Source organism: Aeromonas sp. (genome assembly GCF_050633025.1).
Lineage (GTDB): Bacteria > Pseudomonadota > Gammaproteobacteria > Enterobacterales > Aeromonadaceae > Aeromonas.
The window spans coordinates 1-57,671 of the sequence record NZ_JBODRQ010000004.1 but is presented as its reverse complement, the minus strand read 5'-3'; the positions used below and the strand labels follow the sequence as shown (position 1 = coordinate 57,671).

Below are 57,671 nucleotides of genomic sequence, written 5' to 3'. Positions count from 1 at the left end.
GCTGACCCCCACTCCCTACGGCTCCTGGGTGGGCAATGTCTTCCTGATTTTTCATGTGTCGTTGCTGCTGGTTGCCCAACGATCTTTCTTCGGTCAATCGCCTGGCTGGCGTGCCTGCTGTGGCACCATTCTGTTGTTTGCCATCATCATGACCTGGTCAGTCGCCATCGATGGCCGGATTGCGGTGCGGGTGATGATCAGCAGCGCCACCTTCCTCGTGCTCAGTACGCTTATCATCTGGCAGCTCTGGCGTCACGGCCGACCCGATTATCAGGTGGCGGTCTGGGTGCTGATTGGCCTCAATCTGGTGCTGATTGCCATGACCCTGATGCGGATGTTTACCGTGTGGGGCGAGGTGATCGAAAGCCCGTTCCAGCGTCAGCTGTTCAACGTGTTGCCCTATGTCTCCATGCTGGTGGGTAGCTCCATGCTCACCTTCGGGGTGTTGCTGCTCTGTAACCAGCACCGGGCGTTGGAGCTGCGCTATCAGGCCTGTCATGACCCGTTGACCGGCTTGTTCAATCGCCGTGGTTTTATGGAGCGTCTGGCCCGGGGACGCCCTGCAGAGCAGGGGGCGTTGGTGGTGCTCGATCTGGATGACTTCAAGCAGATCAACGATCGGCATGGTCATGAGGTAGGTGATCGGGTGCTGGAGCGGGTCGGGTTGGCACTGCGCGAGCTGGAGGGAGTATTGGCCAGTCGCTTTGGGGGCGAGGAGTTTGTGCTGCTGTTTCGCCATGCCACCGCAGAGGAGGCGAGCGCCCGTTGCCAGTCACTGCTGGTTCAGCTTGCGGCCAGCGAGGTGGAGGGGATCCATATTACTGTCAGCATGGGGGTTGCCCACTGGCAGGGAGAGTTGCATTTCGACCACCTGTTCCGGCGCGCGGACGACGCCCTCTATCGGGCCAAGCGGGAAGGAAAGAACCGGGTCTGTCAGGCTGCCTGATGCAGGAATAGGTTCAGGAATAAAATCAGAACGCGGTGATCCGCCGCCCTTTTCGTTTCTGCTTGCAGGGTATGGCTAGTCAGCTGCCGTCCGTTACTCTGACGCCGCTTGAGCCGTTCTCGGTGCCTGCGCCTTGAGGAAGGGGAGCAGCAGCAGGGCCGAGACGCCCGCCGCCACCGAGATCACCACGAAGAAGCCGTTCCAGTGCCAGATCTCCATCACCTTGGCCAGCGGATAGCCCGACAGCGCCGCCCCCATGTAGGCGAATAGACCGACAAAGCCGGTGGCCGCTCCCGCCGAGTTCTTGTGGGAGCACTCCGCCGCCGCCATGCCGATCAGCATCTGGGGGCCAAACACGAAAAAGCCGATGGTGAAGAAGCAGGCCGCCTGCATCACATAGCTGAAGAAGGGCATCAGCCAGAGCGATCCCACCGCCAGCAGGATCCCCACCGCAAAGATGAGGTTCATCGGGCCACGGTTGCCGTTGAACAGCTTGTCCGATCCCCAGCCCGCCACCAGGGCGCCGATAAAGCCCCCCACCTCGAACATGGAGATGGCCGAGTTGGCGCTCATCAGATTGAAGCCGCGCTGCTCGGTCATGTAGAGGTTGCCCCAGTCGTTGATGGCGGTGCGCACCACATAGACCAACACGTAGCAGCAGGCGAGCAGCCAGATATAGGGGTTGCCCAGCACATATTTGCGCAGGATCTGGCGGTGGGAGAGCCCCGCATCCTGGGTCTGCTGGGCCAGCTCCATGGCATCCTTGCGCCACTCGCCTACTGTCGGTAGCCCCATGGCGCTCGGGGTATCACGCAGCCGCCAGCAGAGGAACAACCCCGCAAGGATGGCGATAAGGCCGGGCACTATCATACCGTAGCGCCAGCTATGTTGCAGGGCGATGGTGCTGACGATAAGGGGGATGAGCGCCCCGCCGACGTTATGGGCTGTGTTCCAGGCAGACCACCAGACCCCGCGCTCGGTACGCGAATACCAGCTGGTGAGCAGCTTGGAGCAGGGGGGCCAGCCCCAGCCCTGGAAGAAGGCGTTGGCGACCCAAAGGGCGGCAAACATCCAGAGTGCCGACGAGAGACCGAACAGGATATTGATGACACCGGTGGCCATCAAGCCGATCCCCATGAAGTAGCGCGGGTTGGCGCGGTCACTGATGATGCCGGAGAAGAACTTGGAGCAGCCGTAGGTGATGTAGAACAGGGTCCAGAGCATGCCGATGTCGGACTTGTCCAGCATGTCGCTCGCCAGCATGTCCGGCATGGCGAAGTTGAAGCTCTTGCGAGTGAAGTAGAAGACCGCGTAGCCCAGATACATGGTCAGCAGCAGGTGCAGCCGCCAGTGGCGATAGGTGGCATCGATCTCGGCCTGATCCCGGATAAGGGGCCGGGGCGGCGCGCTTCTCATAAAACTCAGCACAGGCAGGCCCTCTGGTGGTGATTAGCCATGACTCTCTTCCCTTCTGCGACTGGGCAGGTTGACCGTCAGCTGGGTGCCGTGGATGCAGGAGAGTTGCAGACTGCCACCGAGCGCCTGTACCCGCTCGCGAATGCCGAGCAGGCCATAGCCCTGTTGCGGACGGCTTTCCGGCAGACCGCGGCCATCATCTTCCAGCACCAGTTGCAACTGCTCGCCGCTGGCCCGGGTGCGAATGGTGACCGAGTGGGCGTTGGCATGTTTGACCACGTTGTTGAGCCCCTCCTGACAGACCCGAAACAGGGTGACCCGCTGGGCATCGGAGAGATCCCCGTCCGCCAGTTGCCACTCCAGCCGGGTGACGATGCCGTGACGCTCCAGCTCCAGCTCCCGCAGCAGTGCCCGTACCGCCTGTTCCAGCGTCATGTCGTCGAGCTGGCGCGGGCGCAGCCGCCCGAGCAGGCCGCGCACCGCGTCGTAGATCCCGAGCGACAGTGTGTCGATCAGGGCGCTGCTCTGGCCCACCCCGGCATTGTCGGGGGCGAGGCGGCGCACGATCCCGGCTTGGGTACGAATGGCTGTGATGGTCTGGCCGATGTCATCGTGCAGCTCGCGCGCCACCTCCTTGCGGATGCTCTCCTCGGTCTCCAGCAGCCGCTCGGTGAGCTGGCGATTGTGGGCGAGCTGGCGGGTCAGCGCCTGATTGAGTTCGCGCTGGCGCTGGATCCCGGCGCCGAGCAGCAGGCCGGTGAGGCTCTGGGCCAGCAGGGAGAGCAGCAGATCCAGCGGGTGATCGTGCCAGGCCTGACTGGCCAGCAGGGCGATGGTGTTCATCAGGGTGGCGAGCAGCGCCCCTTGCCAGCCGTAGCGCCACGCCATGGCGATGATGGGGATGGCCAGACAAAACGGGGTGAAGCGTACCAGCGAGTTGGGCAATCCCAGTTGCAGCCAGAGGCTCAATACGAACAGCAGCAGATACCAGACCAGATGGCGAAAGCGCCACTCTACCGGCTGATCCACCAGCGCAGGCCCCAGTGGCACCCAAGTGGCGCGGGTGAGGTAGTGCCAGATCAGCATGCAAGTGGAGGTCAGCGTCAGCCCGCCGGTCAGGCTGAGCAGCAGGGCCGAGAGGCCATCTTCCCCGGCCAGATGCCAGAGCAGGGCTTGCAGCAGCGCCGCCGCCGTGACGGTGGCGAGCAGCAGCAACAGTTGCTGCCAGTCGTTGCGCACCTGCTGGCGGCGGGCAATCAGCAGCGGTAGCAGGGTCAGCAGACAGCCCGCGACCAGCCAAGGCCAGTGGGGCAGCCCCACCTCCAGATTGAGCCAGTAGAGCAGCAGCCCTTCGCACAATAGCAGCGGCGGCCAGTAGTGGCCGGGACTTTGCAGCAGCAGACCGAGACGCAGGCCGAAGGGGAAGAGCAGCACCGCCAGCGCCGGGCCACCCGCCAGATGCAGGCTGATGCTCCAGAGGCAAAACCAGCCAGCGGCAAAGATGAAGCAGGCCGCCAGCGCGATGGCGACATAGCTGGCAAAACGGGAGATCACCAGCTATCCAGCATGCGGTGGGCCAGCTCGACGTTGTTGCTGACCTTGAGCTTGTCCATCAGGTTGGCGCGATGGACGTGGACGGTTTTGGGGGAGAGGCCGAGCTGTTCGGCGATGGCCTTCACCTCCAGCCCCTGCGCGAGTAACTGGGCTATCTCCCGCTCCCGATTGGTGAGGGGATCCCGGCTGCTGCTGGCCAGTTTCTGGGCGATGTCCGGCGTAAGATAACACCCCCCCTGTGCGGCGGTGCGCACGGCGGCGATCAGCTCGTCCGGACTGCAGCGTTTGGAGAGAAACCCCTTGGCACCGGTCTGCAGTGCCTGCTCGATGAGGGCCGGACTGTCGTGAACCGAGAGCATCACCACCGCAAGGCCGGAGGGGAGCTGTTTGAGCAGATCCAGCCCCGACTGGTCGGGCATCGAGATGTCGCAGACGCAGACCCGAGCGCCACTGCCGGGTAGACCGGCAAGGGCGTCGCTGGCGGAGCCGAATTCGGCAACCACCTGCAGATCGGGCTCCAGATTGAGCAGTTGGGCAAAACCGGAACGGACGATCTGGTGATCGTCGATGAGGGCAATTTTTATCATGATGTCAGCCTGAAATTCGGTGCGTCATGACCATGACGCGGCCAACAAGATACCTGCCCCCCGAGTCAGGCTCAAGCAGCAGCAGGAAAAGGGGCTAAAAACCGGGGGGCAAGGTGCGCAAAGCTTGATCGGGATCAGCTGGCAAAGGCGAACAAGCGGGCTGATCAACAGGGGGATGACCAGCCCGGGGGACTCAGCGGTGCAGTTCGCCGGCGCGCTCCGGCTGATAGACCACTTCCAGAATTTCGACCTCGATGGTGCGACCGGCCGGGCCAGGCCAGGCGATGCTGTCGCCCACTTTCAGACCGAGCAGGGCGCTGCCCACCGGCGCCAGTACCGAGATGTTGCTCTCGTCGCCCTTGGCATCGCGCGGGTAGACCAGGGTGAGGCAGAACTCGTTGCCGCTGCTCTGCATCTTGAAGCGAACCTTGCTGTTCATGGTGACCACGTCCGGCGGCATGTCGGCCGGTTCGCGGATCTCGGCGCGGTCCAGCTCCTCTTGCAGGGCCAGATGCTGTGGGTGGTTGCCGAGCAGTTGTTCGATACGGTCCAGATCAAGGCTGGAGATAACCAGATGAGGTTGTTTCATAAGATATTCCTTATCAATAGCGGATAGGCCCATACCGGCGGGTGCAGGTTGGCCATCACACAGGGTGTTACAAAAATGGATTCAACAGGTTCAATCGATTGAAAATGCCATGCCCCCAAGCGACTCGCGGCCGAAGGAGCGAGGCGGGGGCTCAGCAGGGTGTGAGCAAATGCGAGGAAATAGTGAGTATTTTCATGGGGCTACCATAACCATTCTGGCCGGCCTTGGCAACCGTGATTGAGTGACTACTCAGGAGCCTGGTAGTTGTACTGACGGATAATCCGCGTCAGTGTGCCATCACGGCGCATCTTGTCGATTACGGCTTGCCAGCGTTGCGCCTCTTTGAAGGGGAAATCCTTGTGGGCGGCCAGGAACAGCTGGGTGTTCATCAACACTTCCCCGCGAACCAGCTGTTGTGATGAGCGTTTGTCTTGTTGTTGGGCATACAGGATGACATTCCATGCGGCGACCCAGGCATCAATGCGTCCGCGATAGAGTTTATGAGCGTTGAGTTGCTCATCTGCCACTGTTTCTCCTCGGATCCCGATGCGTTGTTTGAGCAGGTGTTGACCAAACGAGTAGCGCAGCACGCCCACGTTCAGGTTTTTCAAATCGCTGCTTTTCAGTGCTTTTGGTTGAAAACGGCGATCGCTGACGATCAAAAATTGCTCATCGAGGATTGGTGTTACCCACTGATAGAGGTGCTCGCGCTGGCTGCTGCGTACGGGCGGTATCATCAATACATCCGGGCGATGCATTGTCTGGGTCAGCGCCCGTGGAAGCGGCATCAGCTCGATGGTGAGCGGTTCATCCAGACGGCGGGCCGCTTCCTCCATGATTTCGATGGCCACACCGCTTGGCGTACCATGGGCGCCCTGAATAATGTAGGGGGGCAGTTCGGCTGCTATCAGCACAATAGCCTGAGCTCCGGTATTCACCAGCAACAGCAGCAGGGTAAAAAAGGGCAGGCAGAGAGTGCGCATTAAGGTCGTGAGCCAGAGTCGAATAAGCAGAGTGTAACATTCCTGTCTGCGTTGTCTTTCTACCTGCTGAAGGGTTGGGATCTCAGTCGAAGAAATCGTGCAGACCGCAATGCGATGCTTTTACTGGCGGTTGGCTGATTTGATAGCGCTAAGGCTAGAATGACCTGTCAAAAGAGGCCCGCAGCAGGTAAAATGCGCCCCCTTCGTTCGATGCCCGCGGCAGAGCGCCTGTTGTTCCATGCGCGCGCCCGCAGCCCCCACAGAGAGTAACGGATATGTCCATCAACTGGTTCCCCGGTCACATGCACAAGGCCCGCAAAGAGATTGCCGAGGTCATGCCCCAGGTCGATGTGATCATCGAGATGCTCGATGCCCGCATCCCCTTCTCCAGCGAAAACCCGCTGGTGCCCGAGCTGCGTGGTGATACCCCGGTGATCAAGGTGCTGAACAAAGCGGACCTCGCCGATCCGGCGATCACCGAACTGTGGGTGGCGCACATGGAAAAAGAGAAGGGGATCAAGGCGCTGCCGCTGACGCAACAAGAGCCGGAGAAGATCAAGCAACTGCTGACCCTCTGCCACGAGATGCTGCCGGAACGCAATTTTGAGCTGCGCGGCGTGCGGGCGATGATCATGGGGATCCCCAACGTGGGCAAGTCCACCCTGATCAATACCCTGGCCGGGCGCATCATCGCCCGCACCGGCAACGAGGCGGGGGTGACCAAGTCCCAGCAGCGGATCAAGCTGGATAACAACGTCATCCTGACCGATACCCCGGGTTTCCTCTGGCCCAAGCTCAACCCGCCCTCCTGCGGTTATCGTCTGGCCATCACCGCGGCCATTAAAGACACTGTGTTCGACTATGCCGATATCGCCATGTTCGCCGCTGACTACTTCATCAAGGCCTATCCGGAGCGGATCAAGGCGCGCTACCAGATTGACGAGTTGCCCGAGACCGAGATCGAGCTGCTGGAGATGATCGCTCGCCAGCGCGCCTTCGTGCGCAAAGGAGGGCTGGCCGACCTGCACAAGGCGTCCGAGATCCTGATCAACGAGTTCCGCTCCGGCCTGCTTGGCCGCATCTCGCTGGAGACGCCGGAGATGGTGAGCGTCGAGATTGTCGAAGCCGCCGCAGAAGCCGAGCAAAAAGCCAAAGAGAAGGCAGAGCGGGAAGAGGAGCGTCAGGCCCGCGCCCGTCGCAAGTACGCCCGCAAGCGTCAGAAATAATTATCCTCATGTGTCCCGAGCTTGCCTGACAACGAGCGAGCTTGTGTGACCGAGATGACGAAACACGAAGAGGCGACCCCAGGGGTCGCCTCTTCTGTTTTATCTGGTGAAGTGCCCGCCCGACTCTGATGGGGTGTCCGCGCTATCAAGCCATGCCATCAGCCAAAACGGTGGCGCGCTATTTCAAACAGCAACATATGAAGCGGGATCAGCTGTTGCCAGTCGCGGCGATAGCCGCCACCGGGCACCGCCGCGATGGGTAACCCATGCTTGATTGCACAGTCAAATACCATGGCATCGCGCAGGCGAACCCCTTCATCGCTCAGGGAGAGATAGCCAAGCTCGTCGGCATGATGCACATCGACGCCCGCCTGATAGATGATGAGATCCGGCGAATAGAGCCGCAGCGTTAGCGATAGCGCCTGTTGCAGTGTGGTGAGATAGGCATCGTCCGTCATGCCGCTTGGCAGCGGAAAGTCGAGGTGAGAGGCGGCTTTGTGATGGGGGAAGTTGTGCTCCCCATGGAGGGAGAGGGTGATGATATCGCGCCGTCCGGTGCACAGGGTCGCACTGCCATCTCCCTGATGCACATCGAGATCGACGATCAGCACCTGTTCACAGCGCCCCTCGTCGAGGCAAGCCTGGGCGGCAATCACTAGATCGTTGAACAGACAAAACCCGCTGCCGTGATCCCGATGGGCATGGTGGTAGCCACCGGAGATCTGCAAGCCGCAGCCCTGCTCAAGTGCATAGCGGCTGGCGGCAATCGTGGCACCCACCGAGCGCAAGGTGCGCTCCATCAACATGGGTGACCAGGGAAAACCGATCTTGCGGATGGCGCGAGCTTCAAGCTGGCCGCTCAGGGCTGCCGCGACATAATCGGCATTGTGAATGCGACAGATTTGCTCCTGGGTGGCCGACGGCGCTTCGCCAAGGGGGTAACCCTGCATCTGCAGGCGTTCAAACAGCCCTTGATACTTGGCCAGCGGGAAGCGATGGCGCTCGGGTAGCGTCAGGGAGGAGTAGAGAGGGTGATAGAAAATGTGCAACGACATGGTGCCATTCTCCCTGGCAAGGTGGCGCTTTCTATATATGAAATCAGCAGATGAATCCATGTATGCACTCCCTATATAAAGGGGAAGTGGCAGCGCATAAATCAAGACGCGTCGTGAGTGAGACCGCAGCATATGGAAAAGGGGAGCTTGGCTCCCCTTTTCAGTCAATATTTCAGCCCGGCTTATTGCTGCTGGATAACCCAGATCTGGAAGGCTTTGCGGGTTTCCGCATCGGCCTTGTTGTACCAGTTTTGCAACTGGGTCAGCGCTTCCGGATTGCTTTGCGCCTTGCTGGGGGCAACCTGAACCGGTGCGCTGGCGGCAGCCATCACGGCAGCAGAGGAGACGGCGACTGTCTTGGGCTGATTGAAGGCCTTGCCCATGTTGATCAGCTCTTGCTGATAGTCACGGGTCAGCTGGAAGCCTTCTACTTTCGGCATCACGAACTGTTCGCTACTCACTTGCTGACCACTGGCCTTGTCTTTCAGCGCCACTTTTTGATCTTTGACAAACTGCTTGGCTTCGGCTTCGTTGCGGGGCTTTTTGTAGTCCAGCACCAGCTGTTGGTTGTCGGCGGCAGTGAAGTTCAGCACCAGCGGCTCGGTGGTCACCAGCTTGATTTCGTTACGGCTGGAGTAGTTGCCTTCAAAGGCAACGACCAACTGGTGTTTGCCGGCAGAGAGGGGGAAGGTGCTGGTTTTGTCGAGCAGCTTGGGGTTGATGGATTGACCATCGATCAGCTGGACGACATACGGGGTGGTCACTTCCAATTGGGCATCAGCAAGGGCGCTACCGGCCCACAACAGACCAGCCAGCGCCGGTACCAGAACAGTCAGTTTCATTTCATCTCCTTGAACAGTCAGGCGATTGCCCACTGAAAACAGGGGCTCATTTTTACAGGTTTGGCCTACTGCAGCAATGGCTCTTTCTTGCGGTCAACGTTCGCACTGCTGTCAGTTTGTTTATCAATAGCGGCCGACTGATTTACTCGATACGCCGTGTAAACGGGGGGAGGGCATCAAGCAACCCCTTGCCATAACGTTTGGTCAGCAGACGCCGGTCCAGAATGGTGACCTGCCCCCGATCGGCCTCTTTGCGGATAAGGCGGCCACAGGCCTGGATCAGTTTGCGCGATGCTTCTGGCACCGTCAGTTGCAGAAAGGGGTTGCCTCCTCGCAGCTCCACCCATTCGGCGGTAGCCTCCTCAACCGGCGAGTTGGGCACGGCAAAGGGGAGCTTGGTGATGACCAGATTGGTGAGATAGTGACCCGGCAGATCCAGCCCCTCCGAGAAACTGCCGGTACCAAACAGGATGCTGGCCTGACCGCCATCGCATTTTTGCTTGTGCAGGGTGAGCAGGGCATTGCGAGAAGCCTCCCCCTGCACCAGTAGCGAGAGTCCCTTGGCTCGCAAGCCAATGGCCACCTCATTCATCTGGCGGTAGGAGGAGAAGAGCACCAGACTCGCCTCCTTGCCCGCCAGAATGCGTGGCAGCACGCTGATGAGTTCATTGGTAAAGGCGGGCGAGCTGGGTTCGTGCTCCATCTTGGGCAGATAGAGCTCGGCTTTCTGATAGTCAAAGGGGGAGCGCAGGCGCAGATAGCGGGTACCGTCATGCTCCTTGAGCCCCACCTGATGGCGAAAATAACTAAAGGAAGAGAGAGCGGTGAGGGTCGCCGAGACCAGCACGGCCCCCAAACATTTCGACCAGAGCCACTCCTCCAGCAGATAGCCCACCTCAATCGGTGAGGCGTGCAGCCAGATATCGCCGTCATCGCTCTTGGCCATCCAGCGGGCGAGCGGGGTTTTGCCGGTCGGCACATGGCGCCCCAGCATCTCCCACAGGGCGCAGAAACTCTCCAGCCGCTGCAGATGAAAACCGCTCTCGGCCAGCAGGGGTTCGGCCTCCTTGCGGCGGATCTCGCCATCTTTCAGCGCTTCACCTATGGCCCCTTGCATCCGATCCAGCGCCCGCAGCGCCTTCTTGCTCGACTCCTTGAGATTCTCCGCCAACATGGGCAGAGGATCCGGCAGCACCCCTTCGGCGAAGCGGTAGTGAGGTTCCGTGCCAAACAGCCGATCGTTGGCGCTGAGCCACTGCTCGATCGCCTTCAGATCGGGCTGGATGGAGGCCAGTGCATCCTGCAGTTTGAGCTGGGGGTCGAGCAGGCTCTCCTTATTAAGAGTCCGCGCCAGCTTGCCTGCACTCTGTACCAGCTTCTCCAGCCAGCGACGCGAGCCTTTGACGCTGGCCGATGCTGCGCCGTGATCCCGGGCGATGGTGGGCAGGTGATGGGCCTCATCCAGCACATAGATGCACTCATCGGGGGGCGGCAGAATGATGCCTCCGCCCATGGTGAGATCGGAGAGCAGTAGCGCATGGTTCACCACCAGCACATCGGCGCTCTCCATGTCGTTGCGGGCGCGATGAAAGGGGCAGTGCTGGTGATGGCTCAGCGCCTTGTTGCAGGTGTGGCGGTCGGCGGCGATGCGATCCCAGCAAGTGTCGGGAATGGGCTCTGGCCAGTTGTCCCGATCCCCGTCCCACTTGCCATTGGTGTAGGCCTGCCACAGGGCCTGGTAGCGATCTTTGTCGCTGTCAGATGGCTTGGATTTGCTCAGACTGCCCGTATTTTGCAGAAAAAAGTCGAGCTCAAAGTTGGCCATCTCGGCGCCACTGGCTGCCTGCTCCAGCAGATGCTCGCAGCAGTAGCGCTGACGTCCCTTGACCAGCATAAAGCGAAACGGCAGCTCGCTGTGGCGGTGGTAAAAAGGAAGGTCTTTGTGGATCAGCTGCTCTTGCAGGGCCACGGTGGCGGTAGAGATCACCAGCTTCTTCTGGGTGAGCCGCGCCACCGGGATGGCACCTTGCGCATAAGAGAGAGATTTGCCGATACCTGTGCCCGCTTCGGCCACCAGGATCCGGCGCTGTTTGTCGTATTCGCCGGTCAGGGTTTTGGCTATCTCTGCTACCAGAAAGTTTTGCTCTTTGCGCGGCACAAAACCGGGTAATCCATCCGCGATCTGGCGATAGGTTTGACGAATGGTGGCTTTGAGGCGAGTCGAGAGCATAAAGAGAAGGCCAAATCGGGAGCTGGTTGGAGGACAAGGATACCTGCAACTCCTTGGTGAGGTCGAGAGAACAACCATTTTCACGATAGTGTTACGCTGATCAGACCACTCTGGTTGATTATCAGGTGGTTAGCATTATTTATAGGTGAAAAAACCTATTTGAGTCCCAATAATCAGCAAAATGAATTGTAAACGTTTTCCTATTTTCCTTACCGTTAGGTGAGACTTGGCTCACGTTTTTTCCTCCGAGACTATGGTTTTCATAAAAAGTTCCAAGTTTTTTCATTGCGGTTCAAAAAATCCGGTGCTAGTCTCGGCGGCATAGTGATGCAAAGAACATCGCTAACACAGGGAATAACAACAACTTAGTGTTTAATTACAGTAGGCATTGGAAACTATGAAAAAGACAATTCTGGCTATTGCTATTCCGGCTCTGTTTGCATCCGCCGCTAACGCCGCCGTGATCTATGACAAAGACGGTACCTCTTTCGACGTATTCGGCCGTGTACAGGCTAACTATGTTGGTCAGTACGACACTACTGATGACTCTTTGGTTGGTTCTACCCGTTTGGGTTGGTCCGGCAAAGTAGGTCTGAACAACACCTGGTCTGCTATTGCCAAGACCGAATGGCAGGCTGCTGCAGAAAACTCTGATTCCAGCAAGTTCAAGGCTCGTAAGGTTTGGGTTGGTTTCGATGGCGGCCAAAATGGTAAAGTGATCTTTGGTCAAGATGACACCGCATTTTACGATGCCATCGCCGCAACCGATATCATGAATGAATATGGTGACGCAGCGAACTTCTACGAAGGTCGTCAGGAAGGTCAGGTCATCTACTCCAACACCATTGGTGGCTTCACCGGCAAGGCTTCCTATCAAACTACCGATGACACCGCCAAGGTCGACAATGGCGCAGAAGACGACTTCAAAATCATCGAGTTTGCAAACGTCAAGCGTAAGAGTGCCTATGCTGTTGCAGCCGGTTATGCCTTTGACTTCGGTCTCGGCCTGAACGCCGGTTATGCCAGCTCTGATCTGGAGGGCAAGAACTCTCTTGTTGGTCAGAATGGCGAGAAGAATGAATGGGCTGTGTCTAGCAGCTACACCCTGGGTGGCTTCTACGGTGCCGTTATGTACACCGAAGGTGAGCTGAAGAACAAGACCACCGGTGCCAAGGATGAAGGCAAGGGCTACGAAGTGGCTGCTTCCTACACCATCGATGCATGGAAACTGCTGGCTGCCTACAACAAGGCCGAAGTTCGTAAGAACGCTTCTACCGTCGGCTACCAGGATGTGGTTGACCACGTAGCTCTGGGTGTTCAGTACAACTTTACCTCCAAGCTGAATGCCTACGGTGAGTACATGATCCAGGGCCTGGAGAAGAAAGACGACCAGTACAACATCGGTCTGCAGTACAACTTCTAATAAGTTGAACAAGAGTAATATTCTGGCTTGAGTCTTTGACCGAGCTAATAATGGCCGAGAGGATATCTCGGCCATTTTTTGTTTGGGCGGGATGCTGGCAAGTTGCCTTGCTGCCAACACCGGATGGCTGGCAGCAAGAGGCGATCGGGATCAGGTGGTTTTTTCCAGATGGTGTTGGTAGATCTGCTGCCACTTGTTCAGTTCGTTTTCATCCCCCTGTTGCTGCCAGAACTCGCAGATGGAACTCGCCATCTCGCATGCCATGGCGTGGTCGCCGTCACGGCGACTCATCAGGTATTGCCCCAGCCAGCTTTGATAATGTTTCATTGCACGATCTCCTTATCAATTTGACGATTGATACCGCTGCTGCGGCGGCCCCACACCCTGACGGAGCCGGTCGCAGGCACCTTGCGCCTTGTCTGTGAGTCTTCCTGTTTTTTGCCGTTAATAAGTGTCACTTAAGACAAATAACGGTCAAGAAAAGAGCGAAGGTGTCAAAAGTTGGTCACCACCTTATCACATAAAGATGTGAAGATCAGGTTTTGGTTTCAATTGAGTTATAAATCGGGTTGGATAGACATAGACTCGGGCGCAATAAGGTGTGCCCCTCGCGTGTGTGATGCGGGCCTGATTGCGGGAACCCTACTGGGTGAGGCGGCGAGCCTGCCAGTAGCGGCTGTTCCAGTAGACGTTGTCGAGCCGCGAGCGGATCACCCCCTTGCTGGTGGAGGCGTGAATAAACTCGCCAGCACCTGTGTATACCCCCACATGATATTGCTGCCAGCCGGTCTTGAAGAAGACCAGATCCCCGTGCTTGAGCCGGTAGCGATCCACCGGTTTGCCAATGCTGGCCTGAGATTCGGTGGTTCTTGGCAGGTTGACCCCCAATACCTGGCTGTAGGCGAGTTGGGTGAAGGCGGAGCAATCGAGTCCGTCTCGGCTGGCACCGCCCATCCGGTAAGGGACACCGCGCCACTGCTGATAGAAGCCATCAAAGGCACTGCTCTGCCGGGGGGCCGGAGGCGGCTCCGGCGTACTGGAGCAGGCTGCCAGCAGCAGGGTTAGCAGGAGCGGCAGTAACGGATGATGATGCATCGGGACATATTCTCCAGAACAAACGTGACAAAACAGGTGTGGCAGGGCACGTTTGGTACGACAACTTTTCCATCATAAACAAGGTATTGGCCAGACACCTAGCGACATGTGACAAAAAGGGTTGCTTTGTTACAGAAAAACGCCAGCACTAAGGCTGGCGCTTGGGGGCTGATGTCAGGAGACGGGGCTGATTAGTGGCTTGAGCAGCTCGGCCAGCTTGTAGAAAGTCTGCACCCGGGTGGTGCTGGGGCGCCACACCAGTCCGATCTCGCGGTAGGGGTGTTCGCCCGGCAGCGGGATGGCGACCAGTTCGGAGTTATCGAGAATACCGGCGTTGATGGCCATCTGGGGCAGGAAGGTGGTGCCAAGACCCGCTTCCACCATCTGTACCAGGGTGTGCAGGCTGGTGGCGGCGAACGGATTGATCTTGCTCTTGTCACGTAGTCGACAGGCGCTCACCGCATGCTCGGTGAGGCAGTGCTCTCGCTCCAGCAGGAAGATGCTCTGGTTGGGCAGTTCCTTGTAGTCAAACGGGGTGTGCAGACCGGCCGCCATGCTGGCGGGCATCACCATGTGGAAGGGATCCTGACCGACCTTTTTGCAGTGAAAACCGCTGATCTCGATGGGCAAGGCGAGGATCAGCAGATCGAGTTGGCCTTGTTCCAGTTGTTTGAGCAGATTGCTGGTGGTGTCTTCACGCAGCAACAATTCGAGGTCAGGATAGGCCTTGTTGCATACCTTGAGCAGCTTGCTGAGCAGGAAGGGGGCTATGGTGGGAATGCAGCCAAGACGCACCGTCCCCTGCATCACACCGCCCTGATGTTGTCCTAGTTCCATCAGATCCCGTGCATCGGAGAGTAAATTGCGAGCCCGGTCGACAATTTCCATGCCAACAGGGGTCATAATGAAGCTCTTGTGGTCCCGCTCCACCAGTTGCAGGTTCATCATGTCCTCCAGCGTCTGGATCCCAGTACTCAGGGTTGACTGGCTGACATGACAGGCCTTGGCGGCGCGGTTGAAGTTCTTGTGCTCGTCGAGAGCGACCAGATATTGCAGCTGTTTGAGGCTGGGCCAACGTTGCATGGAAAAACTCGATTGATGCTATCTATTTAATTTGATTTAACTAATCTACCATCGGGTCTTTAGTTTGTCGCTTGAATTAGATGGACTCGACTCTAGGTAGCCCAATCCGGACCGGATTGTTCACTTCACATAAAGAGGAATTGAATATGGTATTGGTAGGCCGTCCTGCACCCGATTTTACCGCCGCAGCTGTTCTGGGTAATGGCGAGATCGTTGATTCATTCAACCTGTCATCCCACATCAAAGGCAAAGCTGCCGTTGTCTTCTTCTACCCGCTCGATTTCACCTTCGTTTGCCCGTCCGAGCTGATTGCCTTCGATCACCGTTATGAAGAGTTCCAGAAGCGTGGCGTGGAGGTGATCGGTGTTTCCATCGATTCCCAGTTCTCCCACAACGCATGGCGCAACACCAAGGTGGAAGATGGCGGTATCGGTCAGGTGAAGTACCCGCTGATCGCCGACGTGAAACACGACATCTGCAAAGCCTATGACGTTGAGCATCCGGAAGCCGGTGTGGCGTTCCGTGGCTCCTTCCTGATCGACAAGAGCGGTGTTGTTCGGCACCAGGTTGTCAACGATCTGCCGCTGGGCCGCAACATCGACGAGATGCTGCGCATGGTCGATGCCCTGCAATTCCACGAAGAGCATGGCGAAGTGTGCCCGGCTCAGTGGGAAAAAGGCAAAAAAGGTATGCAAGCCTCTCCGGATGGCGTTGCCAAGTACCTGTCCGAGAATGCTGACTCCCTGTAATCGGTCGCACTCTGCTTGAAGAACCGGCGCTTTGGCGCCGGTTTTTTATATCTGCGATTTATCTATCCCCTGACATAGCGGTCACACTCTTCTGGTTCCTTAGCTATTCCAAGCTGTCGTTCGTTGGCGTACTCGTCGTTTCGAAATGAGGGGCTGACCCATAGGCGGGGGATATGCCGACAGACAAATAATCACCATAAAAAAGCGCGCCATAGGCGCGCTCAGTTCACAAGCGGAGGCGTTATTCCTCAAAGATCCCGAAGTGATCCTTGGCGAAATTGACCCGCTGCTCCACGTTCATCTTCACCTGGCCCAGCTTCTCGATGGTCTTGAGGTTGGGCACCAGGCCGCGACCGTTGGCGATCTGGATGGCAAGACCGGGACGGGCGTTGAGCTCCAGCAGCATGGGGCCGCGGAACTTGTCCAGCACCATGTCGGTACCTATGTAGCCCAGACCCGACATCTCGTAGCAGGAGGCCGCCAGGGTGAGCAGGGTATCCCAGTGGGGGACCTTGAGCTCATAGAGGTCGAGGCCGGTATCCGGATGGTGGCGCAGCGGATTGCCAAACTGCACCGCCCGCAGGGCACGACCGGTACGCAGGCACAGACCCACCCCCACGGCGCCCTGGTGCAGGTTCGCCTTGCCATCCGAGGCGGCAGTGGAGAGGCGCATCATCGCCATCACCGGGAAGCCTTTGAAGATGATGACCCGAGCATCGGGTACCCCTTCAAAGGAGTAGCCGTCGAACACATCATCGAAGTTGATGAGGCCTTCGACCAGCGCCACGTCGGGCTTGCCCCCCAGCGAATAGAGCCCCGCCAGAATGTTGGAGACATGGCGCTCCAGATCCTGACCGTTGGAGGCGCTACCGTTGGGCTTGTAGAAGAGGCCATCTTCCTGGCGCAGGATCACCAGGATCCCCTTGCCACCCGAGCCACGAGCCGGCTTGATGCAGAAGCCCGGCCAATCTTTTACCAGCTTGGTGATGCGACCCACATCGTGCTGGGCACGGATAGTACCGATCAGCTCGGGCACGGTAACCCCTGCATCCAGCGCAATTTGCTTGGTCTGCAGCTTGTCATCCACCAGCGGATAGAGGCTGCGCGGATTGTAGCGGCTGATGTAGGAGTGGTTGCGCTTGTTCATGCCGAGGATGCCTGCCTGCGACAGGCTCCACGGGGTGGTGTATTTTTCCCAGAACCACATCTGTTACTTGTCCTTACCCGGGGTGGCACCGGAACGCATTTCGTCTACCAGCGGCTTGAAGCGCTTGAGTTCGCTCAGCTTGTAGCCGGTGTAGTTACCCATCAACAACACGGTCGCCATCAGCACCAGCTGCAGGCCGAGGAAGTTGAAGGTGAGGTGACGAATGAGTTCGTTATCCATGGCCAGATAGGCGATGACAGCCACCAGCAGGGAGCCGCCACCCTGGCGGAATACCTCTTTCGGGCCCTCTTCTTCCCACAGGATGGACATCCGTTCAATGGTCCAGGAGAGGATGATCATCGGGAAGAAGGTGATCTTCATACCATCGGTCAGTCCCAGCTTGAAGGCGAACGCGGAGAAGATCCCTATCATCGAGATAACCATGATGATGATGGCCGATATTCGGGCAACCAGCAGCAGGTTAAGCCGCGACAGATAGGAGCGGATGATGAGACCAGTGCCGACGATCAGCAGGAAGCCGATGAGACCGGTAACCAGAGAGGTCTGGATAAAGGCAACCGCGATCAGTACCGGCATAAAGGTACCGGAAGTCTTGATCCCTACCAGTACCCGCAGGAACACCACCATCAGCACGCCGATCGGGATCAGCAACAAGCCCTTGAACAAGGTCTGTTCTTCCAGCGGCAGGCCGTGGATGGAGAAGTTCATCATCTCTGATTTTTCGAACTTCTGCGCCAGAGCAACGCTGACCGGCTGCTCCTGTTCGATCATCGAGAAGCTGACACGGGAGTTGTGACCACCGGTCACATCCAGTAGTGCGCCGGAGTTGTATTCCCACAGCAGCAGGTTGGCAGGACGACCCAGCTCACCGGTTTTCGGGTTGAACAGCTTGTAGTCTGTCGGGCTGTTGAACACCTGCAGGTAATCCACCAACTCCTGACGACGGCGGCCATCTTCCAGGTTCAAGGCATGCACTACCCGAGTCGGCACGTCAGCATTGTTGAGCAGCTCTGCGATCAGGTTGGCACGGCTCTTGTGCTTTTTCAGCAGCTCGGCATTCTGCTCCTGCTTCTCGATCTCCTTGATGATCTCGCGAGTCAGGGTGTAGCCATCGGCGGAACGCTCCTGGGCGCGCTCCAGGATCTGTTTCATCGCGGTGGCGTAAGGCTCACTCTCGATCTGCTTCTCGATGGCGGGCGGCTGCGGGTTGGCGGCCGGTTTGGCGTTAGCATCGGCCATCATGTCGACGCGGTAGTAGAGCTCCTGACGGCCAGTGGCGGTGCGGATCGACCACTCGGCGCGGGCATCGCCATCTTTCTCGACAAAGGAGAGGCCGTAGCCGGGGCTGGCGGCATTCTCGTTCATCAGGGTGAAACCGGGCTGGGTTCCAGGAATGGCCAAGGAGGCGATCACCGGATCTCCGGTCGCTTCGAACTCCAGCTTGGCTTCGATAGACCAGATCTGGCGCTTTTCACCGGGCGTCAGCGGTACATCCAACGCGATATGGTGATAGATCGTCATCCCCAGGCCGACAATGTACAGCAGGGCTACCAGCAAATAGAACGGCTTACGGGAAACCATGGATTATTTCACATCCTTGAGCTTGGGTTTGGGTTGGATATATTCGCGGGCCACATCGACCACGGCGATGTCTTTCAAAAATTCACGACCCAGCAGCACGGGGAAGGTCATGTCGCTACGGTCTTTCAGGGTAAATTCGGCTTTCTCGGTCATGTCGCCGATGCGCACGGCCAGACGCACCACCGGACGGCGATCCAGATCGTCGGCAGAGGCCTGACGCACCCGTACATGGCGCACCAGCGGCGCTTCGATCTGGATCTTGTCGTCCACCTCCTGATGGCTCAGGAAGAAGCGCACCCAGTTTTTGCCGTTGCGCTCAAAAATGGTGATCTCTTGGGCACTGATGGAGGAGGTGGTCGCACCGGTATCGACCCGCGCCTGGAAGGCGTCGTTAGCGGCATCAACCCAGATCCACTCCGCTTCACCCACCATCAGCTTGCCATCGATGGTGTGACCCTGATTGGGGGCCGGGCACTTCTCGGCAGGAATAGCCACTGGTTTGGGCTGCTCGGAGGGGAGAGTGGCGATCTTGTGGTCTACTTGTTTGACGGACTCTTTCATATTGGTGACATCTGTGTTGAGCTGAACCAGCAGGTGCTGTTGTTGCACATACTGCTTCTGTTGCTGTTCCATGGATGTTTGCAGGCGTTGCTCACTCTGACTCAGCTCGCTACGAAGCTCGGCCAGCGTCAGAGCTGGGACCTGGGGCGCTTTTTCCATATTGACACACCCACCGAGACTGAGCAGGGAGAGCAGGGTCATTCCTTTAAATTTGCTTTTCATGTCATTCATTTAACTGTGCTTCCTGGAATTGGGTCAGTGTAACTTTCACAAGCGCCATCGGCTAGTCTTTGGCCTTGCGGGCAATCAGTACGGCACGTTTCGGCGCCGGGTGTCCTTCTACCGTGAGAGCCGGATTGTCTGAGTCCAGATAATCACTCAGGGATTCATTAATCATCCAGTCGGTGCGACGCTGTTCGTCGGTGCTCGTCATATTCTCGTCTACTATCCGCACATCGGTGAAGCCGCAACGCTCGACCCACAGCTTGAGGGCGCGGCTTGAGGGAATAAACCAGACGTTGCGCATCTTGCCGTAACGGTCGGTGGGCACCAGCACATCGTTGACACATCCATCGATCACTAGCGTCTCCAGCACCAGCTCGCCATCATCTTTCAATTGATTGCGCAGTTGCTCGATGTGCTCGATGGGGGATTTGCGGTGATAGAGCACCCCCATGGAGAAGACGGTGTCAAAGGCACGCAGCTCCGGCAGCTCCTGAATGCCGAGCGGCAACAGGTGGGCGCGCTGATCATTGCCCGCGAAGTGGCGAATGGCCTCGAACTGGCAGAGGAACAGCGGGCTCGGATCGATGCCGACTGCAAGCCGAGCCCCTTCACCCACCATGCGCCAGAGGTGGTAGCCGCTGCCGCAACCCACATCCAGCACGTAACGGCCTTCGAGCGGGCTGATATGGGGCAGCACCCGATCCCACTTCCAGTCAGAGCGCCACTCTGTGTCGATGTGGATGCCGTGCACGGTGAACGGCCCCTTGCGCCAGGGCATGAAGTGGCGCAGCAGGCTATCGACCTTCTTGCGCTCCCCTTCGCCAAGGCTCTCGGCCGAGCCAATCTCGACCCGGCTTTTCAGCTCGATGTTGCCGGGGGAGACCACCGGCAGCTTGTTGAGGGCGCGGTTCCAGCGCGGCAGATCGCCATGCTGGTTGTCATGTTGCCAGGCGTGTAGCTGGGCGGGCAGGGTATGCAGCCAGTGGCTCAGCCGGTTTTTGGCAATCAGTTGATAGAAATTGGCAAAGTCAATCATGGCTGGGCGTCGCTGGATTTGATGGCAATCATGGAGCCGAAGTTGAAGCACTGGAACCAGAGATCCTGATGGACGAAACCGGCATCTCGCAGACGGGCCTGATGCACCGGCAGGCTGTCGGTGCGCATCACGTTCTCAAGGGCGGTGCGTTTCTGGCTGATCTCCAGCTCGCTGTAGCCATTGGCCCGCTTGAAGTCGAGATGCAGCTCGATGAGCAGCTCGTTGACCGGTTCATCTTCGAAGCGGAACTTTTCGCTCAGGATCAGGATCCCGCCCGGGCGCAGCCCATCGTGAATACGCTGGATCAGGGCGGCCCGTTTCTCTGGCTCGACAAATTGCAGGGTGAAGTTGAGCACCACCACGGAGGCGTTCTCGATCGCGATGTCGCAGATATCCGCCTCTACCAGCTCTACCGGCACCTCGGATTTGAAACCGGAGAGGTGGGCGCGGGCGCGCTCGATCATCGGGTGGGAGAGATCCACCGCGGTAATGCGGCAGCCGGGTTGGCTGATATGGCGACGCATCGCCTGGGTCGCGGCGCCCAGTGAGCAGCCGAGATCATAGAGTCGGCTCATCGGTTGGGCGTAGCGGGCGGCCATCATGCCGATGGCGGAGATGATATTGCTGTAACCCGGCACCGAGCGCTGGATCATATCGGGGAATACGTCGACGACCAGTTCGTCAAAACAGAAGTCACCCAATCGGGCGATCGGGGCGGCAAAAATTTGGTCTTTGGTCTGCATGCTGGCGCAACCTGACAGTCGGGACATCACCCGGCTGTATTGTTCAATTGAGTCGTTGGGTGACACCCATCAGAGTAGATTTATCACCTGTTTACGAACAGGGTGGCTGGTCGTGAAATCCTTTGGACCTGTCCTGTTCGTACGGGCCATGTTCCGGACCCTTGCTTGGGGCGCTAGTGTAGAGGATTGGTGGCCGTTTGTCTTGACGCCAGGGCTTGTCAAACCACAAAAAGGTCCCTTTTTTTGCACGTTTGGTCGGGGGCGCCAAGGGTTGGTAGTGGTACTGGTTAAAAGGGCAGCACTCCCTGCTGTAGGCGATCGTTTTCCCCCGGCCAGGGGGCCATCTCATGTTTCAGCAAGCGGGTGATCTGGCGGGCCAGCTCAGGCGCCTGGGCGTTGTCGGCAGTATGTATATAGAGGTAGAGATCCTTGCCCTCGGAAAGCCACTGGCGCCAGTGGGGGAGCCAGCCGGGTAGGAAGGGGTGATTGGCCGCCGGATCCGGCAGGCCGATAAAGCGCACCATGGGGGCGTTGGCGGTGGCCAGCAGATGCACCGGCAGGCGCGGTTTCTTGCCATGGGCATCGACAAGGGCTGGCGTGGTTGCTGGCACCGAGAAGAGTGGCCGGCTGTCGAGCATCACCCGGTTCACACCCTGTTCCATCAGCAGCCGGTTCAATGCCCGCTCGGCCTCCCCCTTGGCGAAGAAGTCAGGGTGACGCACTTCGAGGGCGTAGCGAAACGCCCGCGGCAGCCGCTCGATAAAGGCCGCCAGTCTGGCCAGCCCCTCTGGCCCGAAACGGGCGGGCAGCTGCAGGGTGAGCAGGCCCAGCTTGTCGTGCAGCGGGGCGAGCAGCCGGATAAAGTCGGTTACCTGTTTATCTGCGCCCACCAGATCGCTCTGGTGGCTGATGGTTTGTGGAAACTTGAAGTTGAAGCGAAAGTGGTTCGGCACCGCATCGGCCCAGCGCTGCACGGTTCCTGGTGTCGGCAGGGCGTAGAAAGTGGTATTGCCCTCCACCGAATTGAACACGGTGGCGTAGTGGGCAAGGTGTTCGGCAGGCTTGGCGCCAAGGCCCAGCAACTGGCCGGGCCAGCTGGGGTGGGACCACTGCGGCAGGCCCAAATAGAGGCTCATGATGGCTAATCTCTTCGCTCTTGGTGCATTCGTGCCGATTTTTTGCCCGCTTTTTGCCATCTAGTGCAAAAAACTGGCGAAAGGAGGCTGCTGGCCATTTTACCCAAAAGGAGGTTTTCCTCTATAATGCCAGCCCTTTTGTTTTTCAATTTCTTGTGACCCATGCCTATCTACGAATATCGTTGCGACGTCTGTGGCCATGAATTGGCAAAACTGCAAAAGCTTTCCGATGCCCCCCTGACCGACTGTCCGGCCTGTAGCAAGCCGAATCTGGTCAAGCTGATATCGGCGGCAGGCTTCCGGCTCAAGGGAACCGGATGGTACGAGACTGATTTCAAACCGGGTAAGAAAAAGAATCTGGCCAGCTGTGAGACAGACGGTGCTTGCCAGTCGTGCCCGGCGGCCCAAGGTTAACCGTCTCTCTACAATTTCGAAGGAAGAAGTCCATGCGCTCTATCTATTGCGGACAGGTCAATGAGGCCCATGCAGGGCAGACCATTACATTGTGCGGTTGGGTCCATCGTCGTCGTGATCTCGGCGGCCTGATCTTTATCGATATGCGCGATCGGGAAGGGATCGTCCAGGTGTTCTTTGATCCGGACAAGCCCGACGCGTTCGCCCTGGCCTCCGAACTGCGCGGCGAGTTCTGCATCCAGGTGACCGGCGTGGTGCGCACCCGTCCCGAGTCCCAGCGCAACAGCGACATGGCCACTGGTGCCATCGAAGTGTTCGCCCACGAACTCAACATCATCAACCGTGCCGAGCCGCTGCCGCTGGACTTCAATCAGGTCAACAGCGAAGAGATCAGCCTCAAGTATCGCTACCTGGATCTGCGTCGTCCCGAGATGGCCAAGTACCTGAAGACCCGTGCCAAGGCCAGCGCCTTCGTACGCCGCTTCATGGACGAGCACGGCTTCCTCGATATCGAGACCCCGATGCTGACCAAGGCCACCCCGGAAGGTGCCCGTGACTATCTGGTGCCGAGCCGCGTGCACAAGGGCAAGTTCTACGCTCTGCCGCAATCACCCCAGCTGTTCAAGCAGCTGCTGATGATGTCCGGCTTCGATCGCTACTACCAGATCGTCAAGTGCTTCCGTGACGAAGACCTGCGTGCCGACCGCCAGCCGGAATTCACCCAGATCGACGTGGAGACCTCCTTCATGACCGCGCCGCAGGTGCGTGAAGTGATGGAAGAGATGATCCGCAAACTGTGGCTGCACATCCTGAATGTGGATCTGGGCGACTTCCCGATCATGACCTTCGACGAAGCCATGCGTCGCTACGGCTCCGACAAGCCGGACCTGCGTCTGCCGATGGAGCTGGTCGATGTGGCAGACCTCTTGACTGCTGTCGAGTTCGCCGTGTTCGCTGGCCCGGCCAACGATCCGAAAGGCCGCGTGGCAGCCCTGAAAGTTCCGGGCGGCGCCGAGCTCTCTCGCAAGCAGATCGACGAGTACACCAAGTTTGTCGGCATCTACGGTGCCAAGGGCCTGGCCTGGATGAAGGTCAACGAAGCGGCCAACGGCCTCGAAGGCGTGCAGTCTCCGGTTGCCAAGTTCCTCTCTGACGCCATCGTGCGCGAGATCCTGGCCCGTACCGGCGCAGCCGACGGCGACATCATCTTCTTTGGCGCTGACAGCAAGAAAGTGGTCTGCGATGCCATGGGCGCCCTGCGTCTGAAAGTGGGTCGCGATCTGGGCCTGCTGGAGAACAGCTGGAAACCGCTGTGGGTTATCGACTTCCCGATGTTCGAGGAGGATGGCGAAGGTGGTCTGGCCGCCATGCACCACCCGTTCACTGCGCCGAGCGGCCTGAACCCGGAGCAGCTGAAAGCCAACCCGGTGGCGGCTTATGCCAACGCCTATGACATGGTGATCAACGGTTACGAAGTGGGTGGCGGTTCTGTCCGTATCCACAACAGCGAGATGCAGGCCACCGTGTTCGACATCCTGGGGATCACCCCGGCGGAACAGCGCCTGAAGTTCGGCTTCCTGTTGGATGCGCTGAAGTACGGCACCCCGCCGCACGCCGGTCTGGCCTTCGGTCTGGACCGTCTCAGCATGCTGCTGACCGGCACCGAAAACATTCGGGACGTCATCGCCTTCCCGAAAACCACTGCGGCCGCCTGTCTGATGACCGACGCCCCCAGCCTTGCCAACGCCGCCCAACTGGGCGAGCTGGCGATTGCAACCACAGTCAAGGGTGATGAGTAAGCCCTTCCGGGCACCGGAGGTCGCGTAGCGGCCTCCCTGTTCCCCTTGCGTTAGCAATGACGTGTGTTACTGACATTTAAAAAATAACGGAGAGTCTCTATGGCAGGTCACAGTAAATGGGCCAACATCAAACACCGCAAGGCTGCTCAGGACGCCAAGCGTGGCAAGATCTTCACCAAGCTGATCCGCGAAATCACTACCTCCGCGCGTCTGGGTGATGCCGATCCGGCCAACAACCCGCGTCTGCGTGCTGCGGTGACTGCCGCCCTGACCAACAACATGACCCGCGACACCATCAACCGTGCCATTCAGCGTGGTGCCGGTGGTGGTGATGGCGAACAGCTCGAGACCATCGTATACGAAGGTTACGGCCCGGCTGGCTCTGCCGTGATGGTAGAGTGCCTGACTGACAACCGTAACCGTACCGTAGCCGAAGTGCGTCACGCCTTCAGCAAGTGCGGTGGCAACCTGGGCACCGACGGCTCCGTTGCCTATCTGTTCAGCAAGAAAGGTCTGCTGACTTTCGTTGGTGTTGACGAAGATGCCCTGATGGACGCCGCGCTGGAAGCGGGTGCCGATGACGTGGTCACCGAAGAGGATGGCACCATCGAGGTGTACACCACCCCGAACGACTTCGGTACCGTGCTGGACGGTCTGGAAGCTGCCGGCTTCAAGGCCCAGAGCGCCGAAGTGACCATGATCCCCTCCACCGAAGCGGAGCTGGATGCCGAGACCGCGCCCAAGCTGATGCGCCTCATCGACATGCTGGAAGATCTGGACGATGTGCAGGAGGTGTACCACAACGGTTCCATCTCCGACGAAGTGGCAGCGACCCTCTGATCGCTGAATCGTGCTCTCCCAATGGCAGCCAGATGGCTGCCATTTTTTTATCTTTGTTTCGTGGCAACTGCTGATGTGTCGGTTGAGCAACCGGTGCAACAACTCTCTTCACTGACAGTCTTTCCCGCTTTCTCTGCGCATTATCATGGCTCTGTTCCTGCCAGTCGGTTGGCCCTGCACGTATGCCAGTCGCAGATCTGCTGCATTGCGTTAGCGAGGCTCCGCTTATCCTGTTTATCACACCTTTAGCTCTGGCGTTGGCTCGCATATGCTCGTCAGGGTAATTGCGTTGCGGGTAGGGGAGAGGAGGTGATGGAGCGTGCTCTTGTTATCACAGGTGGCCCATCAATACAGAGTCACAGGTTGGGATGTTGATAACGGATTGGCTGGGGCTAGTTGGTTGGTTGGTTGGTTGGTTGGTTGGTTGGTTGGTTGGTTGGTTGGTTGGTTGGGAAGTTAGGGGCTGCACTAGCGCAATCGGCAGGGAGATGATTGCTGTGATTAGTGGCAAGTGGCAAGTGTCAGATAAAAAAAGCCCGCGCAGTGCGCGGGCTTGTTATCTCAGGACTGGTTATCAGGCCTTGGATTTCTTCTTGCCTTCAACCTTGGCTTCAACCGGGGCAGCAGTTACCGGAGCGGCTTCGGTGAAGGGACGACCGTAGTAGGAGTCCAGCAGAACCTGCTTCAGCTCGCTGATCAGCGGGTAGCGAGGGTTGGCACCGGTGCACTGGTCATCGAAGGCTTCGATGGACAGCTGGTCAACCTTGGCCAGGAAGTCAGCCTCGGCAACGCCAGCTTCGCGGATAGATGCCGGAATACCCAAGGTGGCCTTCAGCTCGTCCAGCCAGGTCAGCAGCTTCTCGATCTTGGCAGCGGTGCGGTCACCGGCAGCAGTCAGACCCAGGTGGTCAGCGACTTCGGCGTAACGACGACGAGCCTGCGGACGGTCGTACTGGGAGAACGCAGTCTGCTTGGTCGGATTGTCGTTCGCGTTGTAGCGGATGACGTTGCTGATCAGCAGGGCGTTAGCCAGACCGTGCGGAATGTGGAACTCGGCACCCAGTTTGTGAGCCATGGAGTGGCACACACCCAGGAAGGCGTTGGCGAACGCGATACCGGCGATGGTCGCAGCGTTGTGTACTTTCTCGCGAGCAACCGGGTCGTTGGCACCGTTCAGGTAGCTGGACGGCAGGTACTCTTTCAGCATTTTCAGGGCTTGCAGCGCCTGGCCGTCGGAGTACTCGTTAGCCAGTACTGAAACATAGGCTTCCATGGCGTGAGTCACGGCATCGATACCACCGAAGGCACACAGGGACTTCGGCATACCCATGACCAGGTTGGCGTCAACGATGGCCATGTTCGGGGTCAGTTCGTAGTCAGCCAGAGGGTATTTCTGACCAGTCACCTCATCGGTCACGACTGCGAACGGAGTGACTTCAGAGCCGGTACCAGAAGTGGTAGTGATACAGACCAGCTCGGCCTTCACGCCCATTTTCGGGAACTTGTAGATACGCTTGCGGATGTCCATGAAGCGCATGGCCAGATCTTCGAACGCAGTGTTCGGGTGCTCGTACATCACCCACATGATCTTGGCAGCATCCATCGGTGAACCACCGCCCAGCGCCAGGATAACGTCCGGTTTGAAGGAGTTGGCCATCTCGGCACCCTTGCGAACCACAGCCAGGGTCGGGTCAGCTTCTACTTCGTAGAACACTTCCACTTCCATATTCTGTGCTTTCAGCAGGCTGACCAGTTCATCGGCGTAGCCGTTGTTGAACAGGAAGCGGTCGGTCACGACCATGGCACGCTTTTTACCTTCCAGGTCGCTCAGAGCGATCGGCAGGGAACCACGACGGAAGTAGATGGATTTCGGAAGTTTGTGCCACAGCATGTTTTCTGCCCGTTTTGCGACTGTCTTCTTGTTGATCAGGTGCTTCGGACCCACGTTTTCGGAGATGGAGTTACCGCTCCAGGAGCCACAACCCAGGGTCAGGGACGGTGCCATTGCGAAGTTGTACAGGTCACCGATACCGCCTTGGGTAGACGGAGTGTTGATCAGGATACGCGCAGTCTTCATCTTGTCGCCGAAGTACTTGATGCGGTCAGCGTTGCGGTCCTGGTCGGTGTACAGACCTGAGGTGTGGCCGATACCACCGATGTTGACCATGTCACAGGCCATCTCAACGGCGTTTTCGAAGCTGCTTGCACGGAACATACCGAGCAGCGGGGACAATTTCTCGTGAGCAAACTCATCTTCTGCACACAGCTTGGCGCCTTCACCGATCAGGATCTTGGTATCAGCCGGTACAGTCACGCCTGCCATCTCGGCAATCTTGGTGGCTGGTTGGCCAACGATGTTGGCGTTCAGGGCACCGTTGATCAGGATGACTTTACGCACCTTGTCAGCATCTTCTTTGGAGAGCACGTGGCCCTTGTGAGATGCAAAGCGCTCTTTAACCTGGTCGTAAATGGCATCAACCACGATGACAGCTTGCTCGGAAGCACAGACCACACCGTTATCGAAAGTTTTGGACATCAGCACGGACGCAACAGCACGCTTCACGTCGGCGGTCTCGTCGATAACGATAGGCACGTTACCGGCACCCACACCGATAGCAGGCTTACCAGAGGAGTAAGCTGCTTTCACCATGCCCGGGCCACCGGTGGCCAGGATCAGGTTGATGTCTTCATGCTTCATCAGAGCGTTGGAGAGCTCAACGGACGGTTGGTCGATCCAGCCGATGATGTCTTTCGGCGCACCAGCGGCAATGGCTGCATCCAGTACCAGCTTGGCTGCGGTATTGGTGGAGTTCTTGGCACGGGGGTGCGGGGAGAAGATGATGGCGTTGCGGGTCTTGAGCGCGATCATGGATTTGAAGATCGCAGTAGAGGTCGGGTTGGTGGTCGGAACGATACCACAGATGATACCTACCGGCTCGGCGATGGTGATGGTGCCCATCTGAGTGTCTTCACTCAGAATGCCGCAGGTCTTCTCTTCTTTGTACTTGTTGTAGATGTATTCGGAGGCGAAGTGGTTCTTGATAACCTTGTCTTCGATGATACCCATACCGGATTCTTCCACGGCCATCTGGGCCAGGGGGATACGGGCGTTGTTGGCGGCCAGGGCGGCGGCACGGAAGATCTTGTCTACCTGCTCTTGAGAGAAGCTGGCGAATTCACGCTGGGCTTGCTTAACGCGGGCGACCAGAGCATCCAGTTCAGCCAAATTGGTTACTGCCATGTTTATCTCCTGATTATTTGAAAACTGTTTAGTAAGACGTTGGCAATGCCCGGCAATTATAGTCGCCCTGTCAAGGCGATATCCTTGCAACAGCTTTTTTACATGCCTTACTAAAGCGCTTTCTGAGTCGATTATAGAGCGGGGCTGACTCAGAAAAGCTTGATCTGGATCATGTGTAACAAAAGAACAAAAGAAATTTTCTTTCACAATCCTTGTCCGATTGATGTTAGCGGAATGTGTATCAAAGGGGAAGGAGAGAGACAGGCTAATAAACCTCATTTATCAAGTGGTTAATCGCACTTTACCATGCTATTGCAGAGCCGTTTTGGCGCTTTGGGTTGGCAAGGATGCGTGGATCGGTTTCAAAATCACCGACAAATGCGCTTTAATCCCGCATTTTTTGCGAAAAAGATTGTTTTTTTAATCCATGGCAAATCCGTTTTGCTCCTCCGAGGGGGCTTTTTTGTGGTCCACTTTCCCGGTTTTCGTTGTGGTGAGCGATACAGGAGCACTATCAGAACTGCCGAGTCTGAGAGAGAAACATGTGGTGACTGGGTCCATTGGGTTCGATGTTGATTGAATCACAGTCTCCTATCCATGCTGAAGCTGGCTTTTGTTCACTCTGGTAACTTGGATCGGGTTTTTGGTATCGGTTTATGCCAGTCGGAGCAGATACATTAGATGAACTAACTGAAAACCCCTCCAGATGGTGAGATTATTTGATTGGTGCCTGCTCTGGCTATGATGTAAATTTACGAACGAAATTAATGGACTGGCCCTATGGGCCCGAAACTCTATTGGAAGGCGCCTATGGCAGCGATTGACGTCTCTTTGTATCTGAAGTTTTTTGTCGGTTTGTTCGCAATCATCAACCCGCTTGGTCTTTTGCCGGTGTTTGTCAGTCTGACCAGTCAACATACCCAGGCCGAGCGGATGAAAACCAATACTACTGCTAATATCGCGGTAATGATCATTCTGCTGGTCTCCATGTATATGGGACAGTTGATCCTCGATGGGTTTGGCATCTCGTTGGCATCGTTCCGGATCGCAGGTGGGTCGCTGATAACCCTGATTGCCTGGTCGATGCTGCAGGGCAAGCTGGGTGAGGTGAAACACAACAAACAGGAGAAGGGTGAACTGGCAGTACGCGAGTCTATCGCCGTAGTGCCGTTGGCGCTGCCGCTGATGGCGGGCCCGGGTGCCATCTCCTCGGTCATCGTTTATGCCAGCCAAAGCCACTGGCAGCAGCTGCTCGGAATGTCAGTGGTGGTGGTACTATTCTCCTTCTGCTCCTGGCTCATCTTCCGCGCTGCCCCGCTGTTGTTCAAGATCATGGGCAATACTGGCATCAACGTGGTGACCCGTATTATGGGCCTTATCATGATGTCGCTCGGTATCGAGATAATGGTGGCCGGTATCAAGGGTGTCTTCCCCAGCCTGATGTGAGCCAGGTTTGTTTTATGAAAGCCGGTCCCTGTGACCGGTTTTTTATTGGTTGCTTTTTGCTCAGCCTTTTCTAGAATTGGTCGTTTGTATGAAAATCTAGCGTGACGATGATGCTTTAATGCTGGAAATGCATATGTCAGCTGATTTTTTGACCGCTGAGTGACGATTATCCTGACAATATCTGTTGCAATATCGGAATTGGCAGGGAATTATGCTGGGAGCGGGTTGCAACCCCCTTCATTTTTTAAGTAATGCATGGAATGTTCTTGTTGGAGTAAGGAAATGACTCATAAAAAAACAATGATAAACACACTGCTGATGGCGGCCCTGTTTGGGGGGAGCAATGTGGCTCAGGCTGCCGAAGTCCCGGCGGGAACTAAGCTGGCGGATATCCAGCAACTGGTAAAAGGCAACGGCTCGGAGCCTGCGACCCTTGATCCGCACAAAAGTGATGGCACGATTGAAGCCAATGTCCTGCGTGACCTGTTTGAGGGACTGGTGACGTCCGGTCCCAAAGGGGAAGTGTTGCCAGGCGTTGCCGAGTCTTGGGAGACTAAGGACAACAAGCACTACGTTTTCCACCTGCGCAAAGATGCCAAGTGGTCCAACGGTGACCCTGTCACTGCCCACGATTTTGTTTACGCCTTCCACCGCGCAGTGGATCCCAAGACGGCCTCTCCCTACTCCTGGTATCTGGAGATGCCGACCATCGCCAACGCGACAGATATCATTGCTGGCAAGAAGCCGGTTGATACGCTGGGCGTGAAGGCAACCGATGACTACACCTTCGAGGTACAGCTCGAGAAAGCGATCCCTTACTTTGTCAACATGCTCTCCCACACCACCACCTATCCGGTGCCGAAGAAGGTGATCGAGCAGTTTGGCGAGAAATGGACCCAACCAGGCAATATGGTGGGTAATGGCGCTTATGTGCTGAAAAACTGGGTAGTGAACGAGCGTCTCGATCTTGAGCGCAACAAACACTACTGGAATGATGCCAAGACGGTCATCAACAAGGTAACTTACCTGCCGATCCAGTCCACCAACGCCGAGTTGAGCCGCTATCTGGCCGGTGAGCTGGACCTGACCCACACAACACCAATTGAGCGTTTCAAGCAGCTCAAGAAGGATTACCCGAACGAGTTGAAGGTGACCGGTTTGGTGGCCACCTATTATTACCAGTTTAACTTTAAGAAGAAGCCGTTTGATGATGTACGGGTGCGTACCGCGCTCTCCTACGCTATCAATCGCAACGTGATCGCCGACAAGGTGATGGGCCAGGGCCAAACCCCTGCTTATGGTCTGACCCCGGATTATGTCGATGGCTTCAAGCCAGTGGTCGCCGAGTGGTCGAAGATGACCCAGGCTGAGCGCGATGCCAAGGCAAAATCGTTGCTAGCCGAAGCTGGTTTCGATGCCAGCAAGCCGCTCAAGTTCGAGCTGCTCTACAACACCGATGACAACCACAAGAAAGTAGCGGTCGCCGTTGCCTCCATGTGGAAGAAGCTGGGGGTGGAGGTGAGCCTGGTCAACCAGGAGTGGAAAACCTATCTGGAAACCAAGAAACAGGGGCAGTTTGAAGTGGCTCGTGCTGGTTGGAACGCCGACTACAACGAAGCCTCTTCCATGCTGGATCTGATGCAGACCACCCACGGTACCAACGATGGTAAGTACTCTAACCTGGCTTACGACAAGCTGATGGAGGAGTCTCGCGATCAGGTTGACGATGTGGCTCGTAACAAGCTCTATGCCCAGGCTGAGGCTATTCTTGCAAAGGATATGCCAATCGCCCCTATTTATCAGTACGTTACCCCCCGCATGGTAAAATCCTATGTCGGTGGTTATCCGGACAACCCGCTGGATAACCTCTATACCAAAGATATGTACATCATTGCTCATTGATTTAAAGCAACAAGTCGCATAACAAGCAGGGCCCGCCAGACGGCGGGCCTTTATTACAACCGCGACCATTTGGAAGCAGTTCAGGACAGGTAATGTCTATGTTGAAGTTCATTTTTAAACGGCTATTGGAAGCGATCCCGACTCTGCTGGTCTTGATCACCGTCTCCTTCTTCATGATGCGTTTCGCCCCGGGTAATCCCTTTACCAGCGAGCGTTCACTCCCCCCTGAAGTCATGGCCAATATCGAAGCCAAGTACGGATTCGACAAACCCATTGGCGTGCAATATCTCACCTACCTGGGCAACCTGGTACAGGGGGATTTGGGCCCCTCTTTCAAATACAAGGATTTCACCGTCAACGATTTGGTGAGCCAGGCGCTGCCTGTTTCCGCCAAGATCGGGACCACAGCCTTCTTCTTCGCCGTGCTGCTGGGGGTCACCTTTGGCACCATAGCAGCACTGAAACAGAACACCCTCATCGACTATGTACTGATGTCGTCGGCCATGGCCGGAGTGGTGATCCCGGGCTTTGTACTGGCGCCCTTGCTGGTGCTGTTTTTCAGTATTCATCTTGGCTGGTTTCCTGCCGGTGGTTGGCAGGGTGGTGGCATCCAGTTCATGGTGTTGCCGGTGTTCGGCATGATGATGTACTACATCTCTGCCATCTCGCGGATCATGCGGGGCAGCATGATCGAGACCATGAACTCCAACTTCATCCGTACCGCCCGTGCCAAGGGCTTGCCGCTGCGCCACATCATCCTGAAACACGCGCTGCGTCCGGCCATGCTGCCGGTGGTCTCCTATCTGGGGCCCGCCTTTGTCGGCATTATCACCGGATCCGTGGTGATCGAGACCATCTTCGGCCTGCCGGGGATCGGTCAGTTGTTCGTCAACGGAGCCCTTAACCGTGATTACTCCATGGTGCTCGGTCTGACCATTCTGGTCGGCGCCCTCACCATCACCTTTAACGCAGTGGTCGATATTCTCTACGCCTTTATCGATCCCAAGATCCGTTACTAATTCGGGAGTGCATCATGGTTGTTTCAACTGAAAAACGCGAAGCCGTGGAGGCGTTCGCGCAAAAAGTAGAGGTGGTGGAGGGGCGCTCCCTGTGGAAGGATGCCCGTCGCCGTTTCCTGCGCAACAAGGCGGCTCTTACCAGCCTGATCATTTTGAGCATCATTGGTCTGGCGGTCATTTTTGGCCCCCATTTGTCCCAATATACCTTTGATGATCCGGACTGGGGCGCCATGCAGTCGCCGCCAGATATGGAAGCGGGTCACTACTTCGGCACCGACAGCCTGGGGCGAGATCTGTTCGTGCGCACCCTGTTGGGCGGTCGCATCTCCCTGATGGTTGGCATCATGGGGGCCATGGTGGCGGTCATCATCGGTACTCTCTATGGTGCGGCCTCCGGCTTTATCGGCGGTCGGGTAGACAGTCTGATGATGCGGGTACTGGAGATCCTCAACGCCTTCCCTTTCATGTTCTTCGTCATCATGCTGGTTACCTTCTTTGGCCGCAATCTGGCGCTCATCTTTCTCGCTATCGGGGCGGTGAGTTGGCTCGACATGGCGCGTATCGTGCGCGGCCAGACCCTCAGCCTCAAGAGCAAGGAGTTTATCGAGGCGGCCCACGTCTGCGGCGTCTCCAAGTGGAAGATCATCACCCGTCACATCGTACCCAACGTGCTGGGGATCGTGGCGGTCTACGCCACCCTGCTGGTGCCCGGGATGATCATGTTTGAATCCTTCCTGAGCTTCCTTGGCCTGGGCGTGCAAGAGCCCATGACCAGCTGGGGTGCTCTGCTGGATGAAGGCTCCAAGTCGATGGAAGTGGCCATCTGGCAACTCCTGTTCCCCGCCGGTTTCATGGTGGTGACCCTGTTCTGTTTCAACTTCCTCGGGGATGGTCTGCGTGATGCCCTCGATCCGAAGGATCGCTAATCAAGGCGGCAAGTGGCTGCCCGCAAGAGCGCAGCCATCCATCGCTGACAGCGAATCGGATTGACAGGAAAACGTCACGAAAGATCGATAAGGAGTTTTTATGAAATTACTGGATGTAAAAGATCTGCGGGTCGAGTTCAAGACCCCGGACGGCAATGTTGTGGCGGTCAACGACCTCAACTTCTCCCTCGCTGCGGGCGAGACTCTGGGCATCGTTGGCGAGTCCGGCTCTGGCAAATCGCAAACCGCGTTTGCCATCATGGGCTTGCTGGCCAAGAACGGCGTGATCACCGGTTCCGCCAAATTTCAGGGCGAAGAGATCCTCAACCTGCCGGAGTCCAAGCTCAACAAGATCCGCTCCGAGAAGATCGCCATGATCTTCCAGGACCCCATGACCTCGCTCAACCCCTACATGAAGGTGCAGGATCAGCTGATGGAAGTGTTGATGTTGCATAAGGGCGTCAGCAAGGCGGAAGCGTTCGAAGAGTCGGTACGGATGCTCGATGCGGTGAAGATCCCCGAAGCACGCAAGCGGATGGGCATGTATCCCCACGAATTCTCCGGCGGCATGCGTCAGCGGGTGATGATCGCCATGGCGCTGCTCTGTCGGCCGCAACTGCTGATCGCCGACGAACCGACCACCGCGCTCGACGTGACCGTACAGGCCCAGATCATGACTCTGATGAACGAGCTCAAGCGCGAGTTCAACACCGCCATCATCATGATCACCCATGACCTTGGCGTGGTCGCCGGTATCTGCAACAAGGTGCTGGTGATGTATGCCGGTCGTACCATGGAGTACGGCAAGGTAGACGATATCTTCTATCGCCCGAGCCACCCCTACACCGAAGGCCTCCTGCGCGCCATTCCTCGTCTCGATACCGAAGGGGAAGTGCTGCCCACCATCCCGGGCAATCCGCCCAACCTGCTGCGTCTGCCGACCGGCTGCCCCTTCCAGGAGCGTTGCCACCGTGTCAGCGAGATTTGCGGCCAGCAGTCACCGATCCTGACCCCCTTCAACGACGGTCGGGAGCGTGCTTGCCACTGGGTTTCGGATGCCATGAACAAGGGGGCCAACTAAATGGGTGCCGACAAAAAATTGCTGTTGGAAGTGTCTGACCTCAAGGTGCACTTCAGTATCAAGAGTGGCAAGGCGTGGCCTTGGGCCAAGCCATCCGATTTGAAGGCGGTCGATGGTGTTACCCTGCGCCTCTATGAGGGGGAAACCCTCGGGGTGGTGGGGGAGTCCGGCTGCGGCAAATCGACCTTCGCCCGCGCCATCATCGGTCTGGTGCCGGCTACGGCGGGCAAGGTGGTGTGGCTGGGTGATGATCTCACCAAGCTCGATCAGAATGCCCTGCGCGAGAAGCGCAAAGAGATCCAGATGATCTTCCAGGACCCGCTGGCTTCTCTGAACCCGCGCATGACTATCGGCGACATCATTGCCGAGCCGCTCATCACCTTCTATCCCAACCTGCCACGGGAAGAGGTGAAGGAGAAGGTACGCGCCATGATGAGCAAGGTGGGGCTCTTGCCCAACCTGGTCAACCGCTATCCCCACGAGTTCTCTGGCGGTCAGTGCCAGCGGATCGGGATTGCCCGGGCGCTGATCCTCGAGCCCAAGATGATCATCTGCGACGAGCCGGTCTCGGCGCTTGACGTCTCCATTCAGGCGCAGGTGGTCAACCTGCTCAAATCCCTGCAAAAGGAGATGGGGTTGTCGCTTATCTTCATCGCCCACGATCTGTCGGTGGTCAAGCATATCTCCGATCGGGTGCTGGTTATGTATCTGGGCAACGCCGTTGAGTTGGGGACCCGCAAGGAGATCTTCGCTAATCCGCTGCACCCCTACACCAAGGCGCTGATGTCTGCGGTGCCGATCCCGGACCCTGAGCTGGAGCGCAACAAGGTGATACAGATCCTGGAGGGGGACTTGCCATCGCCGATGAATCCGCCGTCAGGCTGCGTGTTCCGCACCCGCTGCCCGGTGGCTGGCCCCGAGTGTGCCAAGACCCGCCCTGTGCTGGAGGGGAACTTCGATCACGCGGTCTCCTGCCTCAAGGTCGACCCGCTCTGATGGGGATGTGTTGAACCTGTTTGCGGGGCTCCTTGATAGGGCCCCGATTTATTTTTGACGGTAGTGAAGATGCCTCTTGGCGTTATCTTTTTCCGCTGCTACTATCCGCGCAACAAGGGGAGTAACTTCTCGCCGGTTTGTCGTCATTACGGTGCATCCATTGAGATGTACCCGGCAGCCGGGCAGTCGATGAAAATTGGCTGTAAGTGAGACCTTGCCGAGAGGCAAGGTGTATCTGCTCTAAACGCAAACCCACGCCTCTCGGTCGTGGGTTTTGTCGTTTTTGGGAGAAGTGAATATGGGTGAATGGTGGATGTGGACCGGTTTCTTCAGCATAGTGCTGGTCCTGTTATGGATTGACATACGCTTTGTCGGTGGCGGCAAGTCACACAAGGTGTCCCTCAAAGAGGCGGGTGTCTGGTCCCTCATCTGGGTCAGCGTGGCGCTGCTCTTCAACCTGGCCATCTGGCTCTGGCTGGATCACAGCGCAGGCCGTGAGATTGCCAACCAGAAGGGACTGGAGTTCCTCACCGGCTACCTCATCGAGAAAGCGCTGGCGGTGGACAACGTCTTCGTCTGGCTGATGCTGTTCGGCTACTTTGCCATTCCGGCCGAGCTACAGCGCCGGGTGCTGCTGTACGGGGTACTGGGTGCCATCGTGATGCGTGCCGGTATGGTGTTCGCGGGCAGCTGGCTCATCGAGCAGTTCCACTGGATCCTCTATCTGTTTGGCGCTTTCTTGCTGCTGACTGGTGCCAAAATGCTGTGGGCGGCCGACAAGGAGCCTGATCTCGCCAATAACCCGCTGCTGGGCTGGATGCGCCGTCGTTTCAAGGTGACCGAGACCCTGGAAGGGGAGAAGTTCTTCGTCTGGCGTGACGGTGTGCGCTATGCCACCCCGCTGCTGCTCATTCTGGTGCTGGTGGAGGTGAGCGATCTCATCTTCGCGGTGGACAGTATCCCGGCCATCTTCGCCGTGACCACGGATCCCTTCATCGTGCTGACCTCCAATATCTTCGCCATCATGGGTCTACGTGCCATGTACTTCCTGCTGGCCGGTGTGGCTGATCGCTTCGCCCTGCTCAAATACGGTCTGGCGCTGATCCTGATGTTTATCGGGGTCAAGATGCTGCTGCTGGATATCTTCAAAATCCCGACCGGCATTGCGCTGGGTGTAGTTGCGTTGATCTTGCTGGCATCCATGGGGCTGAGTCTGTTTGTGACTCGTAAAAAGGCTGCTTGAAGGGCTCTCCTGCAACTCAGTTAAGAGAATTTGAGTCCCAATCCGCGAGGTATGAAGTCTAAAGCGTGAGGGAGGCATCATGCCTCCCTCTTTTATGGTTGCATGCCAGCCAGGGTACCGATTGGGGGCGAATTAACTCTGTAATCATGGGGTTGTGTTGAATATTCAACATGTCGAGTAGTGAGCTGCAAATATGCTTCACTGACTGGATTTATGCGTGAAGGTGCTGTGAATCGTCTCAATGTGGATCTGTCCAGCTCTCTCTGAGTGAGATCGTATTGGATAGGGTGGATTTGTTCCTGCTGGCCTCTATTATGTGACTCAGCCTCTTTGACAGGCGCAGACGGTTGGGCGCCTACTGCAACCAGATGGCGGATAACACTTGTTAGGGAAAGAGCATGGTCAATCTTGAGTTACGTTTGCCACCACCGCTGATCTTTCTGCTCTGTGCCGGGGCCATGTGGTGGCTAAGAGGGGAGAGCCAGCCCGGCATCTGGGTAATGACGCTGATGGCTATGCTGGTCGTGGCGGGGGGCATCATGGGCTTTGGTGCCCTGCAACGGTTTCGCCACCACCAGACCACGGTCAGCCCCACCAAACCTCAGCACACCAGTCGTCTGGTGACCTGTGGCGTCTATCGTGTCAGTCGCAATCCCATGTATCTGGGGCTGCTCTGCTGGCTGGCTGCCTGGGGCTGTTATCTCGGTGGAAGTTGGGTCTGGGTTGGGCCAATCGTGCTGGTGGCCTGGCTGACTCGCTTTCAGATCATGCCGGAGGAGCGGCTGCTGCGTGCCCGTTTCGGAGATGAGTATGTGGCGTATTGCCAGCGCGTTCGCCGTTGGTGCTGACTTGCTGTGATCTGCGTGATCTGCGTGATCTGCGTGATCTGCGTGATCTGCGTGATCTGCGTGAGCTGAGAGATAAGTCGGGTCAGCGGTGCTGGATAAAGAGAACCCCGGGCGGGCCCGGGGTTCTCGAGGGGCTAGTTAGAAAAAATCGCCCTTCTCGTCCTTGGTGGGTTCGAGGCTCCAGCCGGTGGCATCGCTGCTGCTGGCAATCTGTCCCTTCTCCTTCCACAGCTTGATCTTGAGGCGCAGGTTGTTGGCCGAGTCGGCGTTCTTCACCGCCTCTTCTTCCTCAATTACCCCTTCCACCACCAGATCGAACAGGGCGCTGTCGAAGGTGACCATGCCGAGGGCCTTGGATTTTTCCATCACCTCTTTGAGGCCGCCAAATTCGCCGCGCTTGATCATGTCGCGGATGGTGTGGGTGCCGAGCATGATCTCCACCGCGGCCCGGCGACCGCCATCGGTGGTTTTCACCAGCCGCTGGGAGACAAAGGCCTTGAGGTTGTTGCCCAGATCGTTGAGCAGTTGGGGCCGTCGCTCCTCTGGGAAGAAGTTGATGATGCGATCCAGCGCCTGGTTGGCGTTGTTGGCGTGCAGGGTGGAGATGGCCAGATGCCCTGTTTCGGAGAAGGCCAGCGCATGCTCCATGGTCTCGCGATCGCGGATTTCACCGATGAGGATCACGTCCGGTGCCTGACGCAGGGTGTTTTTCAGCGCGGCGTGGAAGCTGCGGGTATCGACCCCCACCTCCCGCTGGTTGATGATGCTCTTGCGGTGGCGGTGAACGAACTCCACCGGATCCTCGATGGTGATGATGTGGCCGCCGCTGTTGCGGTTGCGATGGTCGATCAGCGCAGCCAGCGAGGTGGATTTACCCGAGCCGGTACCGCCGACAAACAGTACCAGACCCCGTTTCTCCATGATGGTGTCGAGCAGCACGGGCGGGAGTTTCAGGTCTTCAAAGCGGGGGATTTCGGTCTTGATGTTGCGGGCCACCAGGGAGACTTCGTTGCGCTGCTTGAAGATGTTGACCCGAAAGCGGCCGATCTGGGGCAGGGAGATGGCGAGGTTCATCTCCAGCTCCTTGTCAAACTGCAGTTTCTGCTCGCCATCCATGATCTCGGCGGCGATCCGCGCCACTTCACCCGGCTCCAGCGGCGTTTCGTTGAGGGGGCGCAGGCCGCCGTTAAACTTGGCGCAGGGGGGCGCGCCGGTCGACAGATAGAGGTCTGAGCCATCCTGCTTGGCCAGGATCTGTAACATGTCTCGCAATTCCATTTTTTTGCCTCGTCGATCAATGAGATGCCATGAGCGGGATGATATTGAGTGTACAGCCTCAGGCGCCGGTCAGTTTCTCGCGAAAGACAAAAAAGACCGCACCGAGAATGCAGAGCCCTGCCCAGAGATAGTCCCATTTCAGATCTTCCTTGAGATAGAAGATAGAGAAGGGGACGAATACGGTGAGGGTGATCACTTCTTGCAGGATTTTCAGTTGCCCCACACTCATCACTGTGTGGCCGATGCGGTTGGCGGGCACTTGCAGCAGGTATTCGAACAGGGCGATACCCCAGCTCACCAGGGCGGCAATGATCCAGGGTTTATGGTTCATGCTCTTGAGGTGAGCGTACCAGGCGAAGGTCATAAAGACGTTGCTGCACAGCAGCAGACCGATACTGGCGAAAATCGGGTTCATAGGGTTCTCCTTGAAAATCCGGCGCATTTTATCCCTGAACCACCGGTTTTCATACGTGGTATGAGAGGGTATTTTAAACGATGGGTCTGCTATTTCTCTCGCGCTTCCAACCATGGCTACCGAGCGTTGGGCACTCTGTCGCAAGCATGGCAGAGAGGGGAAATGGAAGGTATCAGCCTGTGGTTGTGGCGGATATTCCGGTGCATGGCACACTCTGATCATTTGCCCAGGCGATGTAGTAAATCGCGTCCATTGCCCTGGTAACCTTGACCTTGGGTGGCAAGCCACTGTTATCATGCCCTTTTCCTGCTTCTCCCCTGCGCTGCAATCGGGTCGGGGATGAAGCCTTGTTATTGTCGGGGATCATCCTTGTACCTCTCCCTTATCTCCCGCCAGCAGCGCTGGCAGCGGCGCTGGCTCTGTGGCCTGACGCTGCTGACCCTGCTGCTGTTTCTCTTCTCCCTCGTCTGGGGGGAGTTTGTGTTGCTGCCCTGGCAGCCCCTTGGCGATCTCGAACAGCGCATCCTGCTGGAGCTGCGCCTGCCGCGCGCCTTGCTGGCCCTCTTGGCTGGCGCAGCCCTTGCCTGTGGCGGCGCCGTATTGCAGGTGATGCTGCACAATCCGGTGGCGGAGCCCGGGCTGCTTGGCGTCTCGAGCGGAGCAGGACTGGCTGCCATGGTGGCGATGGCGGTGGCCAAGTTCCTCGGCCTCTATCTGCCCGGCTGGGGGCTGTCGCTGGCGGCCTTCGGTGGCGCCCTGCTGGTGACCATGTTGCTCATTCGGCTGGCTCGTCGGGCGCGTCTCGGTCATGCCCGCTTGCTGTTGTTTGGCGTCGCCATCGGTATTCTCACCAATGCCGCCATGACCTGGCTGATGTACTTTGCCGACGATGGCTCTTTGCGTGAATTCATGTTCTGGATGATGGGCAGCCTCTCCTATGGCAGCCAGCAGTTTGCCTGGTGGTGGCTGGTGCTGCCGCTCACCCTGGGCTGGCTCTGCTGGCAGGGCAAGGCGCTGCAACAGTTGTTGTTGGGGGAGACCCAGGCCCGCCTGATGGGGATGGATGTCGACAAGATGCGGGTGCGGTTGGTGCTGGCGGTCTGTCTGCTGACCGGTGTGGCGGTGTCGTTGTGTGGTGTGATCGGTTTTGTCGGGCTGGTAGTGCCCCATCTGCTGCGGCTTTGCGGTGGCAGCGATCAGCGCTTTCTGCTGCCTGCCTCGGCGCTTGGCGGCGGGGCCCTGCTGCTGGCGGCCGATCTGGTTGCTCGATCCACCCTGAGCGCGGGGGAGTTGCCTATCGGGGTCATTACTGCCTCGGTGGGGGCGCCGCTCTTTATCTATCTGCTATTGAGGCAAACTGCTGATGGTTCTGCATGATTTGGTCGGGGCGCGCAGTCTCCTTGTTTACCCGTTGTTGAGGCAAGATGCCGATGTCACCCGCTGATCCCATGCCGGTTGCTTCTCGTGCTGCTGCGCCGCTGCTGGAGGCGCACGCACTCGCCATTGCTGGACGGCTCTCTCCCCTAGATATCCGCTGGTATGGCGGCCAACTGGTGGCGCTGCTTGGCCCCAATGGCAGTGGCAAGTCGACCCTGCTCGGGGCGTTGGCAGGGATCTTGCCCGCCGAAGGCACAGTGCTGCTGGGGGGGGAAGTGCTCACTGACCTGAGCTGGCCCGAGCTTGCCAAGCGGCGCGCCATGCTGCCCCAGCGTCAGCCGCAGCTGTTTCATATCCCGGTGTTTCAGGTACTGAGCCTGGGGCTTGATGAGACGGTTGCGCCCGCCAGACAGAACGAGGCGATAAACGCGCTGTGCGACGCGCTGGAGCTGGAAGCCTTGCTGGCCAGGGACTTCAGCCGGTTGTCGGGGGGCGAGCAGCAGCGGGTGCTGATTGCCCGCACCCTGCTGCAGGTGTGGCCGAGCCTCAATCCGACCGGCAAGGTGCTGCTGCTGGACGAGCCGCTGGCGGGGCTCGACCTGCATCATCAGCTGGCGCTATTGCGGTTGCTGAAAACCCTCGCCGCTCAGGGTTTACTCGTGGTGCTCGCCATCCACGATATCAATCTTGCTATCGACTGGGCCGACCGCATCCTCTGTCTGCAAGGGGGGGCTGTGGTACGTGAAGGGGGTGTCGAGCTGGTGGATGAGGCGCTGCTGGCGCAGGTGTTCCAGATCCGCACCGACCGTATCGAAGCGGCTGGGCGCGTGTGGTTTATGCCGACCCTCTAACAAGAGTTGGCAACCACTCACAGGTAAAGCAAAGGGCCGGATATCACGGATATCCGGCCCTTGCTACATCTGGGTAATGCGGGGTCAGCGAGCCTGTTTGCTCAGGCGCACCTGCGCCGCCTCTGCCAGCATCGCCAGCAGGTTTCGGTGTCGCTCCACGCAAAAGAGACAGGCATCGGTGATGCTCTGGCCGAAGGGTGATGTCGCAGTCGTTACCGCAGATTTGCTTTGTTCAACCGCACCTGCGCCGCTTCTGCCAGCATCGCCAGCAGGGTTTCGGTATCGTTCCATGACAGGCAGGCATCGGTGATGCTCTGGCCAAAGGTGGCGGCGCAGCCGTTCTCCACATCCTGACGCCCTTCCACCAGGAAGCTCTCGGCCATGATGCCGGCGATGCCGGTACGACCGCGGCGCAGCTGATCGCAGATATCTTGCGCCACCAGCATCTGACGACGGTGATCCTTCATGCTGTTGCCGTGGCTGAAATCGACCACCAGACGCTCCGGCAGCCCCACATCGGCCAGCGCTTCACACGCTTCATCGACACTGGCGGTGTCGTAGTTGGGTCGGTGGCCGCCACGCAGGATCACATGACCAAAGGGGTTACCGGCGGTGCGGTAGATGGTCATCTTGCCGTCTTTGTCCGGCGAATAGAAGATGTGGCTGTGACGGGCGGCGCGCACCGCATCGATGGCGATGCGGGTATTGCCGTCGGTGCCGTTCTTGAAGCCGACCGGGCAGGAGAGAGCCGAGGCCATCTCGCGGTGTACCTGGGATTCGGTGGTACGTGCGCCGATGGCGCCCCAGGTGATGAGATCGCTAATATACTGGCCGGTCACCATATCGAGGAATTCGGTGGCGGTGGGCATGCCGATCTCGTTGATGTCGACCAGCAGTTTGCGCGCCAGTTTCAGCCCTTCGTTGACATCGAAACTGCCATCGAGGCGCGGATCATTGATCAGCCCTTTCCAGCCGACGATGGTGCGCGGCTTCTCGAAGTAGGTGCGCATCACGATGCAGAGGCTCTCTTTATACTGCTCGCGCAGGGCGTTGAGGCGCTGGGCGTATTCGCGGGCTGCCGCGGGATCGTGGATGGAGCAGGGGCCGACAATGACCAGCAGGCGCTGATCGTCTCCGGCCAGAATGGCTTCCACTTCGCGACGGGCATCCAGCAGATTCTGGGCAATGGCATCGGTGATCGGAAACGCGTTTGCAAGCTCGCTCGGAGTGATCAGTGACTCCAGGCGACGGGTGCGCAATTCATCTGTGTGAATGGACATACAACTCAAGTCTCGAGTGGGTGGTGTCAGCCGCAAGGGGCGAAAAAGCAAAGAGATAAAATAAAGCAAAAGTCCCCTGATTGAAACCTTGGGGGGCTCTGATAGGATGTGAGGCCAAAATTCATTCCAAATAAGGTAGATAGCGTGGCAAAGCCAGGAGCAACCGGGGTCACTCGCATCATCAACGCAACCGGTTACAGCATGAAAGGGCTCAAGTCAGCCTGGATTAACGAGGCGGCGTTTCGGCAGGAGCTGATGCTGATCCTGTTGCTGATGCCGCTGGCCTTCTGGATTGGCGATTCCCTCAACCAGATCCTGCTGCTTATCGTCATCAGCTGGCTGGTGGTGATCGTCGAGATCCTCAACTCCGCCATTGAAGCTGTGGTAGACAGGGTTGGCTCCGAGCATCATGAGCTCTCCGGTCGCGCCAAGGATTTGGGCTCTGCCGCCGTCTTTATCGCGCTGGCCCTGAACGCCCTGGTATGGGGTGTGCTGGTGGGCCGCAACCTGTTGGGGTGGTGGTAAGCCATCACGCTGCTTTGAGGTTCTGTTTTATAAAACAGCCCGTCATCACGACGGGCTTTTTGCTGCGCAGATAAGGGTCTATCAGTGGAGGATGCGGGCGCGGATGGTGCCGTTGATCTCCTTGAGCTTGGCGAGCGCCTTCTCGCTGTGCTCGGTCTCCACGTCGATCACCACGTAACCGATATGGCTGCTGGTCTGCAGGTATTGACCGGCGATGTTGATCCCCTCTTCGGCGAAGATCTGGTTGATCTGGTTCATCACCCCCGGCTGGTTGCGGTGAATGTGCAGCAGGCGGCTGGAGCCCTTGTGGCTTGGCAGCGACACCTCCGGGAAGTTGACTGCGGAGAGGGTGGAGCCGTTGTCGGAGTATTTGACCAGCTTGTTGGCCACTTCCAGCCCGATGTTCTCCTGCGCTTCATGGGTGGTGCCACCGATGTGCGGGGTCAGGATGACGTTCTCCAGGCCACGCAGCGGGCTTTGGAACTCCTCGTCATTGGACTTGGGCTCGACCGGGAAGACGTCGATAGCGGCGCCGGCGATATGGCCGCTCTTGATGACGTCAGCCAGCGCATCGATATCCACCACGGTACCGCGGGCGGCGTTGATGAAGATGGCGCCCGGTTTCATCATCCGCAGCTGCTCGGCACCGATCATGTTCTTGGTGGAGGCGGTCTCCGGTACGTGCAGGCTGATGACGTCAGACATATTGAGCAGCTCGACCATGCTTGGCACCTGGATGGCGTTACCCAGCGAGAGCTTGTTCTCGATATCGTAGTAATAAACCTTCATGCCGATGCTCTCGGCGATGATGCCAAGCTGGGTACCGATGTGGCCGTAGCCGATGATGCCGAGCTTCTTGCCGCGTGCTTCCACCGAGCGGTTGGCCAGTTTTTCCCACACGCCGCGATGGCACTTGGCGTTTTTCTCGGGGATGCCGCGCAGCAGCAGCAGGATCTCACCCAGTACCAGCTCGGCGACCGAACGGGTGTTGGAGAAGGGGGCGTTGAAGACCGGAATACCGCGGATCTGGGCCGCTTCCAGCTCGACCTGGTTGGTACCGATACAGAAGCAGCCGATGGCGACCAGCTTGTTGGCGGCATCGAGGACTTTCTCGGTGATCTGGGTGCGGGAGCGCAGCCCGATGAAATGGACGTCGCGGATCTGCTCGATCAGCTCCTCTTCGGAGAGCGAGGTCTTGAGATACTCCACACTGGTGTAACCAGCGGCACGAAAGGTCTCTACGGTGTTGGGGTGAACCCCCTCCAGCAGCAGAACCTTGATTTTATCCTTGTCCAACGAAAACTTGGCAGTCATGACGATCCCTCTGTATGTGCAAACGTAAGTGCAGACTTGGTGTGCGAAGAAAACCGTAAAGTAGCAAAAACGTTTGGGAGAGGGAATATTTGTGACGAAAGTCAAATTCTTTGAAGTTATCAACGAATGTTGTAAACATCCGTATGCAACTTGTTGAGGGATAAATAAAAACGGCGCCATCAGGCGCCGTCATTAATTCACAGTGCAATGTTTGGGTCAGAATTTCATCCCGGGGCTCAATCAACGCCGCTGCTGCGTCAGGGCTGGCAGAGTGGCGCTGGCGGGCGAGGGAGGATGTCGCTGCACTGTGCTGCCGGTGTCGGGATTACTGGGTAATCACGCCGTCCGGTGTACCGATCAGGACCACATCGGCGCCGCGGGCGGCGAACAGGCCGTTGGTGACCACACCAACGATGGCGTTCAGTCGCACTTCCAGCGCCTTGGCGTCGGTAATGGCCATGTCTTTCACATCCAGAATGTGGTTGCCGTTGTCGGTGACCACCCCTTCACGCCACACCGGGTTGCCACCCAGTTTGCGGATTTCGCGGGCCACGTATTCGCGGGCCATCGGGATCACTTCCACCGGCAGCGGGAACTGGCCCAGCACGTCGACGGTCTTGGTGTTGTCGATGATGCAGATGAACTTGTCTGCGACGGCGGCAACGATCTTCTCGCGGGTCAGGGCTGCGCCACCGCCCTTGATCATGTCGCGGGTTGCGTTGATCTCGTCGGCGCCATCCACATAGACGGAGAGGGCGTCGATCTCGTTGAGATCATACACTGTAATGCCGAAGCCCTTGAGGCGCTCGGTAGAGGCCACGGAGCTGGATACCGCCCCCTTGATCTCGTCCTTCATGGTCGCCAGCGCGTCGATAAAGTGGTTGACGGTAGAGCCGGTGCCCACCCCGACGATGGTGCCGGGAACCACATACTTGAGCGCAGCCCAACCGGCCGCCTTCTTCATTTCATCTTGAGTCATGATCGTTCCTTAAGAAAAAAGCGGGCGCATTATATCCAACCCGGTACCCCGTCGCGACCTTGTTGCTCACGTTCCGGGGCAAAAAGAGGGACTTTGTAAATCGTTTGCCTGTTTATTCTGCGTTTGCGCGCACAAAGCCGGGGCAGCCGGCCAAAAATAGCCTATTCAAAGCGCCAGCAGTGGCTCGGGGTGATGATCTGGGGCAGCGGCACATCCCACTCCTCTTGAGGGACCGCATCCACCTGCTGGCAGTCGTGGGCAATGCCGAGTGGCTTGGGGCCCAGCTTGTGCTCATGCCAGATGGCGAGAGTGCGATCGTAGTAGCCGCCCCCCATGCCAAGGCGATTACCCTGAGCATCGAAGGCGACCAGCGGGGTGCAGATAAGATCGAGCGTGCTGTGGGGCACCACCTGTAGGATATCCAGCTCCGGCTCTTCGATGCCGAAGCGGTTGCGCACCATGGGGCTGGTGGCGATATAGCGCAAAAAGAGCAGGTGACCCGGGGTAAAGGGGTGGAGCACCGGCAGGTAGACCTCTTTGTGCTGGGCCCACAGCCAGTGGATGGTGGGCAAGGGATTGATCTCCCCATCATTGGCCAGATAGAGGGCAATGCGCTTGGCGGCGAGGATCTCGGGGTGTTGCTTGAACTGGGCCAGCAGCTGTTGGGCTGCCTGCTGTTGTTCGAGCGGACTAAGGCTCTTTCTGCGTTGACGAACCAGTTGGCGAAGAGATTGACGTTCGGGCTGGGATTCTTGCATGGGGAACCTCCGGGCTGACTGCAATGGACGGCAGGGCGCACATGGCCCTTACCTTAACATATTCTCTTGTGGGGACGGGGTGAAAAGCGGGTATCGGCGAGGGCCGGCACCCGCAGGATCAACGCTGGCGCATCTGGTGTTTGACAAAGACAGCGACCAGCGCGGCCAGTGCCAGCGCCATCGGGTAGAAACTCATACTCACCACGGCTAGCGGCGAGAGGGCGAAGATGGATCCCAGCAGCAGCGCCTGTGCGCCCCAGGGGATGAGACCCTGGATCACGCAGGAGAAGATATCCAGCATAGAGGCGGCGCGGCGCGGGGTGACACCGTGGTGTTCGGCCAGATCCCGGGCTACCTTGCTGGCGACGATAATAGCCACAGTGTTGTTGGCGGTGCAGAGGTTGGTGAGGCTCACCACCCCGGCGATGCCGAGCTCCGCCGCTTTCTCGTTCTGTTCACCATTGTGCTCGCGAGTGAAACAGGCAATCAGGGCGCTGATGCGCTCGCTGATCCAGGCCAGTCCCCCCTGACGCTCCATCAGTGCGCCGAGACCGCCGATCAGCATGGAGAGCAGGAAGATCTCCTGCATGCCGGTAAAGCCCTGATAGATATCCTTGCTGAACTGACCGATGGCATAGCCGTTGATCATGCCCACCGCACCGGCGGCCAGAATACCGATCCCCAGCACCACAAACACATTCACCCCGGCGAGCGCCAGTCCAAGAATGAGCAGATAGGGCATCACCTTGAACAGCTCGATGGCGCTGCCGCTGGCAGGGGATTCACCCACTGAGCCCAGGGTCAGATAGAGCAGGATCACCGCGATGGCGGCAGGGGCCGCAATCTTGAAGTTCTCGCGGAACTTGTCCTTCATCTCGCACCCCTGACTGCGGGTGGCTGCTATGGTTGTGTCTGAGATGATGGAGATGTTATCGCCAAACATGGCGCCGGAGAGAATGGTGCCTGCCATCAGCACCGGATCGATACTGGCCGCCTGCGCCACGCCCAGCGCGACCGGCGCCACGGCACCTATGGTGCCCATGGAGGTGCCCATGGCAGTGGCAATAAAGGCAGAGATGAGGAACAGCCCGGGCAACAGCGCCCAGCCGGGGATGAGCGACAGGCCCAGCACCACAGTAGCATCAACCCCGCCGGTGGCCTTGACCACACTGGCAAAGGCCCCCGCCAGCAGATAGATAAGGCACATCGCCATGATATTGTTGTGGCCGACCCCCTTGAAGAAGGTCTCAAGGTTGCTATTGAAGCCCTCTTTGCCGAGCAGCAGAGCGAGCATCACCGCAGGCAGGGCTGCAACCGGAGCGGGTAGCTGATAGAAGGCGAATTCGACCCCCTGCAGGGTCAGCCAGGTACCGGTACCGATAAAGAGTGCGAGAAAAACCAAGAGTGGCAGCAAGGCCCTGGCACTGGGTTGAGTCTGGATCATGTGTTCCTCTGAAATTGAACAATGACCTCCTGTCATAAACTGCTTTGTACCTGTATCGGATAGGGATAGGGGGAAAACAGGGCGGGCATCCTGCCGCATCGGGGGGCCCACAGTAGTGAGTCAACCTCGCTTGGTCAAGATAGACGTCCAGACGGATGGGTATTTTTGTTTTTCGATTTTGAATGTGTGATTAAATCCGTTAAATATTCTGATTTATTAAATTTTTTCGTTTATATGTCGATGCTGGACGGCAGAGCAGAGCGCACTTTTCAAATCCGGCGCAGGCTGGTAAAACGGTCTCTTTCCATAATTAAAAGAGATGAGAGGGTGGAGATGGACAATCCGATCCGTGTGGCCGTGATGGGCTGTAATGGTCGTATGGGCAAGGTGCTGCTGGAGGCCATCACCAACACCAACGGCGTGGTGGTTGGTGCTGCGCTGGAGCGGCCAGGCTCGGCGGTGATCGGTCTTGATGCCGGTGAGCTGGGCGGGCTGGGCCATCTGGGTGTGGCCATCAGTGACAGTCTTGACAAGGTGCGCGACGAGTTTGATCTCATCATCGACTTCACCCGTCCCGAGGTGACGCTGGCCAATCTGGCCTTTGCGCTTGCCCACAATAAGCAGATGGTGATTGGTACCACCGGTTTTGACGATGCAGGCAAGGCCGCCCTGAAAGAGGCGGGCAAGCAGATCGGTATCGTGTTCGCCTCCAACTACTCGGTCGGGGTCAACCTGGTGTTCAAGTTGTTGGAGCAGGCCGCCAAGGTGATGGGGGATTATACCGACATCGAGATCATCGAAGGCCACCATCGCCACAAGGTGGATGCGCCATCCGGTACTGCGCTCTCCATGGGTGAAGTGGTCGCCAAAACGCTAGGCCGCGATCTCAAGGAGTGCGCCGTCTATGGTCGCGAGGGGATCACTGGCGAACGGGATCGCAATACTATCGGCTTTGCCACCATTCGCGCCGGCGATCTGGTGGGGGAGCATACCGTCATGTTTGCCGATATCGGCGAGCGGGTGGAGATCAGCCACAAGGCCTCCAGCCGCCTGACCTTCGCCAACGGTGCTGTGCGGGCGGGCAAGTGGCTTGGTCAGCAGGGTGCCGGTCTTTATGACATGCAGGATGTGCTCAATCTCAAGTGATGCCTCTGAGCGGCACTTTCGTACTACTGCTACCCCAGTGAAAAACCCCGGCTTGCCGGGGTTTTTGCTGTCAATCAGCCGGTTTTTTGTGTAAAAAGGCACGCAGCCTGCGATTTTTATCCGAATGCCTTATAAAGTACACTATTGCGTTATCCACCAGATTTTCCTTTCCTGAATGTCATCACCTGGTAACAGATTTGAGCATCTTTATAGCTGACGAAGCCATTTTTTACACGGCTAAGAAAAGACTAAAAATTCAAAAACGGAAAAACGTTTTCCATTGTCCGGATTCAGTTTTATCACAATAAAAACGTTAGTTATGTCATTAATGTTTTTTTTATAAAAATAAATGTCATTGTTTTAATGGGGTTTTTTGTTTGTTTTTGTCGTTATTCCTGGCTTGGAGGTATCTTTTGTTAGTGGTTTTTCATTTTCTTTCATGGGAGGGGGTTGCAAAGCGATTTAGTGCATAGATAATGGGTAATGTTGCTTGTTTATTGAATTTAGATGCATTTCATCTGAGGAAAGACGTTGAAATGCCACTTTTTTTAAGTAGAATGCGCCCAATTTGCCAGAAATCTGCCGGGTTCGAGTCCTGTCCAAGGCCGGAACCGAGCCCGCAACACCCAGGTAAATTGCTGAATTTAAAGCTAAATAACTGGAGGTTGTCTTGAGTCACACTGCATTGCTAGTGCTGGAAGATGGAACTGTGTTCAAAGGCGTGTCGATAGGCGCCGAGGGATGTTCCGTTGGTGAAGTGGTTTTCAATACGTCGATGACGGGCTATCAGGAAATCCTCACCGATCCCTCTTATTCCCGTCAGATAGTCACCCTCACTTACCCCCATATAGGCAACACCGGCACCAACAGCGAAGATGAAGAGTCCAGTCAGATCCATGCTCAGGGATTGATCATCCGGGACCTTCCGATACTTGCCTCCAATTTCCGCAATCAGCAATCCCTCTCCGAATACCTCAAGTCTCACAACATCGTTGGCATCGCCGACATCGACACCCGCAAACTGACCCGCATCCTGCGCGAGAAAGGCGCTCAAGCTGGCTGCATTCTGGCCGGGAAACAGGTCGATGAAGCCTATGCCGTCGAACAGGCCCGCGCCTTCCCCGGTCTGAAGGGGATGGATCTGGCCAAAGAGGTGACGGTTGGTGAGGCGTACAACTGGACCGAAGGCAGCTGGCAGCTTGGCAAGGGGCATGTCACCCCGGATGCCGACCAGCTGAAATACCACGTGGTGGCCTATGACTTTGGCGTCAAGCGCAACATTCTGCGGATGCTGGTTGACCGTGGCTGCCGCCTGACCGTGGTACCGGCCAAGACCCCGGCCGCCGAGGTACTGGCGATGAACCCGGATGGCATCTTCCTCTCCAACGGCCCCGGCGACCCCGAGCCGTGCGACTACGCCATCGAGGCCATCAAGGCTTTCCTTAATACCAACACGCCGGTATTCGGCATCTGTCTGGGGCACCAGCTGCTGGGTCTGGCCTCCGGTGCCAAGACCGTCAAGATGAAGTTTGGCCACCACGGTGCCAACCACCCGGTGAAGAGCCTCGATGACAACACAGTGATGATCACCGCCCAGAACCACGGCTTTGCGGTAGACGAGAACAGCCTGCCGGATTGCCTGCGCGCCACCCATGTCTCCCTGTTCGATGGCTCCCTGCAAGGTATCCATCGCACCGACCGTCCGGCCTTCAGCTTCCAGGGGCACCCCGAAGCGAGCCCGGGCCCGCACGATTGTGCCGGTCTCTTTGACCACTTTATTGAATTGATTAAGCAGTATCGCGCCTAAAAATTAGAAAGGGATAGGCGATGCCAAAAATGAAGCAGCATCGCGTCTATCTCGGGAATAGAGGAAAGAGTTTCATGCCAAAACGTAACGACCTTCAGAGCATCCTGATCCTCGGCGCCGGCCCCATCGTGATCGGCCAGGCCTGCGAATTTGACTACTCCGGCGCCCAGGCGTGCAAAGCCCTGCGCGAGGAGGGCTACCGCGTCATTCTGGTCAACTCCAACCCGGCCACTATTATGACCGACCCGGAGATGGCAGATGCCACCTACATCGAGCCCATCACCTGGGAAGTGGTACGCGAAATCATCAAGAAAGAGCGCCCGGACGCCATCCTGCCTACCATGGGCGGCCAGACTGCGCTCAACTGCGCACTGGCGCTGGAGAAGCATGGCGTGCTGGCCGAGTTCGGTGTCGAGATGATCGGTGCCACCGCCGACGCCATCGACAAGGCCGAAGACCGCTCCCGCTTTGACAAGGCGATGCGCAGCATTGGCCTCGAGTGCCCGCGCGCCGGCATCGCCCACAATATGGAAGAGGCGTGGGGCGTGCAGCAGATGGTCGGCTTCCCCTGCATCATCCGCCCCTCCTTTACCATGGGCGGCTCGGGTGGCGGCATCGCCTACAACACCGAAGAGTTCGTCGAGATCTGCGAGCGCGGTCTGGATCTCTCCCCGACCAAAGAGCTGCTCATCGACGAGTCGCTGATCGGCTGGAAAGAGTACGAGATGGAGGTGGTGCGGGATCGCAATGACAACTGCATCATCGTCTGCGCCATCGAAAACTTCGACCCCATGGGTATCCACACCGGTGACTCCATCACGGTCGCGCCAGCCCAGACGCTGACCGACAAGGAGTACCAGCTGATGCGCAACGCCTCCATGGCGGTGCTGCGCGAGATCGGGGTCGAGACCGGCGGCTCCAACGTCCAGTTCGGTATCAACCCGAAAGATGGCCGCATGGTCATCATCGAGATGAACCCGCGGGTGTCGCGCTCCTCTGCGCTGGCCTCCAAGGCGACCGGTTTCCCCATCGCCAAGATCGCTGCCAAGCTCGCCATCGGTTACACCCTCGACGAGCTGATGAACGACATCACCGGCGGTCGCACTCCGGCCTCCTTCGAACCGGCCATCGACTACGTGGTCACCAAGGTGCCGCGCTTCAACTTCGAAAAATTCGCCGGTGCCAACGACCGTCTGACGACCCAGATGAAGTCGGTCGGTGAAGTGATGGCCATCGGCCGCAACTTCCAGGAGTCCCTGCACAAGGCGCTGCGCAGCCTCGAAACCGGCAAAACCGGCTTCGACCCCATGGTTGACCTCAATGCCCCGGACTCCCTGACCCGCATCCGTCACGAGCTGCAGGACGCCGGTAGCGACCGTATCTTCTACATCGCCGATGCGTTCCGCGCCGGTCTCTCCATGGATGGCATCTTCAAGCTGACCAAGATTGACCCCTGGTTCCTGGTGCAGATTGAAGACCTGGTGAAGCTGGAAGAAGAGGTGAAAGAGCGCGGCATGGCCGGTCTCGATGCCGACTTCCTGCGTGCCCTCAAGCGCAAGGGCTTTGCCGATGCCCGTCTGGCCAAGATCCTCGGTGTGGCCGAAGGGGAAGTGCGCAAACTGCGTGCCCGCCACAACATCTTCCCGGTCTACAAGCGGGTCGATACCTGCGCCGCAGAGTTCGCCACCAACACCGCCTATATGTACTCCAGCTATGACGAGGAGTGCGAGGCGGACCCGAGCAACCGCGACAAGATCATGATCATCGGCGGCGGCCCGAACCGTATCGGTCAGGGGATCGAGTTTGACTACTGCTGCGTGCATGCGGCGCTGGCCCTGCGCGAAGACGGTTACGAGACCATCATGGTCAACTGCAACCCGGAGACCGTTTCCACCGATTACGACACCTCGGATCGTCTCTACTTCGAGCCAGTGACTCTGGAAGATGTGCTGGAAATCGTGCGCATCGAAAAACCCAAGGGCGTCATCGTTCAGTACGGTGGCCAGACCCCGCTGAAACTGGCCCGTGCACTGGAAGCTAACGGCGTGCCGATCATCGGTACCAGTCCGGATGCCATCGACCGCGCCGAAGACCGTGAGCGCTTCCAATCTGCCGTCGAGCGCCTCGGCCTCAAGCAGCCGGAAAACGGCACCGTCACCGCGCAGGAGCAGGCCGTGCTGCTGGCCGAGCGCATTACCTACCCGCTGGTGGTTCGCCCCTCCTACGTGCTGGGTGGCCGTGCCATGGAAATCGTCTATGACGAGCAGGATCTGCGTCGCTACTTTGCCGAGGCGGTAAGCGTCTCCAACGAATCGCCGGTGCTGCTGGACCGCTTCCTGGACGATGCCACTGAGGTGGATGTGGATGTCATCTGCGACGGCGTGGATGTGGTCATCGGTGGTATCATGGAGCACATCGAGCAGGCCGGTATCCATTCCGGTGACTCGGCTTGTTCCCTGCCGCCCTACACCTTGTCCAGAGCCATTCAGGACGAGATGCGCGAGCAGGTGCGCAAACTGGCCCTGGAGCTTGGCGTGGTCGGTTTGATGAACGTGCAGTTCGCGGTGAAAGACAACGAGATCTACCTCATCGAGGTGAACCCCCGTGCCGCTCGTACCGTGCCGTTTGTCTCGAAGGCGACCGGTGCGCCGCTGGCCAAGATTGCCGCCCGCGTGATGGCCGGTCAGTCGCTGCAAGAACAGGGCTTCACCAAAGAGATCATCCCGCCCTACTACTCGGTGAAAGAGGTGGTGCTGCCGTTCGCCAAGTTCCCGGGGGTTGACCCGCTGCTGGGGCCGGAGATGCGCTCTACCGGTGAGGTCATGGGGGTGGGGCGTAGCTTTGCCGAAGCCTATGCCAAGGCGCAGCTGGGGGCTGGCCATCAGGTGCCCCGTGAAGGGCGCGCTCTGCTCTCCGTTCGTCACGGCGACAAGGAGCGAGTGGTTAACCTGGCCGCCAAACTGCTGGAGCTTGGTTATGACCTCGATGCGACTCACGGCACAGCGGTGACCTTAGGGGAGGCGAGCATCAACCCGCGCTTGGTCAACAAGGTGCACGAGGGACGTCCGCATATTCTGGATCGCATCAAGAATGGCGAGTATACCTACATCGTCAACACCGCCGAGGGTCGCCGCGCGATTGAGGACTCCAAGCAGTTGCGTCGTGGCGCCCTGCAGCACAAGGTGGCCTACACCACCACGCTGCACGCCGCCTTTGCCACCTGCATGGCTATTAGCGTGGATGCAACCGCCAACGTCAACTCGGTGCAGGAGCTGCACCAGAAGGTAAAAAATCGCTAAGAGACCGGCGAGTGCGCCAGACTCGTACCGCATAGATAGCGGCGCATAGATGACAAGCCCCCGCCAGCAATGGCGGGGGCTTTTTTATGATGACGGGTTGGGCGCTGTTGGGGGCGGATTTATGGTGCGAAGAGCGGGGCTACCTTAAATCCGGCTGCGGCTTGCGGCTGCGAGAACGGGTCAGGGCATACCACAGTTTGCGGGCCGTCACCAGAAAGGGACGCAGGATTAGCGCGCTGAGGCGGCTGTAGCGCACATTGTCTTTCGGGCCAACGCCGAAGCTTAGGGGTTCTGGCCGGTGACCGGTCACGTAGAGAGTGCCGAACCACCAGTCCCACAGCGACAGATTGGTGCCGAAGTTGTGGTTGAAGTGGCGGGGATCCCGGCTGTGGTGGATCTGGTGCTGGGCCGGGCTGTTGAAGATATGCTCCAGCCGCGGGCCAAACGACAGCCAGATATGGGTATGGCGCAGGTTGGCAGCCAGCGAGTTGAAGATCAGCACCAGATAACCCACCCCAAACAGGGTGTAAGGGCGCACTGTGCTGCCACATAGCCAGTAGAAGGCGCCGGAGTAGAGGGCAAGCGCGCTCCCCTTGGCCACCATTTCACAGAGTTTTTCCACCAGATGAATGCGGCTGGCGGTCGGCGGCACCAGCACGGTGGCGCTATGGTGCACCTTGTGAAATTCCCACAGCCAGCGGCTGTGAAATACACGGTGCAGCCAGTAGTGGACGAAATCGCTCACCAGAAATACCCCGAGGCCATAAAGCATCATCAGCCAGCTCGCTTCTGCCAGACGGGGACGCTCACCCCATAGGTGGGTAAGCGCGGAGGTAATATCTGTTGCCTGCAAAAGCCAGGGGTTAAGCAGGGTCAGGATCGGCACGATCAGGGCAACATGGAGAAGGGCGCGCACCAGATAGTATTGGTAATCGAGCAGGGCCGAGGGGTGCAACCAGATGGCTCGACCGCCGAGAAAACGGACAAAGCTGCCCCCTGCCACCGGATCTCCCTGACGCTGACGAGCGCGATAGAGGAGGTAGGCGGTTAGGCCGGATATTAGCAGGAAAGGGAGCCCAAGCCGCCCGTTGAAGTCAAACAGTCCCGTCAGGCAGAACCAGATCGGAGTGAGCAGCCATTGCTGCAACAGCATAAAGAGGGAGGTCAGTGTTTCCATGGAGTCAATCAGTCAACATGCGGACGGCTGAATTCTAAATGCAAATCAGTCGTAATAGAAGTGTGTGCAAGCGGGAGGTCTGACGGGGGATCCGGTTGCGCCACTGCCTTTTTGGCTGGGTCTGATGGAAAAAGAATGATACTTTAGCCTGATGGTTCAATCCTCTACAATCAGACCAAACCTGAGTGCCCGCCGCCGGGTGGGTTTGCCTCCAGCCTTGGTACCAGATATCCGATGACGCTCTCTCTTTTTTCTCTTTCCGCTGCCGTGCGCATGCTGGCGTTGCTGATCTCCTTGCTGTTGGCCGGTTGTGCCAGCGATCCCGCCTCCGCGCCCACCAAAGAGGCAAGCATGAGCAACCCCAAAACGCCGCCTGCCATGCAGCCGCATAAACCGGCGGATATGAAGAGCCGCATCGTGCGCTTCTTGCCCCGTCAGGTGCCGGACAAACAGGGATGGGCCAATGACGTGGTGACGGCGCTCACCACCCAGGGGGTGACGGTCAATGATCACAACGTCTGTAGCGTGCTGGCGGTGGCGGAGCAGGAGGCGACCTATCAGGCCGACCCCGTGGTGCCGGGCCTTGGCAAGATCGCCTGGAAAGAGATCAACTCGCGGGCAGCCAAGCTGCTGATCCCCGAATTTATGGTGCGAGCCGCGCTCTCCATCAACTCGCCCACCGGCAAGAGCTATGCCGAGCGGATCGACAAACTGCGTACCGAGCGGGAGATGAGCGAAATCTTCGAGGACATGATCAGCATGCTGCCGATGGGCAAGACGCTGTTTGGCAACCTTAACCCGGTGCATACCGGCGGCCCGATGCAGGTGAGCATCGCCTTTGCCGAGGCCAATGCTCGCGGTTACCCCTATCCAATCAAGGATTCCATTCGCCACGAAGTCTTTACCCGCCGCGGCGGCATCTGGTTTGGCACCAAACATATCTTCGGTTATCCCGCCGACTACCCGGATACCCTCTACCGCTTTGCCGACTTCAACGCCGGTTGGTATGCCAGTCGTAATGCCGCTTTTCAGGCTGCCGTCAGCCGCCTGAGCGGCAACACTCTGGCGCTGGACGGGGATCTGATCCGCTATGACTCGGATCTGCCGGGCAACACCGAGCTTGCCGTCTACACCCTCGCCAACCGGGTCAATATGAGCAAACAGGCGATCCACCAGAGCCTGCGTAAAGGGGGTACCGCCGCATTTGCCGAGACCGATCTCTACCATCGCATCTTTACCCTGGCCGACAAGCAAGCGGGCAAGCGACTGCCCCGCGCCATCCTGCCCGGCATTCAGCTAAAGAGCCCGAAAATCACCCGCAACCTCACCACCGCCTGGTTTGCCAAACGGGTGGATGACAGGGAGCAGCGCTGCGTGCGGCAGATGGCGACCATTCGCTAAGACAATGACAGGATGGCCTGTTGGCGGCCCCCCGCTTGACCACAATGCAGCAGAGATTGTGATCCTCCTCGCCCGGCAGGCAGATATCCCGGATTTGCCTTTGAACTGCCGTAAGCGGCATTTTCCAAGTAAAAACTGCCAGCCGTAAGGCTGGCGTTTTTATTGGCGTTAACGGGGAGTTAGAGCCAGCCTTGTGCCAGATATAGCAGTTTGAGTTGGCTGGGGGATCCTGTCTCCTTGAGGGCCTGGCGTTGCTCCCAGGTCAAGTGTGGGCTTTTCTCCAAATGGACAGTGCCATTAGCGGTCTCCAGAGAGGTGCTGTAGGCCAGCTTCTCGTTGAGGTTTTCCCCCGTGCCTTTATCCATTGTTCGCACAGCAGAGAGAAGCCAGTTGTAATCCTCATCGAGCAACTTTTGATAAACCTCGTGGCTAATCTCCAGCGCCCTGGTCGGCGCATTTTCCTTGTGACGGCCGGGCACCAAGTCTTCATCAGCAGGAGAGCCAAGCTGTACCTTCAGGGCTAATCGGGCTTGCTCCATTTCTCTGAGTTCGGCTGGTGCATCAGGGCTTAGCAAATCGGGGTCTGTAGTGGTCTAATCATCCCGGACACCATTTTAGGTGGTACAGTCGCCACCAT

49 protein-coding genes (1 of these 49 running past the window's edge) are annotated in these 57,671 nt (G+C 58.0%); 22 read left to right on the top strand and 27 right to left on the bottom strand.

Features of this window, described 5'->3' with window-relative positions:
* On the top strand, positions 1-946 hold the 3' portion of the coding sequence (locus ACRAUW_RS01240) for a diguanylate cyclase (protein WP_431360840.1). 188 nt of this gene lie to the left of the window's left edge; the window shows 946 of its 1,134 coding nt (coding positions 189-1,134); the start codon falls outside the window, past its left edge; the stop codon is at positions 944-946.
* Positions 947-1,039: 93 nt separating this feature from the next.
* On the opposite strand, the gene ACRAUW_RS01235 is transcribed toward ACRAUW_RS01240, so the two are convergent.
* The 5 genes from ACRAUW_RS01235 to ACRAUW_RS01215 form a co-directional block, all read right to left on the bottom strand.
* Complete coding sequence (locus ACRAUW_RS01235; protein ID WP_431360839.1) at positions 1,040-2,374, bottom strand: MFS transporter; 1,335 nt, start codon at positions 2,372-2,374, stop codon at positions 1,040-1,042.
* A gap of 21 nt (positions 2,375-2,395) precedes the next feature.
* Positions 2,396-3,916 (bottom strand): signal transduction histidine-protein kinase/phosphatase UhpB, encoded by a 1,521-nt coding sequence (gene uhpB, locus ACRAUW_RS01230; protein ID WP_431360838.1) that lies wholly within the window; start codon positions 3,914-3,916, stop codon positions 2,396-2,398.
* A complete protein-coding gene (gene uhpA / locus ACRAUW_RS01225; RefSeq protein WP_005334071.1) occupies positions 3,913-4,503 on the bottom strand; it encodes a transcriptional regulator UhpA in 591 nt (196 codons plus the stop codon). Before uhpA ends, uhpB begins: the two co-directional genes overlap by 4 nt.
* A gap of 193 nt (positions 4,504-4,696) precedes the next feature.
* Entirely contained in the window at positions 4,697-5,092 is a 396-nt protein-coding gene (rnk, locus tag ACRAUW_RS01220) for a nucleoside diphosphate kinase regulator (RefSeq protein WP_005334070.1), read from the bottom strand.
* A gap of 245 nt (positions 5,093-5,337) precedes the next feature.
* A complete protein-coding gene (locus tag ACRAUW_RS01215; protein ID WP_431360837.1) occupies positions 5,338-6,075 on the bottom strand; it encodes a substrate-binding periplasmic protein in 738 nt (245 codons plus the stop codon).
* A gap of 275 nt (positions 6,076-6,350) precedes the next feature.
* Here ACRAUW_RS01215 and ylqF point away from each other — a divergent pair, with 275 nt between their 5' ends.
* Positions 6,351-7,301 carry a ribosome biogenesis GTPase YlqF gene (ylqF, locus tag ACRAUW_RS01210; RefSeq protein WP_431360836.1) on the top strand — a complete coding sequence of 317 codons (951 nt, stop codon included), beginning with the start codon at positions 6,351-6,353 and terminating at the stop codon, positions 7,299-7,301.
* Positions 7,302-7,459: 158 nt separating this feature from the next.
* Here the strand turns inward: ylqF and ACRAUW_RS01205 are convergent, their stop codons facing one another.
* From ACRAUW_RS01205 to dinG, 3 genes are all read right to left on the bottom strand, one after another.
* Positions 7,460-8,356, bottom strand: coding sequence for a histone deacetylase family protein (locus tag ACRAUW_RS01205; protein ID WP_431360835.1), 897 nt, complete (start codon positions 8,354-8,356; stop codon positions 7,460-7,462).
* A 182-nt stretch (positions 8,357-8,538) separates the two neighbouring features.
* Positions 8,539-9,198, bottom strand: a complete 660-nt coding sequence (locus tag ACRAUW_RS01200; protein ID WP_431360834.1) for a YccT family protein — start codon at positions 9,196-9,198, stop codon at positions 8,539-8,541.
* Positions 9,199-9,340: 142 nt separating this feature from the next.
* On the bottom strand, positions 9,341-11,428 hold the full coding sequence (dinG, locus tag ACRAUW_RS01195; RefSeq protein WP_431360833.1) for an ATP-dependent DNA helicase DinG: 2,088 nt from the start codon (positions 11,426-11,428) through the stop codon (positions 9,341-9,343).
* A 397-nt stretch (positions 11,429-11,825) separates the two neighbouring features.
* Between dinG and ACRAUW_RS01190 the strand changes: the two genes are divergently transcribed.
* Positions 11,826-12,851 carry a porin gene (locus ACRAUW_RS01190; RefSeq protein ID WP_431360832.1) on the top strand — a complete coding sequence of 342 codons (1,026 nt, stop codon included), beginning with the start codon at positions 11,826-11,828 and terminating at the stop codon, positions 12,849-12,851.
* A 150-nt stretch (positions 12,852-13,001) separates the two neighbouring features.
* On the opposite strand, the gene ACRAUW_RS01185 is transcribed toward ACRAUW_RS01190, so the two are convergent.
* From ACRAUW_RS01185 to ACRAUW_RS01175, 3 genes are all read right to left on the bottom strand, one after another.
* Positions 13,002-13,178, bottom strand: a complete 177-nt coding sequence (locus ACRAUW_RS01185) for a hypothetical protein (RefSeq protein ID WP_431360831.1) — start codon at positions 13,176-13,178, stop codon at positions 13,002-13,004.
* Positions 13,179-13,493: 315 nt separating this feature from the next.
* The gene (locus ACRAUW_RS01180) at positions 13,494-13,946 is read right to left on the bottom strand and encodes a C40 family peptidase (RefSeq protein ID WP_431360830.1); all 453 of its coding nucleotides are present in this window, start codon (positions 13,944-13,946) and stop codon (positions 13,494-13,496) included.
* Positions 13,947-14,120: 174 nt separating this feature from the next.
* Positions 14,121-15,029 (bottom strand): hydrogen peroxide-inducible genes activator, encoded by a 909-nt coding sequence (locus ACRAUW_RS01175; RefSeq protein ID WP_431360829.1) that lies wholly within the window; start codon positions 15,027-15,029, stop codon positions 14,121-14,123.
* Between the two features lie 146 nt (positions 15,030-15,175).
* On the opposite strand from ACRAUW_RS01175, the gene ACRAUW_RS01170 reads away from it, so the two are divergent.
* Positions 15,176-15,778 (top strand): peroxiredoxin C, encoded by a 603-nt coding sequence (locus ACRAUW_RS01170; RefSeq protein WP_431360828.1) that lies wholly within the window; start codon positions 15,176-15,178, stop codon positions 15,776-15,778.
* 241 nt (positions 15,779-16,019) lie between these two features.
* Here ACRAUW_RS01170 and ACRAUW_RS01165 read toward each other — a convergent pair whose 3' ends face one another.
* From ACRAUW_RS01165 to ACRAUW_RS01140, 6 genes are all read right to left on the bottom strand, one after another.
* Entirely contained in the window at positions 16,020-16,985 is a 966-nt protein-coding gene (locus ACRAUW_RS01165; protein WP_431360827.1) for an alpha-L-glutamate ligase-like protein, read from the bottom strand.
* Between the two features lie 3 nt (positions 16,986-16,988).
* Positions 16,989-18,527 carry an inactive transglutaminase family protein gene (locus ACRAUW_RS01160; RefSeq protein ID WP_431360826.1) on the bottom strand — a complete coding sequence of 513 codons (1,539 nt, stop codon included), beginning with the start codon at positions 18,525-18,527 and terminating at the stop codon, positions 16,989-16,991.
* Between the two features lie 3 nt (positions 18,528-18,530).
* Positions 18,531-19,319, bottom strand: coding sequence for an ATP-dependent zinc protease family protein (locus ACRAUW_RS01155; RefSeq protein ID WP_443111953.1), 789 nt, complete (start codon positions 19,317-19,319; stop codon positions 18,531-18,533).
* A gap of 52 nt (positions 19,320-19,371) precedes the next feature.
* The gene (gene cmoB / locus ACRAUW_RS01150; protein ID WP_431360825.1) at positions 19,372-20,349 is read right to left on the bottom strand and encodes a tRNA 5-methoxyuridine(34)/uridine 5-oxyacetic acid(34) synthase CmoB; all 978 of its coding nucleotides are present in this window, start codon (positions 20,347-20,349) and stop codon (positions 19,372-19,374) included.
* A complete protein-coding gene (gene cmoA, locus ACRAUW_RS01145) occupies positions 20,346-21,092 on the bottom strand; it encodes a carboxy-S-adenosyl-L-methionine synthase CmoA (protein ID WP_431360824.1) in 747 nt (248 codons plus the stop codon). Before cmoA ends, cmoB begins: the two co-directional genes overlap by 4 nt.
* Before the next feature lie 287 nt (positions 21,093-21,379).
* Entirely contained in the window at positions 21,380-22,228 is an 849-nt protein-coding gene (locus ACRAUW_RS01140; protein WP_431360823.1) for a DUF72 domain-containing protein, read from the bottom strand.
* 162 nt (positions 22,229-22,390) lie between these two features.
* Here ACRAUW_RS01140 and ACRAUW_RS01135 point away from each other — a divergent pair, with 162 nt between their 5' ends.
* From ACRAUW_RS01135 to ACRAUW_RS01125, 3 genes are all read left to right on the top strand, one after another.
* On the top strand, positions 22,391-22,642 hold the full coding sequence (locus ACRAUW_RS01135; RefSeq protein WP_005337686.1) for an FmdB family zinc ribbon protein: 252 nt from the start codon (positions 22,391-22,393) through the stop codon (positions 22,640-22,642).
* A 32-nt stretch (positions 22,643-22,674) separates the two neighbouring features.
* Positions 22,675-24,441, top strand: coding sequence for an aspartate--tRNA ligase (gene aspS, locus ACRAUW_RS01130; RefSeq protein WP_431360822.1), 1,767 nt, complete (start codon positions 22,675-22,677; stop codon positions 24,439-24,441).
* Between the two features lie 99 nt (positions 24,442-24,540).
* A complete protein-coding gene (locus ACRAUW_RS01125) occupies positions 24,541-25,281 on the top strand; it encodes a YebC/PmpR family DNA-binding transcriptional regulator (protein WP_005337681.1) in 741 nt (246 codons plus the stop codon).
* 574 nt (positions 25,282-25,855) lie between these two features.
* Here ACRAUW_RS01125 and adhE read toward each other — a convergent pair.
* Positions 25,856-28,522 carry a bifunctional acetaldehyde-CoA/alcohol dehydrogenase gene (adhE, locus tag ACRAUW_RS01120; RefSeq protein ID WP_431360821.1) on the bottom strand — a complete coding sequence of 889 codons (2,667 nt, stop codon included), beginning with the start codon at positions 28,520-28,522 and terminating at the stop codon, positions 25,856-25,858.
* An 810-nt stretch (positions 28,523-29,332) separates the two neighbouring features.
* On the opposite strand from adhE, the gene ACRAUW_RS01115 reads away from it, so the two are divergent.
* The 8 genes from ACRAUW_RS01115 to ACRAUW_RS01080 all read left to right on the top strand — a co-directional run bounded on the left by ACRAUW_RS01115 (position 29,333) and on the right by ACRAUW_RS01080 (position 37,983).
* Positions 29,333-29,968: a YchE family NAAT transporter gene (locus tag ACRAUW_RS01115; RefSeq protein WP_431360820.1), complete on the top strand. Its 636-nt coding sequence runs from the start codon at positions 29,333-29,335 to the stop codon at positions 29,966-29,968.
* Positions 29,969-30,250: 282 nt separating this feature from the next.
* A complete protein-coding gene (locus tag ACRAUW_RS01110) occupies positions 30,251-31,870 on the top strand; it encodes an ABC transporter substrate-binding protein (RefSeq protein ID WP_431360819.1) in 1,620 nt (539 codons plus the stop codon).
* Positions 31,871-31,968: 98 nt separating this feature from the next.
* Complete coding sequence (oppB, locus tag ACRAUW_RS01105; protein WP_431360818.1) at positions 31,969-32,889, top strand: oligopeptide ABC transporter permease OppB; 921 nt, start codon at positions 31,969-31,971, stop codon at positions 32,887-32,889.
* A 14-nt stretch (positions 32,890-32,903) separates the two neighbouring features.
* Positions 32,904-33,815 carry an oligopeptide ABC transporter permease OppC gene (gene oppC, locus ACRAUW_RS01100; protein ID WP_431360817.1) on the top strand — a complete coding sequence of 304 codons (912 nt, stop codon included), beginning with the start codon at positions 32,904-32,906 and terminating at the stop codon, positions 33,813-33,815.
* A 100-nt stretch (positions 33,816-33,915) separates the two neighbouring features.
* The gene (locus tag ACRAUW_RS01095; protein WP_431360816.1) at positions 33,916-34,896 is read left to right on the top strand and encodes an ABC transporter ATP-binding protein; all 981 of its coding nucleotides are present in this window, start codon (positions 33,916-33,918) and stop codon (positions 34,894-34,896) included.
* Complete coding sequence (gene oppF / locus ACRAUW_RS01090) at positions 34,897-35,892, top strand: murein tripeptide/oligopeptide ABC transporter ATP binding protein OppF (RefSeq protein WP_069529809.1); 996 nt, start codon at positions 34,897-34,899, stop codon at positions 35,890-35,892.
* Positions 35,893-36,190: 298 nt separating this feature from the next.
* Positions 36,191-37,135, top strand: coding sequence for a TerC family protein (locus ACRAUW_RS01085; protein ID WP_005337664.1), 945 nt, complete (start codon positions 36,191-36,193; stop codon positions 37,133-37,135).
* Positions 37,136-37,533: 398 nt separating this feature from the next.
* Complete coding sequence (locus ACRAUW_RS01080; protein WP_431360815.1) at positions 37,534-37,983, top strand: methyltransferase family protein; 450 nt, start codon at positions 37,534-37,536, stop codon at positions 37,981-37,983.
* Positions 37,984-38,121: 138 nt separating this feature from the next.
* On the opposite strand, the gene tapW is transcribed toward ACRAUW_RS01080, so the two are convergent.
* Both tapW and ACRAUW_RS01070 read right to left on the bottom strand, forming a co-directional pair.
* Complete coding sequence (tapW, locus tag ACRAUW_RS01075) at positions 38,122-39,261, bottom strand: type IVa pilus ATPase TapW (RefSeq protein ID WP_019446654.1); 1,140 nt, start codon at positions 39,259-39,261, stop codon at positions 38,122-38,124.
* 58 nt (positions 39,262-39,319) lie between these two features.
* Entirely contained in the window at positions 39,320-39,676 is a 357-nt protein-coding gene (locus ACRAUW_RS01070) for a DMT family protein (RefSeq protein WP_005353120.1), read from the bottom strand.
* A 369-nt stretch (positions 39,677-40,045) separates the two neighbouring features.
* Here ACRAUW_RS01070 and btuC point away from each other — a divergent pair, with 369 nt between their 5' ends.
* On the top strand, positions 40,046-41,053 hold the full coding sequence (gene btuC / locus ACRAUW_RS01065; protein ID WP_431360814.1) for a vitamin B12 ABC transporter permease BtuC: 1,008 nt from the start codon (positions 40,046-40,048) through the stop codon (positions 41,051-41,053).
* Between the two features lie 53 nt (positions 41,054-41,106).
* Positions 41,107-41,904, top strand: a complete 798-nt coding sequence (locus ACRAUW_RS01060; RefSeq protein WP_431360843.1) for an ATP-binding cassette domain-containing protein — start codon at positions 41,107-41,109, stop codon at positions 41,902-41,904.
* A gap of 212 nt (positions 41,905-42,116) precedes the next feature.
* Here the strand turns inward: ACRAUW_RS01060 and ACRAUW_RS01055 are convergent, their stop codons facing one another.
* A complete protein-coding gene (locus tag ACRAUW_RS01055; protein WP_431360813.1) occupies positions 42,117-43,184 on the bottom strand; it encodes a 3-deoxy-7-phosphoheptulonate synthase in 1,068 nt (355 codons plus the stop codon).
* 144 nt (positions 43,185-43,328) lie between these two features.
* Between ACRAUW_RS01055 and ACRAUW_RS01050 the strand changes: the two genes are divergently transcribed.
* The gene (locus ACRAUW_RS01050) at positions 43,329-43,709 is read left to right on the top strand and encodes a diacylglycerol kinase (protein ID WP_431360812.1); all 381 of its coding nucleotides are present in this window, start codon (positions 43,329-43,331) and stop codon (positions 43,707-43,709) included.
* Positions 43,710-43,790: 81 nt separating this feature from the next.
* Here the strand turns inward: ACRAUW_RS01050 and serA are convergent, their stop codons facing one another.
* The 4 genes from serA to ACRAUW_RS01030 form a co-directional block, all read right to left on the bottom strand.
* Complete coding sequence (serA, locus tag ACRAUW_RS01045) at positions 43,791-45,023, bottom strand: phosphoglycerate dehydrogenase (protein WP_236380885.1); 1,233 nt, start codon at positions 45,021-45,023, stop codon at positions 43,791-43,793.
* Positions 45,024-45,348: 325 nt separating this feature from the next.
* Complete coding sequence (gene rpiA / locus ACRAUW_RS01040; protein ID WP_431360811.1) at positions 45,349-46,002, bottom strand: ribose-5-phosphate isomerase RpiA; 654 nt, start codon at positions 46,000-46,002, stop codon at positions 45,349-45,351.
* 161 nt (positions 46,003-46,163) lie between these two features.
* The gene (locus ACRAUW_RS01035; RefSeq protein ID WP_431360810.1) at positions 46,164-46,760 is read right to left on the bottom strand and encodes a 5-formyltetrahydrofolate cyclo-ligase; all 597 of its coding nucleotides are present in this window, start codon (positions 46,758-46,760) and stop codon (positions 46,164-46,166) included.
* A gap of 118 nt (positions 46,761-46,878) precedes the next feature.
* Positions 46,879-48,204 (bottom strand): Na+/H+ antiporter NhaC family protein, encoded by a 1,326-nt coding sequence (locus tag ACRAUW_RS01030; protein WP_431360809.1) that lies wholly within the window; start codon positions 48,202-48,204, stop codon positions 46,879-46,881.
* A 333-nt stretch (positions 48,205-48,537) separates the two neighbouring features.
* Here ACRAUW_RS01030 and dapB point away from each other — a divergent pair, with 333 nt between their 5' ends.
* From dapB to carB, 3 genes are all read left to right on the top strand, one after another.
* Positions 48,538-49,350 (top strand): 4-hydroxy-tetrahydrodipicolinate reductase, encoded by an 813-nt coding sequence (gene dapB, locus ACRAUW_RS01025; RefSeq protein WP_431360808.1) that lies wholly within the window; start codon positions 48,538-48,540, stop codon positions 49,348-49,350.
* A gap of 670 nt (positions 49,351-50,020) precedes the next feature.
* Positions 50,021-51,157, top strand: coding sequence for a glutamine-hydrolyzing carbamoyl-phosphate synthase small subunit (gene carA / locus ACRAUW_RS01020; protein ID WP_431360807.1), 1,137 nt, complete (start codon positions 50,021-50,023; stop codon positions 51,155-51,157).
* A 74-nt stretch (positions 51,158-51,231) separates the two neighbouring features.
* On the top strand, positions 51,232-54,456 hold the full coding sequence (carB, locus tag ACRAUW_RS01015) for a carbamoyl-phosphate synthase large subunit (RefSeq protein WP_431360806.1): 3,225 nt from the start codon (positions 51,232-51,234) through the stop codon (positions 54,454-54,456).
* Positions 54,457-54,595: 139 nt separating this feature from the next.
* On the opposite strand, the gene ACRAUW_RS01010 is transcribed toward carB, so the two are convergent.
* Entirely contained in the window at positions 54,596-55,633 is a 1,038-nt protein-coding gene (locus tag ACRAUW_RS01010) for a sterol desaturase family protein (protein ID WP_431360805.1), read from the bottom strand.
* A 234-nt stretch (positions 55,634-55,867) separates the two neighbouring features.
* Between ACRAUW_RS01010 and ACRAUW_RS01005 the strand changes: the two genes are divergently transcribed.
* On the top strand, positions 55,868-57,034 hold the full coding sequence (locus ACRAUW_RS01005) for a DUF1615 domain-containing protein (RefSeq protein ID WP_431360804.1): 1,167 nt from the start codon (positions 55,868-55,870) through the stop codon (positions 57,032-57,034).
* A 179-nt stretch (positions 57,035-57,213) separates the two neighbouring features.
* On the opposite strand, the gene ACRAUW_RS01000 is transcribed toward ACRAUW_RS01005, so the two are convergent.
* Positions 57,214-57,573: a hypothetical protein gene (locus ACRAUW_RS01000; RefSeq protein ID WP_431360803.1), complete on the bottom strand. Its 360-nt coding sequence runs from the start codon at positions 57,571-57,573 to the stop codon at positions 57,214-57,216.
* Positions 57,574-57,671 lie beyond the last annotated feature (98 nt).

Excerpts from the sequence above, each read along its gene's own strand:
- uhpA (WP_005334071.1), bottom strand. The coding sequence starts at position 4,503 with ATGATAAAAATTGCCCTCATCGACGATCACCAGATCGTCCGTTCCGGT.
- rnk (WP_005334070.1), bottom strand. The coding sequence starts at position 5,092 with ATGAAACAACCTCATCTGGTTATCTCCAGCCTTGATCTGGACCGTATC.
- ACRAUW_RS01215 (WP_431360837.1), bottom strand. The coding sequence starts at position 6,075 with ATGCGCACTCTCTGCCTGCCCTTTTTTACCCTGCTGCTGTTGCTGGTG.
- ylqF (WP_431360836.1), top strand. The coding sequence starts at position 6,351 with ATGTCCATCAACTGGTTCCCCGGTCACATGCACAAGGCCCGCAAAGAG.
- ACRAUW_RS01205 (WP_431360835.1), bottom strand. The coding sequence starts at position 8,356 with ATGTCGTTGCACATTTTCTATCACCCTCTCTACTCCTCCCTGACGCTA.
- ACRAUW_RS01200 (WP_431360834.1), bottom strand. The coding sequence starts at position 9,198 with ATGAAACTGACTGTTCTGGTACCGGCGCTGGCTGGTCTGTTGTGGGCC.
- dinG (WP_431360833.1), bottom strand. The coding sequence starts at position 11,428 with ATGCTCTCGACTCGCCTCAAAGCCACCATTCGTCAAACCTATCGCCAG.
- ACRAUW_RS01190 (WP_431360832.1), top strand. The coding sequence starts at position 11,826 with ATGAAAAAGACAATTCTGGCTATTGCTATTCCGGCTCTGTTTGCATCC.
- ACRAUW_RS01185 (WP_431360831.1), bottom strand. The coding sequence starts at position 13,178 with ATGAAACATTATCAAAGCTGGCTGGGGCAATACCTGATGAGTCGCCGT.
- ACRAUW_RS01180 (WP_431360830.1), bottom strand. The coding sequence starts at position 13,946 with ATGCATCATCATCCGTTACTGCCGCTCCTGCTAACCCTGCTGCTGGCA.
- ACRAUW_RS01175 (WP_431360829.1), bottom strand. The coding sequence starts at position 15,029 with ATGCAACGTTGGCCCAGCCTCAAACAGCTGCAATATCTGGTCGCTCTC.
- ACRAUW_RS01170 (WP_431360828.1), top strand. The coding sequence starts at position 15,176 with ATGGTATTGGTAGGCCGTCCTGCACCCGATTTTACCGCCGCAGCTGTT.
- ACRAUW_RS01165 (WP_431360827.1), bottom strand. The coding sequence starts at position 16,985 with ATGTGGTTCTGGGAAAAATACACCACCCCGTGGAGCCTGTCGCAGGCA.
- ACRAUW_RS01160 (WP_431360826.1), bottom strand. The coding sequence starts at position 18,527 with ATGGTTTCCCGTAAGCCGTTCTATTTGCTGGTAGCCCTGCTGTACATT.
- ACRAUW_RS01155 (WP_443111953.1), bottom strand. The coding sequence starts at position 19,319 with ATGAATGACATGAAAAGCAAATTTAAAGGAATGACCCTGCTCTCCCTG.
- cmoB (WP_431360825.1), bottom strand. The coding sequence starts at position 20,349 with ATGATTGACTTTGCCAATTTCTATCAACTGATTGCCAAAAACCGGCTG.
- cmoA (WP_431360824.1), bottom strand. The coding sequence starts at position 21,092 with ATGCAGACCAAAGACCAAATTTTTGCCGCCCCGATCGCCCGATTGGGT.
- ACRAUW_RS01140 (WP_431360823.1), bottom strand. The coding sequence starts at position 22,228 with ATGAGCCTCTATTTGGGCCTGCCGCAGTGGTCCCACCCCAGCTGGCCC.
- ACRAUW_RS01135 (WP_005337686.1), top strand. The coding sequence starts at position 22,391 with ATGCCTATCTACGAATATCGTTGCGACGTCTGTGGCCATGAATTGGCA.
- aspS (WP_431360822.1), top strand. The coding sequence starts at position 22,675 with ATGCGCTCTATCTATTGCGGACAGGTCAATGAGGCCCATGCAGGGCAG.
- ACRAUW_RS01125 (WP_005337681.1), top strand. The coding sequence starts at position 24,541 with ATGGCAGGTCACAGTAAATGGGCCAACATCAAACACCGCAAGGCTGCT.
- adhE (WP_431360821.1), bottom strand. The coding sequence starts at position 28,522 with ATGGCAGTAACCAATTTGGCTGAACTGGATGCTCTGGTCGCCCGCGTT.
- ACRAUW_RS01115 (WP_431360820.1), top strand. The coding sequence starts at position 29,333 with ATGGCAGCGATTGACGTCTCTTTGTATCTGAAGTTTTTTGTCGGTTTG.
- ACRAUW_RS01110 (WP_431360819.1), top strand. The coding sequence starts at position 30,251 with ATGACTCATAAAAAAACAATGATAAACACACTGCTGATGGCGGCCCTG.
- oppB (WP_431360818.1), top strand. The coding sequence starts at position 31,969 with ATGTTGAAGTTCATTTTTAAACGGCTATTGGAAGCGATCCCGACTCTG.
- oppC (WP_431360817.1), top strand. The coding sequence starts at position 32,904 with ATGGTTGTTTCAACTGAAAAACGCGAAGCCGTGGAGGCGTTCGCGCAA.
- ACRAUW_RS01095 (WP_431360816.1), top strand. The coding sequence starts at position 33,916 with ATGAAATTACTGGATGTAAAAGATCTGCGGGTCGAGTTCAAGACCCCG.
- oppF (WP_069529809.1), top strand. The coding sequence starts at position 34,897 with ATGGGTGCCGACAAAAAATTGCTGTTGGAAGTGTCTGACCTCAAGGTG.
- ACRAUW_RS01085 (WP_005337664.1), top strand. The coding sequence starts at position 36,191 with ATGGGTGAATGGTGGATGTGGACCGGTTTCTTCAGCATAGTGCTGGTC.
- ACRAUW_RS01080 (WP_431360815.1), top strand. The coding sequence starts at position 37,534 with ATGGTCAATCTTGAGTTACGTTTGCCACCACCGCTGATCTTTCTGCTC.
- tapW (WP_019446654.1), bottom strand. The coding sequence starts at position 39,261 with ATGGAATTGCGAGACATGTTACAGATCCTGGCCAAGCAGGATGGCTCA.
- ACRAUW_RS01070 (WP_005353120.1), bottom strand. The coding sequence starts at position 39,676 with ATGAACCCGATTTTCGCCAGTATCGGTCTGCTGCTGTGCAGCAACGTC.
- ACRAUW_RS01060 (WP_431360843.1), top strand. The coding sequence starts at position 41,107 with ATGTCACCCGCTGATCCCATGCCGGTTGCTTCTCGTGCTGCTGCGCCG.
- ACRAUW_RS01055 (WP_431360813.1), bottom strand. The coding sequence starts at position 43,184 with ATGTCCATTCACACAGATGAATTGCGCACCCGTCGCCTGGAGTCACTG.
- serA (WP_236380885.1), bottom strand. The coding sequence starts at position 45,023 with ATGACTGCCAAGTTTTCGTTGGACAAGGATAAAATCAAGGTTCTGCTG.
- rpiA (WP_431360811.1), bottom strand. The coding sequence starts at position 46,002 with ATGACTCAAGATGAAATGAAGAAGGCGGCCGGTTGGGCTGCGCTCAAG.
- ACRAUW_RS01035 (WP_431360810.1), bottom strand. The coding sequence starts at position 46,760 with ATGCAAGAATCCCAGCCCGAACGTCAATCTCTTCGCCAACTGGTTCGT.
- ACRAUW_RS01030 (WP_431360809.1), bottom strand. The coding sequence starts at position 48,204 with ATGATCCAGACTCAACCCAGTGCCAGGGCCTTGCTGCCACTCTTGGTT.
- dapB (WP_431360808.1), top strand. The coding sequence starts at position 48,538 with ATGGACAATCCGATCCGTGTGGCCGTGATGGGCTGTAATGGTCGTATG.
- carB (WP_431360806.1), top strand. The coding sequence starts at position 51,232 with ATGCCAAAACGTAACGACCTTCAGAGCATCCTGATCCTCGGCGCCGGC.
- ACRAUW_RS01010 (WP_431360805.1), bottom strand. The coding sequence starts at position 55,633 with ATGGAAACACTGACCTCCCTCTTTATGCTGTTGCAGCAATGGCTGCTC.
- ACRAUW_RS01005 (WP_431360804.1), top strand. The coding sequence starts at position 55,868 with ATGACGCTCTCTCTTTTTTCTCTTTCCGCTGCCGTGCGCATGCTGGCG.
- ACRAUW_RS01000 (WP_431360803.1), bottom strand. The coding sequence starts at position 57,573 with ATGGAGCAAGCCCGATTAGCCCTGAAGGTACAGCTTGGCTCTCCTGCT.